Source organism: Agromyces tardus (assembly GCF_003710805.1).
GTDB lineage: Bacteria > Actinomycetota > Actinomycetes > Actinomycetales > Microbacteriaceae > Agromyces > Agromyces tardus.
The window spans coordinates 1-56565 of sequence record NZ_RHHB01000007.1; the positions used below are offsets into that span (position 1 = coordinate 1).

General features: G+C 70.6%; 50 protein-coding genes (1 of these 50 only partly in view). 11 read left to right on the forward strand and 39 right to left on the reverse strand.

Annotated elements, in window-relative coordinates; all coding sequences use genetic code 11:
* Positions 1-96: 96 nt before the first annotated feature.
* Positions 97-1374 carry an extracellular solute-binding protein gene (locus EDM22_RS06190; protein WP_245989248.1) on the reverse strand — a complete coding sequence of 426 codons (1278 nt, stop codon included), beginning with the start codon at positions 1372-1374 and terminating at the stop codon, positions 97-99.
* Between the two features lie 297 nt (positions 1375-1671).
* Between EDM22_RS06190 and EDM22_RS06195 the strand changes: the two genes are divergently transcribed.
* Positions 1672-3330: a phospholipase D-like domain-containing protein gene (locus EDM22_RS06195; protein ID WP_122936199.1), complete on the forward strand. Its 1659-nt coding sequence runs from the start codon at positions 1672-1674 to the stop codon at positions 3328-3330.
* An 88-nt stretch (positions 3331-3418) separates the two neighbouring features.
* Here the strand turns inward: EDM22_RS06195 and EDM22_RS06200 are convergent, their stop codons facing one another.
* From EDM22_RS06200 to EDM22_RS06225, 6 genes are read right to left on the reverse strand one after another with little or no spacing between them, the layout of a single operon-like run.
* Positions 3419-4912 (reverse strand): glycoside hydrolase family 43 protein, encoded by a 1494-nt coding sequence (locus EDM22_RS06200; RefSeq protein WP_122936200.1) that lies wholly within the window; start codon positions 4910-4912, stop codon positions 3419-3421.
* Positions 4909-5781, reverse strand: coding sequence for a fumarylacetoacetate hydrolase family protein (locus EDM22_RS06205; protein ID WP_122936201.1), 873 nt, complete (start codon positions 5779-5781; stop codon positions 4909-4911). Before EDM22_RS06205 ends, EDM22_RS06200 begins: the two co-directional genes overlap by 4 nt.
* Positions 5778-6653, reverse strand: coding sequence for a fumarylacetoacetate hydrolase family protein (locus EDM22_RS06210; protein WP_122936202.1), 876 nt, complete (start codon positions 6651-6653; stop codon positions 5778-5780). The genes EDM22_RS06205 and EDM22_RS06210 overlap by 4 nt, the downstream gene beginning before the upstream one ends.
* A gap of 37 nt (positions 6654-6690) precedes the next feature.
* Positions 6691-7470 carry an SDR family NAD(P)-dependent oxidoreductase gene (locus EDM22_RS06215; protein WP_122936203.1) on the reverse strand — a complete coding sequence of 260 codons (780 nt, stop codon included), beginning with the start codon at positions 7468-7470 and terminating at the stop codon, positions 6691-6693.
* Between the two features lie 28 nt (positions 7471-7498).
* Positions 7499-8260 carry an SDR family NAD(P)-dependent oxidoreductase gene (locus tag EDM22_RS06220; RefSeq protein WP_122936204.1) on the reverse strand — a complete coding sequence of 254 codons (762 nt, stop codon included), beginning with the start codon at positions 8258-8260 and terminating at the stop codon, positions 7499-7501.
* Complete coding sequence (locus EDM22_RS06225; RefSeq protein WP_122936205.1) at positions 8257-9171, reverse strand: alpha/beta hydrolase fold domain-containing protein; 915 nt, start codon at positions 9169-9171, stop codon at positions 8257-8259. Before EDM22_RS06225 ends, EDM22_RS06220 begins: the two co-directional genes overlap by 4 nt.
* 93 nt (positions 9172-9264) lie before the next feature.
* On the opposite strand from EDM22_RS06225, the gene EDM22_RS06230 reads away from it, so the two are divergent.
* Entirely contained in the window at positions 9265-9822 is a 558-nt protein-coding gene (locus tag EDM22_RS06230) for a carboxymuconolactone decarboxylase family protein (protein ID WP_122936206.1), read from the forward strand.
* A 39-nt stretch (positions 9823-9861) separates the two neighbouring features.
* Complete coding sequence (locus EDM22_RS06235; RefSeq protein WP_122936207.1) at positions 9862-10695, forward strand: IclR family transcriptional regulator; 834 nt, start codon at positions 9862-9864, stop codon at positions 10693-10695.
* Between the two features lie 13 nt (positions 10696-10708).
* Here the strand turns inward: EDM22_RS06235 and EDM22_RS06240 are convergent, their stop codons facing one another.
* Positions 10709-11482, reverse strand: a complete 774-nt coding sequence (locus EDM22_RS06240) for an alpha/beta hydrolase (RefSeq protein WP_212591902.1) — start codon at positions 11480-11482, stop codon at positions 10709-10711.
* Between the two features lie 9 nt (positions 11483-11491).
* Entirely contained in the window at positions 11492-12037 is a 546-nt protein-coding gene (locus tag EDM22_RS06245; RefSeq protein WP_170964038.1) for a quercetin 2,3-dioxygenase, read from the reverse strand.
* A gap of 154 nt (positions 12038-12191) precedes the next feature.
* On the opposite strand from EDM22_RS06245, the gene EDM22_RS06250 reads away from it, so the two are divergent.
* Positions 12192-13103 (forward strand): LysR family transcriptional regulator, encoded by a 912-nt coding sequence (locus tag EDM22_RS06250; RefSeq protein WP_122936209.1) that lies wholly within the window; start codon positions 12192-12194, stop codon positions 13101-13103.
* A 5-nt stretch (positions 13104-13108) separates the two neighbouring features.
* Here the strand turns inward: EDM22_RS06250 and EDM22_RS06255 are convergent, their stop codons facing one another.
* The 4 genes from EDM22_RS06255 to EDM22_RS06270 are packed head-to-tail and all read right to left on the reverse strand — an operon-like array spanning position 13109 to position 18539.
* Entirely contained in the window at positions 13109-13978 is an 870-nt protein-coding gene (locus tag EDM22_RS06255) for an ATP-binding cassette domain-containing protein (protein ID WP_122936210.1), read from the reverse strand.
* Complete coding sequence (locus tag EDM22_RS06260) at positions 13975-15984, reverse strand: dipeptide/oligopeptide/nickel ABC transporter permease/ATP-binding protein (protein ID WP_122936211.1); 2010 nt, start codon at positions 15982-15984, stop codon at positions 13975-13977. Before EDM22_RS06260 ends, EDM22_RS06255 begins: the two co-directional genes overlap by 4 nt.
* A complete protein-coding gene (locus tag EDM22_RS06265; RefSeq protein WP_170964039.1) occupies positions 15981-16925 on the reverse strand; it encodes an ABC transporter permease in 945 nt (314 codons plus the stop codon). Before EDM22_RS06265 ends, EDM22_RS06260 begins: the two co-directional genes overlap by 4 nt.
* 54 nt (positions 16926-16979) lie before the next feature.
* Complete coding sequence (locus tag EDM22_RS06270) at positions 16980-18539, reverse strand: ABC transporter substrate-binding protein (protein WP_170964040.1); 1560 nt, start codon at positions 18537-18539, stop codon at positions 16980-16982.
* 240 nt (positions 18540-18779) lie between these two features.
* On the opposite strand from EDM22_RS06270, the gene EDM22_RS06275 reads away from it, so the two are divergent.
* A complete protein-coding gene (locus tag EDM22_RS06275; protein ID WP_122936214.1) occupies positions 18780-20054 on the forward strand; it encodes a glycoside hydrolase family 1 protein in 1275 nt (424 codons plus the stop codon).
* The gene (locus tag EDM22_RS06280; RefSeq protein WP_122936215.1) at positions 20051-22459 is read left to right on the forward strand and encodes an alpha-L-rhamnosidase; all 2409 of its coding nucleotides are present in this window, start codon (positions 20051-20053) and stop codon (positions 22457-22459) included. The genes EDM22_RS06275 and EDM22_RS06280 overlap by 4 nt, the downstream gene beginning before the upstream one ends.
* A gap of 116 nt (positions 22460-22575) precedes the next feature.
* Here EDM22_RS06280 and EDM22_RS06285 read toward each other — a convergent pair whose 3' ends face one another.
* From EDM22_RS06285 to EDM22_RS06300, 4 genes are all read right to left on the reverse strand, one after another.
* Positions 22576-22779 (reverse strand): hypothetical protein, encoded by a 204-nt coding sequence (locus EDM22_RS06285; RefSeq protein ID WP_170964041.1) that lies wholly within the window; start codon positions 22777-22779, stop codon positions 22576-22578.
* A 45-nt stretch (positions 22780-22824) separates the two neighbouring features.
* Entirely contained in the window at positions 22825-23412 is a 588-nt protein-coding gene (locus tag EDM22_RS06290; protein ID WP_170964042.1) for a VOC family protein, read from the reverse strand.
* 83 nt (positions 23413-23495) lie between these two features.
* Complete coding sequence (locus tag EDM22_RS06295; RefSeq protein ID WP_122936217.1) at positions 23496-24359, reverse strand: aldo/keto reductase; 864 nt, start codon at positions 24357-24359, stop codon at positions 23496-23498.
* Positions 24360-24367: 8 nt separating this feature from the next.
* Positions 24368-24808 carry a DUF1801 domain-containing protein gene (locus EDM22_RS06300; protein WP_170964043.1) on the reverse strand — a complete coding sequence of 147 codons (441 nt, stop codon included), beginning with the start codon at positions 24806-24808 and terminating at the stop codon, positions 24368-24370.
* A gap of 144 nt (positions 24809-24952) precedes the next feature.
* Between EDM22_RS06300 and EDM22_RS06305 the strand changes: the two genes are divergently transcribed.
* Together EDM22_RS06305 and EDM22_RS06310 are read left to right on the forward strand one after the other, a co-directional pair.
* Positions 24953-25564, forward strand: a complete 612-nt coding sequence (locus EDM22_RS06305) for a dihydrofolate reductase family protein (RefSeq protein ID WP_122936219.1) — start codon at positions 24953-24955, stop codon at positions 25562-25564.
* A 34-nt stretch (positions 25565-25598) separates the two neighbouring features.
* Positions 25599-26168 carry a dihydrofolate reductase family protein gene (locus tag EDM22_RS06310; protein ID WP_122936306.1) on the forward strand — a complete coding sequence of 190 codons (570 nt, stop codon included), beginning with the start codon at positions 25599-25601 and terminating at the stop codon, positions 26166-26168.
* Between the two features lie 119 nt (positions 26169-26287).
* Here the strand turns inward: EDM22_RS06310 and EDM22_RS06315 are convergent, their stop codons facing one another.
* The 14 genes from EDM22_RS06315 to EDM22_RS06380 all read right to left on the reverse strand — a co-directional run bounded on the left by EDM22_RS06315 (position 26288) and on the right by EDM22_RS06380 (position 38698).
* Positions 26288-26767 carry a RidA family protein gene (locus EDM22_RS06315; RefSeq protein ID WP_122936220.1) on the reverse strand — a complete coding sequence of 160 codons (480 nt, stop codon included), beginning with the start codon at positions 26765-26767 and terminating at the stop codon, positions 26288-26290.
* A gap of 163 nt (positions 26768-26930) precedes the next feature.
* Positions 26931-27953 carry a VOC family protein gene (locus EDM22_RS06320; protein WP_122936221.1) on the reverse strand — a complete coding sequence of 341 codons (1023 nt, stop codon included), beginning with the start codon at positions 27951-27953 and terminating at the stop codon, positions 26931-26933.
* 167 nt (positions 27954-28120) lie between these two features.
* Positions 28121-29122, reverse strand: a complete 1002-nt coding sequence (locus EDM22_RS06325; protein ID WP_122936222.1) for a sugar phosphate isomerase/epimerase family protein — start codon at positions 29120-29122, stop codon at positions 28121-28123.
* Between the two features lie 11 nt (positions 29123-29133).
* Positions 29134-30339 (reverse strand): Gfo/Idh/MocA family protein, encoded by a 1206-nt coding sequence (locus EDM22_RS06330; RefSeq protein ID WP_245989249.1) that lies wholly within the window; start codon positions 30337-30339, stop codon positions 29134-29136.
* Positions 30336-30752: a C-glycoside deglycosidase beta subunit domain-containing protein gene (locus EDM22_RS06335; RefSeq protein WP_122936223.1), complete on the reverse strand. Its 417-nt coding sequence runs from the start codon at positions 30750-30752 to the stop codon at positions 30336-30338. The genes EDM22_RS06330 and EDM22_RS06335 overlap by 4 nt, the downstream gene beginning before the upstream one ends.
* Positions 30753-30761: 9 nt before the next feature.
* The gene (locus tag EDM22_RS06340; RefSeq protein ID WP_122936224.1) at positions 30762-31526 is read right to left on the reverse strand and encodes a nuclear transport factor 2 family protein; all 765 of its coding nucleotides are present in this window, start codon (positions 31524-31526) and stop codon (positions 30762-30764) included.
* Positions 31519-32559 carry a sugar phosphate isomerase/epimerase family protein gene (locus tag EDM22_RS06345; protein WP_122936225.1) on the reverse strand — a complete coding sequence of 347 codons (1041 nt, stop codon included), beginning with the start codon at positions 32557-32559 and terminating at the stop codon, positions 31519-31521. The genes EDM22_RS06340 and EDM22_RS06345 overlap by 8 nt, the downstream gene beginning before the upstream one ends.
* A gap of 29 nt (positions 32560-32588) precedes the next feature.
* Positions 32589-33692, reverse strand: a complete 1104-nt coding sequence (locus tag EDM22_RS06350) for a sugar phosphate isomerase/epimerase family protein (RefSeq protein WP_122936226.1) — start codon at positions 33690-33692, stop codon at positions 32589-32591.
* Positions 33689-34087 carry a C-glycoside deglycosidase beta subunit domain-containing protein gene (locus tag EDM22_RS06355; RefSeq protein WP_122936227.1) on the reverse strand — a complete coding sequence of 133 codons (399 nt, stop codon included), beginning with the start codon at positions 34085-34087 and terminating at the stop codon, positions 33689-33691. The genes EDM22_RS06350 and EDM22_RS06355 overlap by 4 nt, the downstream gene beginning before the upstream one ends.
* A gap of 92 nt (positions 34088-34179) precedes the next feature.
* Entirely contained in the window at positions 34180-35706 is a 1527-nt protein-coding gene (locus EDM22_RS06360; protein ID WP_122936228.1) for a GMC oxidoreductase, read from the reverse strand.
* Positions 35703-36497 (reverse strand): TIM barrel protein, encoded by a 795-nt coding sequence (locus EDM22_RS06365; RefSeq protein ID WP_122936229.1) that lies wholly within the window; start codon positions 36495-36497, stop codon positions 35703-35705. The genes EDM22_RS06360 and EDM22_RS06365 overlap by 4 nt, the downstream gene beginning before the upstream one ends.
* Before the next feature lie 18 nt (positions 36498-36515).
* Positions 36516-36890 carry a nuclear transport factor 2 family protein gene (locus tag EDM22_RS06370; RefSeq protein WP_122936230.1) on the reverse strand — a complete coding sequence of 125 codons (375 nt, stop codon included), beginning with the start codon at positions 36888-36890 and terminating at the stop codon, positions 36516-36518.
* A gap of 7 nt (positions 36891-36897) precedes the next feature.
* The gene (locus tag EDM22_RS06375) at positions 36898-37734 is read right to left on the reverse strand and encodes a carbohydrate ABC transporter permease (protein ID WP_122936231.1); all 837 of its coding nucleotides are present in this window, start codon (positions 37732-37734) and stop codon (positions 36898-36900) included.
* Positions 37735-37738: 4 nt separating this feature from the next.
* Positions 37739-38698: a carbohydrate ABC transporter permease gene (locus EDM22_RS06380; RefSeq protein ID WP_122936232.1), complete on the reverse strand. Its 960-nt coding sequence runs from the start codon at positions 38696-38698 to the stop codon at positions 37739-37741.
* A 158-nt stretch (positions 38699-38856) separates the two neighbouring features.
* Here EDM22_RS06380 and EDM22_RS06385 point away from each other — a divergent pair, with 158 nt between their 5' ends.
* From EDM22_RS06385 to EDM22_RS06395, 3 genes are all read left to right on the forward strand, one after another.
* Positions 38857-42066, forward strand: a complete 3210-nt coding sequence (locus EDM22_RS06385) for a glycosyl hydrolase (RefSeq protein ID WP_122936233.1) — start codon at positions 38857-38859, stop codon at positions 42064-42066.
* A gap of 147 nt (positions 42067-42213) precedes the next feature.
* On the forward strand, positions 42214-43509 hold the full coding sequence (locus EDM22_RS06390) for an extracellular solute-binding protein (RefSeq protein WP_122936234.1): 1296 nt from the start codon (positions 42214-42216) through the stop codon (positions 43507-43509).
* 86 nt (positions 43510-43595) lie between these two features.
* Positions 43596-45767 (forward strand): glycoside hydrolase family 3 N-terminal domain-containing protein, encoded by a 2172-nt coding sequence (locus tag EDM22_RS06395; RefSeq protein ID WP_122936235.1) that lies wholly within the window; start codon positions 43596-43598, stop codon positions 45765-45767.
* Between the two features lie 51 nt (positions 45768-45818).
* On the opposite strand, the gene EDM22_RS06400 is transcribed toward EDM22_RS06395, so the two are convergent.
* The 8 genes from EDM22_RS06400 to EDM22_RS06435 form a co-directional block, all read right to left on the reverse strand.
* Positions 45819-47297 (reverse strand): family 43 glycosylhydrolase, encoded by a 1479-nt coding sequence (locus tag EDM22_RS06400; RefSeq protein WP_122936236.1) that lies wholly within the window; start codon positions 47295-47297, stop codon positions 45819-45821.
* A complete protein-coding gene (locus EDM22_RS06405; protein WP_170964044.1) occupies positions 47294-48502 on the reverse strand; it encodes a GDSL-type esterase/lipase family protein in 1209 nt (402 codons plus the stop codon). Before EDM22_RS06405 ends, EDM22_RS06400 begins: the two co-directional genes overlap by 4 nt.
* Before the next feature lies 1 nt (position 48503).
* Positions 48504-49445 (reverse strand): alpha/beta hydrolase, encoded by a 942-nt coding sequence (locus EDM22_RS06410; protein WP_122936238.1) that lies wholly within the window; start codon positions 49443-49445, stop codon positions 48504-48506.
* Positions 49446-49532: 87 nt separating this feature from the next.
* Complete coding sequence (locus EDM22_RS06415) at positions 49533-51212, reverse strand: DUF5597 domain-containing protein (protein ID WP_212591903.1); 1680 nt, start codon at positions 51210-51212, stop codon at positions 49533-49535.
* Positions 51209-52684, reverse strand: coding sequence for a C-glycoside deglycosidase beta subunit domain-containing protein (locus EDM22_RS06420; protein ID WP_122936240.1), 1476 nt, complete (start codon positions 52682-52684; stop codon positions 51209-51211). Before EDM22_RS06420 ends, EDM22_RS06415 begins: the two co-directional genes overlap by 4 nt.
* 62 nt (positions 52685-52746) lie before the next feature.
* Positions 52747-54051: a C-glycoside deglycosidase beta subunit domain-containing protein gene (locus EDM22_RS06425; protein WP_122936241.1), complete on the reverse strand. Its 1305-nt coding sequence runs from the start codon at positions 54049-54051 to the stop codon at positions 52747-52749.
* Between the two features lie 69 nt (positions 54052-54120).
* Entirely contained in the window at positions 54121-55722 is a 1602-nt protein-coding gene (locus EDM22_RS06430) for a GMC oxidoreductase (protein ID WP_122936242.1), read from the reverse strand.
* 20 nt (positions 55723-55742) lie between these two features.
* Positions 55743-56565, reverse strand: partial view of an MDR family MFS transporter gene (locus EDM22_RS06435; protein ID WP_122936243.1) — the 3' portion only. It continues 671 nt past the right edge of the window; 823 of the gene's 1494 nt are visible here — the last part of the coding sequence; the start codon falls outside the window, past its right edge; its stop codon occupies positions 55743-55745.

Here is a 56565-nt window from a genome sequence, read left to right on the forward strand (position 1 = left end):
AGGCTCCCGACGTTCCGGGCACGGATGCCGCAGGGCGCGCGGGCGGCGCGACCGGGGTGCCGGTCGCGCCGCCCGTGGTGATGACCATGTCGGAACTCACTCGCCGGACTTCTCCGCGACGAGGTCGCCGACCGCGTCGAGGGTGCCCTGTGCGTCGGCCTTGCCCTCGTACAGCTTGAGGAACAGGTCGCTGACGTCGGTGGAGAGTCCCGGCACGACGGCCTCGGCGGCGTAGTCCTCGAAGCCGATGTCGCGCATGTCGAGGAAGGTCTGCGCATGGGCCGGGTAGCCGTCCTCGAGCACGACCTCGTCGGCGCCCTTGATCGACGGCACCGCGTTGCCGCCGCCCTGCAGGCGGAAGACCTGGCCCTCGGCCGAGAGGAACTCCGTCCAGAACGTGAACGCCGCGTCGGTCGCCTTGGTCTTGCCGTTGATCGCGAGGTACGACGTGGCGACGCCCGTCGGGGCGGCTTGGCCGTCGGGCGTCGGCCAGCGCACGATGTCGTAGCTGTCCTGCTCGCCGGCGCTCGTCACGGTGCCGATCGTGTAGCGGCCCTGCGAGAAGAAGCCTGCCTGATGGGTGACGAACACGCTGTCGGCGCCGGCGCCCTCGGGCATGGTGTCGGCGACGACGAAGGTGCCGTCCTGGAAGTACTCGCCGAGCGTGTCGACGGCGCCGACCGTGGTGGCGTCGGCGTTGCCCACGAATGCGCCGGAGTCGTCGTAGGCGGTGCCGCCCTGCGACGAGATCCAGCTGTAGTGCGTCGCCCAGTAGTTCCAGAACATCGAGCCGACGAGGCCCGCGGCGGCGAGCTTGTCGTTCATCTCGAGGTACTTCTCCGTGGTCCACTCGCCGTTCTCGGCGAGGGTGGCCGGGTCCTCGGTGATGCCCGCCGCGGCGAGCGCCTGCTTGTCGTACCAGAGCACGTCGGGGTTCGAGTCGTTCGGCGCCGCGTAGTACTCGCCGTCCTGCTCGGCCGCGCCGAAGAGGCCCGGGAAGAAGTCGTCGGGCTTCGTCTGGCTCGCGTCGGACTCCATCAGGTCGGCGAGCGGCATGAGCACCTTCGCGTCGACGAACTGGCCGATCTTGTCGTCGCCGATGTAGAAGACGTCGGGCGCCGTGCCGCTCGTGAGCTGGGCGAGCAGCTTGGAGTGGTAGTCGCCGTAGCTGGCCACCGGCTGCAGTTCCACCTTGATGTCGGGATGCCGCTCCATGAACTGCGCGTTGAACTCCTCGAACCGGGTGAGTTCCTCGGGGGTGCCCCAGGTCGACCACACGACCGTGTTCTCGTCGGATCCACCTCCCCCGCCGCTGCAGGCTGCAAGGCCCACGGCCACTGCGCTCGCTGCGCCGATCGCGAGCAGACGTCTCATCGTTGAGTTCGCACGGCGCATCGCGCCACCTCTTCCGTAGTCGGGTTGATCGATTGCGGGGCTCCACTTCGTTGGAAGCCGCATCCGTATTTTGTATACAGAACGCAGTGTGCGTCAAGTCCTGATTCCTCACCGCCTCCTCCGGATGCCCTGCGGCAGGTGCTCTCGAGGTCATCCACGGCACGCTCAGGAGGGGGGATGCCGCGCAGATCCGGCCCTGGGCGCGGCAGTCGCCCGCTCGGTCGCCTCAGTGCGTGCACTGGTGCGGCGAGCACGCGACGGGTCCATGCTGCGCCCATGCGCATCTCCGGCACCCGGGACGGGCTCACGGTGCAGGCGGTCGCCGGCAACCACGTGGTGCTGCTCGGCTGGGACATGGCGCGCGTCGACATCGAAGCGGGCCAGGTCCTCGGCTTCGCGGTGCGCCGCACCCGCCACTCCGACGGCGACGTGCGATGGATGACGGGACTCAAGACGTTCGCGAGCGTGGAGCCGAACCCGCCGCCCGGTGTCGGCCGCTCGTCGCGGCGGCATCCGTACCAGTCCTTCCAGTGGGCCGACTACTCCGCGGCACCAGCCGAGCAGTACACGTACCGCGTCGCGGCCATGACCGGCGCGCCCGGCGCGCTCATCGAGGGGGCCACGGTGGACCTCACGGTCACCACCGAACCCGTCGACCTGGGCCGCCACGCGATCTTCTTCAACCGGGGCGCGATCGCCTCGCAGGAGTACGCGCGCCGGTTCCAGAACCGACCGCCCGACGAGGTCGGCCAGGCGGCGTTCGACTGGCTCTCCCGCGGCCTGCTCGAAGGGCTCGAGGCGTTCATCGCCCAGGCGGGTCCCGGCGACGCGCTGCACGGCGCGTTCTTCGAGTTCACGAACCCGCGCGTGTTCGCGGCGCTCGCAGCCGCGCGGACCCGCGGGGCGACGGTGAAGGTGCTCTACGACGGCGACACCCAGAAGGCCGGCAACGAAGCCGCCCTCGCCGGCAGCGGCCTCGACGGCGCGGTCGCGCCGCGCCTGAGGTCGGGACGCTTCGCCCACAACAAGTTCTTCGTGCTGAGCCGCGCGGGCGTGCCGTCGGAGGTCTGGACCGGGTCGACCAACCTGTCGCAGAACGGCATCTTCGGCCACTCCAACAACGCGCATCTCGTGCGCGATCCCGCGATCGCCGCCGTGTACGCGGGCTACTGGGCGCTGCTCGAGCGCGATGTCACCCGGAAGCCCACCGCGATCGAGGCGACGGCGCTGACCCCCGCACCCGCGCCGCCCGGGGCGACCGACACCGTGGCGGTCTTCTCGCCCCGCACCGACCTGGCCGCGCTCGACTGGTACGCCGACCTCGCCGGCGGCGCAACTCGTGCACTCTTCATGACCTTCGCGTTCGGCATGGACGAGCGGTTCGTGCAGGTCTACGACCAGACCGACGACGTGCTGCGGTTCGCGCTCATGGAGAAGAAGGGCAGCGGCGCGGACTTCGCCGAGCAGGCGGCCACCATCGACCGCATCCGCCGCCGCCCGAACACCACCGTGTCGGTGGGAGCGCGCATCGAGCTGAACACGTTCGACCGGTGGCTCGCCGAGACGGAACGCGCCACCGCCGAGGCGCACGTGCTCTACATCCACACGAAGTACCTGCTGGTCGATCCGCTCGGCGCCGACCCGATCGTGGTGGTGGGCTCGGCGAACTTCTCGGAGGCGTCCACCGACACGAACGACGAGAACATGCTCGTCATCCGCGGCAACCCCGCCGTGGCCGACGTGTACCTCGGCGAGTTCATGCGACTGTTCTCGCACTACGCGTTCCGGGAGTCCGTCAAGTTCGCGGGCGCAACCACGCCGACCGAGGCGCTCAGCCGCAAGCACCTCATCGAGTCGACGTCGTGGGCGGATGCCGGGTACTTCACCCCGGGCACGGATCGGTTCCTGCGCCGACGGTACCTCGCCGGGCTGTGACGGGGTGCGGCGGGCTCCGGAGGTCCCGGCACGCGCGACGGCGCATCGCGACGGCGCATCGGAGGACGGCTCGTCGGGGCACGGCGAGTCAGGAGGCGACGTCGCGCCCGGAGTAGCGGAAATCGAGGAATCCCACCGGGCCTTCGGCTGCGAACATGCCGACGACACGGCCGGTGAACGTCTGCGTCGTCTCGTGGCTCCAGTACCGGCCGTCGAGCTCGGCCAGCACGATCTCGACCGATCCGTCCGCTGCGATCAGCCGGATCCGGTCGCCGCCGAGGATGGGCGTGCCCGTCATCTCGGTCGTCGGACAGGCCGACTCCATGCGGAGCTCCACGTCGTCGCCGGCCAGCGTGTCCTGCCAGACGTGCTCGAATCCTGCGAGCGACGCCCGGGCCGTGATCCGCGCGCCCGAATCGGTGCGCTCCGCCTCGATCGAGAACCAGTGCACCTCGGAGTGCCGCGCGGCGAGGCCGCCGACGCCCGCTGAGGGCGCGAGTCGCGTCGAGACGGTCGCCGCCAGGTGGGTCTGGCGCCGCCCGACGAAGGCCGGCGACGGATCGCGCAGGCCGTCGCCCGTGCCGACGATGGTCAGCGCGCCGGGCTCGGCGAGCGATGCAACCTCGGCGGGGAAGCGACGGGACGCGATCCAGCCGTCGTCCAGCTCGGCGGCGGGTTCGCGGAAGTCGATCGAGAAGTCGCCGGCGGCAGGCTCGGCCGCCGGCTGCGGCATCCGAAGGCGGAGCCATCCGTCGACCCACTCGGCGGGCGCGAGGAACGTCTCCCGCCCGAGCGGCGAGAACGTGGCGATGAATCCGACCGGACGGACGCCGAGCAGCACGGCCGCGGTTCCTCCGTCGGGAGTCCGGACGAGGTCGGCGTGGCCGAGGTTCTGCACGGGGAACCCCGTGCTCCGCGCCGAGAGCACCGGGTTGGCGGGATCTCCCGTGAACGGACCCCGCAGGGAGGAGCCGCGCGCAACGCTCACCGCATGGCCGCGATCGGTGCCGCCCTCGGCGACCACCAGGTACCAGTGCTCTCCGTGACGGTGGACGTGCGGACCCTCCGGGGCGTACAGCCCGGAACCGGACCACAGGGAGCGCACCGGCTCCAGCGCCTCGCCCGTGCCGAGGTCGACCGCGACCTGCCGGATGCCGCGCCCGATGGCCGCGAATGTGACGAGCGCCGTGCCGTCCGAGTCCCACGCCAGGTCGGGGTCGATGCCGTCGACGACGTCGATCCTCGTCCCGGTGCTCCACGGACCCGCCGGGTCGTGTGCTGTGTACACGACGCAGCCCTGGGGCGCGAACATGACGGTCACGATCACGTGGAAGACGCCGTCGCGATGGCGGATCGTCGGGGCCCAGACACCGCCGGGAGTCGGAACACCCTGCAGGTCGAGCTGATCCGGTCGGGTGATGACATTGCCGATCTGCTCCCAGTCGACGAGGTCCGCGCTGCGGTACACGGGGATGCCCGGCAGGTACTCGAACGTCGAGGTGACGAGGTAGTACCAGCCGTCGACGAGCACGATGCTGGGGTCCGGGTTGAACCCCGGAATCAGTGGCCCCGGCGCGTTCATCGCGCGAAGGTCGTCGTGAGGGTGCCGATACCGTCGATGCGGCTCGTGAGCACCTCGTCGGGCCGGATGAACCGCTTGGGCGTGCGGGCGTTGCCGATGCCCGCCGGGGTGCCCGTGAAGACGAGGTCGCCGGGCAGCAGCGTCACGATCGCCGACAGTCGCTCGATGAGCTGCGGCACGGTGTAGATCATCTGCGAGGTGCGACCGGTCTGCATGACCTCACCGTCGAGGGCGCATTCGAGTGCCAGGTCGTCGCGGTGGGGCAGCTCGTCGGGGGTCACGAGCCAGGGCCCGGTGGGCCCGAACCCGGGGAACGACTTGCCGAGGCTGAACTGCGGCTTCGTGCCCACCATCTGCACCACGCGCTCCGAGAGGTCCTGGCCGATCGTGACGCCGGCGACATGCTCCCAGGCGTCGGATGCCGCGACGCGATGCGCCGGGGCGGCGATCGCGACGACCAACTCGACCTCCCAGTCGACGACGTCGCTCGGCAGTTGCACGACCGTGTCGGGGCCGACGATGCAGCTCGGGAACTTCGTGAAGGTCACGGGCACGGAGTCGGGCGGGTAACCGGCCTCCGCCGCGTGCTCGGTGTAGTTCACGCCGATCGCGAAGACCTGGCGTGGGCGGGGCACGGGAGCGCCGAGGTCGCCGGGCTCGAACGGCTCGCCCGCGGCATCCTTGACCGTCGCCGCCGCCGTCGCCGTCGAAGCCCAGTCGCGGAACGCGGCCCAGTCGTCGAAGAGCGCCTGCGGGTCGGCGCCGAAGCGGCCCGCGCTCGCCCGCTCGACGTCGACGGCACGGTCGCCCGAGCCCTCGGGACCGGCGATGACGAGCACCGCACGGCCGCCGAGGTTCGCGAGCCTCACCAGTCGACCCGCTGCGGGGCCGGCTCGCCGTAGGCGTGCTGCCAGCCGACCACCTGGTTGCGCAGGGTGCCGATGCCGGTGATCTCGGCCTCGATCCGGTCGCCGGGCTGCAGGTAGAAGTCGAACGGGTTCGGCTGCACGGCCGCGACGCCCGAGATCGTGCCGGTCGTGATGATGTCGCCCGCGCTGTAGATCTGCGGCGAGTGGTACGCCACGAGGTGCGGGAACCTGATGCGCGTCTGGTTGGTGTTGCCCTGCTGGCGCACCTCGCCGTTGACGCGCAACTGCATCGGCAGTTCGTGCATGTCGGGCACCTCGTCGGCCGTGACGATCCACGGGCCGATGGGGCAGAAGGTGTCGATGCCCTTGCTGAACGAGAACACTCCCGACTCCATCTCCTTGCGCTGGATGTCGCGCGCGGTGATGTCGTTGAACACGGTGAACCCGGCGATGTAGTCGACCGCCTCATCCGGCCCGAAGAACTTGCCCGCCTTGCCGATGATGATCGCGAGCTCGAGCTCGTAGTCGAGCTCCTTCGTGAGGCCCTCGGGGTAGACGATGTCGTCGTCGGGGCCGATGATCGCGTCGACATTCTGGAAGAACACGATGCCCTTGTGCACCGGGTGCGACCAGTCGACCGCCTCGAGCTCGTTGTGGTGGTCGGCGAAGTTGCCGGCGGTGTGGAAGAACTTCTTCGGGCGGATCGGCGCCTCGAGCTTCACGTCGGCGTACGCGAGGCGCTCGCCGGTCTCGCGCACGTCGCCGCCGCGCTCGAAGTACTCGCGGGTCGAGGGCACGTCGAGCTCGATGACGACGCCGTCCTCCAGCTCGAGGCGGCCGACGCGGCCGCCGTCGAAGGTGATGAGCTTCATGGATGTCTCTCCTCGTGTCTGTTCGTGGGGCGGGCGCCTACGCGCCGACCATGTTGAAGCCGCCGTCGGCGAGCAGGTAGCCGCCGGTGAGGTGCGCCGACTCGTCGGTCGCGAGCCAGAGGCACGTGCCCGCGACGAACTCGGGCGGCGGGATGACGCCCATGGGCGTCTGCGAGATGAGCACCTCGCGGCGGCCGCTCTTCCAGTCCTCGCGCTGCAGGAGGCGTTCGGTCTCCATGAAGCCGGGGGCGAACGTGTTGACGCGCACGGCGGGGGCGAGCACCTTCGCGTAGGACTTCGTGATGCCGAGGATCGCGTACTTCGCCGCGGCGTACTGCGGGGCGCGGGGCGAGCCCCGCACGATGACGGTCGAGCCCACGTTGATGATGTTGCCGTGGCCCTGCTCCAGCATCCGGTCGCCGAACTCGTGCGTCATGAGCAGCGTGCCCTTGACGTCGACGTCGACGACCGCGTCGAGCGACTCCTGCGTGAGGTCGCGCCACGACATCTGCTCGGATGACACGTCGCCGACGTTGTTGACGAGCACGTCGAGCACGCCGAAGGCCGCGAAGACCTCGTCGGCCATGCGCTTGATCTCGGCCCACGAGCCGATGTCGCCCTGCACGAGGATGCCGTCGCTGCCGGCCTCGCGGATGCGCGCGAGGGTCTGCTCGGCGCCCGCCTTCGAGGAACGGTAGTGCACCGCGACCTTGGCGCCCTCCTGGGCGGCGCGCACGGCGATCTCGGCGCCGAACCCGGTGCCGGCGCCCGTGACGAGCACGGTCCTGCCCGCGAAGCGGGGGTAGATCTGGGTCATGCTTGCTCTCCTGTCGTCTCTTCGGGTCTCAGACCAGCGTGCGTCCGCCGTCGATGTAGAGCACATGCCCGGTGATGAAGCCGGCGTGCCGTGACGACAGGAACAGTGCCGGCCCGGTGAGTTCGTCGGGGGTGCCGAGGCGCCCGGCGGGAACGAGGCTCTCGAGCTCCTCCCGCTTGCCGGGCTTCGACAGGTGGCCTGCGGTGAGCGCGGTCTCGACGTAGCCGGGGGCGAGCGCGTTGACGGTGACTCCGGATGCCGCCCACTCGCGTGCCATGACACGCAGCAACTGGTTGATGCCGCCCTTCGATGCCGCGTAGGGGCCATGGGAGTGATGAGCCAGCAGGCCCGAGACGCTCGACAGCGCGAGCACGCGTCCGAAGCCCTGCTCGACCATGTGGCGCCCTGCCGCCTGCGCGAGCCCGAAGACCGACGAGAGGTTGACCTGCAGGATGTGGTCCCACTCGTCCTCGGTGAATTCGAGGATCGGACGCCGATCGTTGATGCCGACCGCGTGCAGGAGCACGTCGAGCCCGCCGAGGCGCTCCACCACGTCGGCGACCACTCGGCTGCCCGAGCCGTGCTCGGTGAGGTCGGCCCGGATCAGCTCGTGGCGGGCGCCCGATGCGGTGAGCTCCGCACCGAGCGCGTCGAGTGCACGCTGATCGCGATCGACGACGGCGACGGATGCACCGGCCTCCGCGTACGCGACCGCGCACGCTCCGCCGATTCCGCCGGCGCCCGCGACGAGCACGCGCGAGCCGCGGAGTCCGAGCCAGTCCGCGGTCATGCGACGTCCCGTCCCGCCCGCTCCAGGAGGAACCGCGAGACGCGGTCCGCCGTGCGGGCCGCAGCCGGGCTGCCGACCAGGTTGAGGAACCCGTGGATCGCACCGCGCTCGTTCACGTACTCGACGTCGACGCCGCCACGGGCGAGATCGCCGACGTACGCCTCGGCCGACGGCCGGAGCTCGTCGCCCTCGCTCGCGACGATGAGCGCCGCTGCCGCACCGCGTACGTCGTGGCCGCCCGGGAAGGCGTAGACCTCATCGGGGGACGCGCCGCCGAGGTAGTTGGCGTTGATCGCGCGCGTCGCCTCGGGCGGGAACCGCAGCCCCGGCGGCAGCTGCGCGAGGATCGCGGTCAGCTCCTCGTCGGGCTCCGGCAGCACCGCGTGGAGCACGGGGTAGATGAGGACCTGGGCGAGCGGCTGCGCTCCCCCGCGGTCGCGCAGCCGGAGCGCCGCGCCCGCCGCGAGATTGCCTCCGGCGCTCGCGCCGCCCAGGGCGACCGCGTCGGCGAGGCCGCCGAACTCGGCGGCGTGCTCGCGGGCCCAGTCGAACGCGGCGACGACCTGCAGTGACGCCACCGGGTAGGGCGCGCGTTCCCGGTCGACGCCGAACGAGGCGGCGAGCTGGTCGGGCGCGGGCATTCCGTCGACCGGCTCGAAGGCCGGGAGCGCGGTGACCGCGTCGGTCGACGCGAGCGTGTAGTCGACCGAGATCACGGTCGTGCCGCGGCGGGCGAGCTGCCTCGCGGTCTCGTCGGCCTCGGGCATTTCGAGGTCGCCGAACATGAATGCGCCGCCGTGGAGCCAGACGAGCACGGTGCCGTCGGGCTCGGCGGCGGGGTAGACGCGCAGGCGGAACTCGTGCTCCGCTGCGCTGAGCTCGACGTCGCGGACGTGAAGGGTGTCTGCCATGACACTTCTCTCGGATAAGTTCATTGAATGAAAGCTTGTTTCGTCTATTGAATGTATGCTGATCGCAGCGATTCGTCAAATGAAGGAGCCACGATGGCCGGCCGCGTGCATCCGTTCCCGCCCGACACGCTCTCGGGCGCGCGGCGCGAGCTCTACGACGCGGTCGCCGGCGGCCCCCGAGCCCGCGGTCCGCAGCACTTCGCACTCACCCGCGCCGACGGGTCGCTGCGCGGACCGTTCAACGCCTTCCTGCTCTCGCCCGACCTCGGCGGAGCACTGCAGGATGTCGGCGCGGCGATCCGGTATCGCGGGGCGCTGAGCGATCGAGCACGGGAGATCGCGATCCTCCTCGTCGCGGCGCACTGGGACAGCGACTTCGAGCGAGAGGCGCACGAGGCCGTCGGCGCCGCCGCGGGGCTGACCGAGGCCGAGCTCGGCGCACTGCGCCTCGGCGACCTCGCCGCGTTCACCGGCGACGAGTCGCTCGTCGCCGCCGTCACGATGCAGCTGCTCGGCGGCGACCTCGACGATCGCGCCTGGAACGAGGCATCCGTCGCCCTCGGCGCAGAGGTCGTGTTCGAGCTCACCGTCCTCGTCGGCTACTACGCGACCCTCGCCCTGCAGCTGCGCGTCTTCCGCGTCGACTCCTGAGATTGCACCCGTCCAAGCCAGGAGATACGGTTTCACACGATGAAAGCAACTGACGAGTCGGCGACCGAGTCGGCCTCCGAGTCCGCTCTCGACTCCGCCGCGAAGGCGCCGAGTCGCTACCGCATCGAAGCCCTCGCCAAGGGACTCGACGTGCTGCGACTGTTCGACGAGACCGTCACCTCGCTCAAGCTGCGCGAGATCTGCGATCGCACCGGCATCCCGATGCCGACGGCGTTCCGCGTGGTCGCGACGCTCGAGGAGGGCGGCTTCCTCGAGCGGCTGCCCGATGGGTCGATCCGTCCGGGCGTCGCCGTGCTCATGCTCGGGTCGGCCGCGCTGCGCGGCTCCAGCCTCGTGCAGCTGAGCGAGCAGCCGCTGCGCCGGCTGTCGGAGGAGACGGGCGAGACCGTCAACCTCGGGGTGCTCGTCGGCGACCAGGTGCTGTACCTCGCGCGGCTGCGCAACTCCGACCTCGTGACCGCCAACATCCAGGTCGGCTCGACGCTCCCGGCCGCGTACACCTCGATGGGCAAGCTGCTCCTGGCGTACCTGAGCGACGCCGAACTCGCGGCGACCCTCGCGAACCACGACTTCGGGGCGGATGCCGGGCCCAACGCCGCGAGATCGCTCGATGAACTGCGCGAACGACTCGCCGCCATCCGCGAGCAGGGCTATGCGCTGCAGGACCAGGAGGTCGCGGCGGGCCTGCGATCGGTGTCGGTGCCCGTCTTCGGACGCGACCCGAAGCCGGTCGCGGCGATCAACATCGCGGTCGCCTCGTCGCGTCACGACCTCGACTCGCTGCGCGGCCCGCTGCTCGAGCGCATCCGCGCGACCGCCGACCGCATCTCCCAGCTGCTGCGAGCCACCTGACACGAGCGCGGCCTCACGTCGCGGTGACGCGCGCGACGAAGTCGAGGGCGCGATCGAACAGCGGGCCGGTGTCGTCGACGCCCTGCCAGAAGTGGCCGCCCCCGGGCACCGGATGGAACTCGACGTCGACGCCGACCGCGCGGAGCGCCTCCGCGAGCACCTCGCTCTGCGCGAACGGCACGAGGTCGTCGGCAGTGCCGTGCGCGATGTGGAACGCCGGCGCCCCCGCGTGCGCCTGCAACGCGGGGCTCGCTGCGCGCGCGGCATCCGGCAGCTGCGCCGCGGGCGCGCCGAGCCAGCGCGCCTCGCGAGTGGCTTCGGCCGGCTCCCCCGTGTCGAGCTCGGCCAGAGCGACGAGGTCGGCGGGACCGAACCAGTCCACGACGCCCCGCACGTCATCCCGACGAAGTCCGGTGAGCGCGGCGAGCGTCGCCCCCGCCGACACGCCCCACAGCACCAGCCGCGAGGCATCCGCCCCGTACTCGCTGCCATGCTCGCGCAGCCAGTCGATCGCGGCATCCACGTCGTCGAGCTGGGACGGGAACCGTGCCTCGCCGCTCAGCCGGTACTCGCACGAAGCGACCGCGAATCCCGCAGCGACGATGCGGTCGAACGACTGGGCGACACCGATGCCGGGCGTGAAGACCTTGCGGCTTCCGCGGAGCCACCCGCCTCCGTGCAGGAACACGACGACGGGCGCCCCCGCGGCATCCGGAGTGCGCAGGTCCATCGACAGCGGCCGGAAGCCGGTCGGCTGGGCGAAATCGATCTCGAAGATCGAGGACACGGCGCCGGGTCAGTCCCGGAACTGGAACTCGGGCATGAAGACGGTGGCGTACTTCTCCCCCGCCGCACGCATGACGCCGAAGTCGGGGACGTAGACGCCCTGAGGCTCGGCGGCGTCGGTCTTCTCGCCGATGGCGTGGAAGAACCGCTCGAAGCCCGCCGTGCCCGCCCCGAACACCGTCGTGGTGTTCTCGATCTTGAACGCATGCACGATGCCGGCGGGCACGTAGGCGAAGTCGCCCGTGGTCAGGGTGGTCTTGCTGTGGTAGTCGGCCTGGTCGTCCATCCACACCGAGATCTCGCCGTCGACGACGTAGAAGAACTCGTGGGTCTGCAGGTGGATGTGCGCGGGGATGCGGTCGCCCTGCCGCGCCTTCATCGTCCAGGCTCCGTACTGGTCGTCGGTCTCGTCGCCCGACAGGAGGATCTCGAACAACTGGTCGAAGACGAGGGACTTCTCCCCCTCGCCGTTGCCGAGGACGTAGGGCTGGGGAGCCGCAGGCAGGATGCCCGCGAAGGGCACCTTGTCGGGGTCGTCAGCGGGGAACGTGGTCATGCTTACCTCCTTGTGAAGCAGTGGCGCCATTAGGCAGGTGGAACGCTCGGGTCACTCCGGTCACGCGGTCCAACCCGTCAAGTCTCGCGAGAGCACAGGGCGGAAGGAAGTTCGACATCCCTACTCGGCGTTAGCCTGAGGCTAAGATGAAGCCATGGATGTCCCCATCCACGTGATCCGGTATTTCTGCGTGCTCGCCGAGGAGCTGCACTTCGGTCGCGCCGCCGAGCGGCTGAGCATCACGCCGCCCTCGCTGAGCCAGCAGATCAGTCGGCTCGAGCAGCAGCTCGACGTCAAGCTCTTCGACCGGAGCCCGCGCAAGGTCGAGCTCACGAGCTACGGTCGCCAGCTGCTCCCCCTCGCCCGGCGCGTGATGGACGACCACGACCAGCTCCTCAGCTGGGGTCGATCGATCCAGCGCGACCAGCGCACCCCCCTGCTCCGGGTGGGCGTCGTCGCCGCGGGAGCCGGCGCGCTGACGACCGCCGCGATCGCCGCGACGATGAACGCGGTGCCCGACGCGCGCATCGAGATGCGGCGCCTCGGGTTCTTCGACGTCGGGTCGGAGCTCGAGAACGGGCGTGTCGACGTGGTGTTCGCGCCGGCGCCGATGCCGCTGCCGCCGCGCATCCGCACCGAGCCCCTCTGGCGCGAACCTCGCGTGCTCGTCGTGCCCGCGGAGCATCCCCTTGCGGGCCGTGACTCGGTGTCGATCGTCGAGACGAACGACGAGGTGTTCGTCGCGGTCGCGGGCGGCGTGCCCGAAGTGGTCGACTGGTGGATCGTCGATCCGCGGCCCGACGGCTCGCGGGTGAAGCGCGGGCCAACTGCCGACAGCGTCGACGGCCTGTTCGAGCTCGTCGCCGCCGGCGCCGGCGTGAACATCGCGGGCCAGTCGGCGTCTCGCCAGTACCGCCGCGACGAACTGGTGTTCCTGCCGATCTCCGACATCGAGCCCGCGACGATCGTGCTGTGCAGCCTCAGCGACAGCACGAACCCGATGGTCCACACCTTCCGAGAGACCGCCCAGGCCCTGTCACCGCTCGTCGACGCGACGTTCCACTGACCTGCTCAGGCGACCGGCGCCGACGCCGACGCCTTCAGCTGCTGCCAGGCCTGCCGCCGACGGGCCTGCTCGTCGGGGTCGGGCACCGGCGAGGCGGCCATGAGCACTCGCGTGTAGTGCGCCTGCGGGTTGCGCATCACCTCGCGCGTCTCCCCCTGCTCGACGACCCGGCCGCGGTTGAGCACGACGACCCGCTGGGCGAGGAACTCCACGACCGCCATGTCGTGCGCGATGAACAGGTAGCCGAGGTCGGCACCCGCCCGCAGGTCCGAGAGCAGGTTGAGCACCTGCGCCTGCGTCGACAGGTCGAGCGCGCTGACGGCCTCGTCGCACACGACGAGGCGCGGGTCGGTGACGAGCGCCCGCGCGATCGCGACGCGCTGGCGCTGGCCGCCCGAGAACTGGCGCGGGTAGCGCTCCTCCGAGCCGGGTGCCAGGCCGACCGAATCGAGGGCCGCCTGCACTCGGAACGTCCGGTCCGCGCGCGGTACGCCCGCGACCCGCAGCGGTGCGCTGAGGGCGTCGCCGATGGGCTTGCGGGGATCGAGGGAGGAGAACGGGTCCTGGAAGACGGCCCGCAGGTCGCCCTGCAGGGTGCGGCGATCCGCGGCGCTGAGGCGCGTGATGTCGCGCCCCTCGAAGATGATCCGACCGCTGGTGACCGGCACCAGCCCCAGGATGGCTCGGCCGATCGTGGTCTTCCCCGACCCCGACTCGCCGATCAGGCCCAGGGTCTCGCCGCGTCCGATCGTGAACGACACGTCGTCGACGGCCAGCGGACCCTTCCTGCCGTAGCGGATGGAGAGGTTGCGCACCTCCAGCAGCGGCGTGGCCGCGGCATCCGGCGACGTCACGACGGGTTCCACGGTGCTCATCGCTCTCCTCCGACGGCGACCGGTCGGCGCCATTCCTCTTGCCTGCCGCGCACGTCGTCGCGCCGGATGCACCGCACGCCGCCGTCGCCCTGCACTCGCGGTTGCAGCGGGATCGCGGCCGTGCACTCGTCGCTGGCGAACCGGCAGCGTTGGGCGAAGCGGCATCCGCTCGTCCACGAGCCCGGCAGGGGCACCTGGCCGGGGATGGAGGCGAGGCGCGTCGTGCCCTCGAAGTCGAGGATCGCGTGCGGGTCGGCGGCGAGCAGCGCCATCGTGTACGGATGCTCGGGCCGGACGAGCACGTCGCGGACGGCCCCCGACTCGACGATCTGGCCGGCGTACATGACCGAGACGTCGTCGCACAGGTCGGCGACGACCCCCAGGTCGTGGGTCACGAGGATGATGGACATGTCGCGCTCGGCGATCAGCCCGCGCAGCAGCCCGAGGATCTCGGCCTGGACCGTGACGTCGAGGGCGGTCGTGGGCTCGTCGGCGATGAGCAGCTTCGGCCGTCCCGAGAGCGCGAGCGCGATCGCGACGCGCTGCGCCATGCCGCCGGAGATCTGGTGCGGGTAGCTGGTGAGCACGCGGGGCGGGTCGACGATGCCCACGTCGGTGAGGAGCTGCAGCGCGATGCGCCGGGCCTCCCGGCCGCCGACTCCGCGGAGCCGCTTGACGGATGCCGCGAGTTGCCAGCCGACGGTGAACATCGGGTCGAGCGCTCGGGTGGGCTCCTGCGAGATGAACGCGATCTCGTGTCCGCGCACCCGTTGCAGGGTCTTCTCGTCCGCCCGCACGAGGTCGGTGCCGTTCCACAGGATGCGGCCCGAACGCACCGACAGGCCCGGCGCGAGCAGCCCGAGCATCGCGTAGGACGTGACGCTCTTTCCGCAGCCGGACTCGCCGACGAGGCCCAGAACTCGGCCGCGACCGACTCGCAGCGAGACGCCGGAGACGAGCTCGGGTCCGTCGTCGACGCCGATGACCAGGTCCTGCACAACGAGCGCACCGTCGGCGTCCGCCGGCACGTCACCGGCGGATGCCGCGGCCTGCGCCCGCCCCGTCGAAGCCGAGGGCGTTCCTGACTCGGGCGCCGTCGCCGCGGCATCCGCCGGTGTCTTCCTGCGCTTCAGCGAGACGAGGGACGGCGGCATCGCCGAGCCCCCCGCCAGCACGTCGGCGAGCGAGTTCGCGGCGATGATCGTGAGGGCGAGCACGCCGCCCGTCGGGATCATCATCCACGGCTGCTGGAAGATGAACTTGGACGCGGTCTGGACCATGCCACCCCACGTGGGTTCGGGCGGCTGGGGCCCCAGGCCGATGAAGGCGAGGCCCGCCTGCAGGCCGATCGCCGCGCCGAACAGCAGCACGAACTGCACGATGACCGTCGTCGACATGTTGGGGAGCACGTGGCACATGCTCGCCGTCATGGGCTTCACGCCGTCGACGGCGGCTGCCTCGACGTAGAGCTGCTGGTGGAGCGACTTCGCCTGCCCGAAGAAGACGCGGTACAGCGCGCCGAACAGCAGGAGGCCGAACGCGATCATGACGAGCGGCATGTTCGTGCCGACGGCGGCGATGAACGCCAGGATGATCACCGTGCCGGGGAGCGACAGCACGATCTCGCTGAGCCGGTTCACGAAGCCCTCGGCGCGTGCGTAGCGGGCCGCCCAGAGGGTGATCGGCACGGTGACCAGCACGGCCACGATCGGCGTGATCACCGCGATCAGGAGCGTGGGGGCCGCCGCGGTCACGATCCGGGAGAGCAGGTCTCGGCCGAGCTCGTCCGTTCCGAGGAGGTGCGCCCAGGACGGCCCCTGCAGGACGGCGGAGAGGTCCTGCTCGAGAGGACCGTAGCGCAGCCACAGCGGCGACGTGAGCGAGGCGAGGACCAGGCCGACGAGCCAGACGAGGGACAGCATCGCGGCCGGGGAGCGGAGCACGCGCCCGCCGAGTCGCCGCTGCGGCTTGCGGATCCGCAGGATCGAGGTGGTGTCGACGGTCATGATGCACGCAGTTTCGGGTCGAGGACGCGGTTGAGGAATTCGAGGGCGAGGTTCACGACCACCACGACGAGGGTCGCCACGAGCACGAGGGCCTGGACGAAGGGAAGGTCGGCCGACCCCACCGCCGACTGCATCGCCTGGCCGATGCCGGGGAGGGCGAACAGCACCTCGATGATGACCGAGCCGCCGAACAGGATGATGAACTGGATCGCCACGCTGGCGAGGATCGGCAGGCTCGCGCCGCGCAGCGCGTGGATGTAGACGATGCGCCACGTGGGCGTGCCGACGGCGCGAAGGGTGCGCATGTGCTCCTGTGTGAGCGCCTCGCCCATGGAGGCCCTCGTCTGCCGCGCGAGGCCGGCAGCGGACGTGATCGCGATCGTGAGCACCGGGAGGACGAGCGACCTCGCCCAGGCCTGGGGGTCGACGGCGAAGGGGACGAAGCCCGTCGCGGGGAGCAGCCGCAGCTGCACGGCGAAGACGTAGACCAGCAGGACACCGACCCAGAACGCGGGAAGCGAGAGCAGGATGCCGGAGAAGGCGGTGATCCCACGGTCGATCGCCCCGCCGCGCACGGCCGCGACGACGCCCATCGTGATTCCGATGACCGCGCTGACCAGGGTGCCGAGCACGGCGAGGGCGGCGGTCACGGGCAGTCGCTTCGCGATGTCGGGGCCGATCGGTCGCCCGTCGATGAGCGAGACGCCGAGGTTGCCCTGCAGCACCTGCCCGACCCACGCGAAGTACTGCTGGAGCCACGGGGCGTACCACCCGACGGACTCGTTGTAGGCGATCACCTGCTCGCGCGTCGCGGACTGCCCGAGGGCGACACCACCGGGGGTCGAACCCGAGAGGTGCACGAGCACGAACGCGATCCACGACGCGATCAGCAACGTCAGGATCGCCCAGGCGATCCGTTTCAGCACGAAGAAGAGCATCATCACTCCCAGTGAGGCCGGTGCCGACGGCGCGAGGCCGTCGGCACCGGCGTCGGGTCAGGACGCGGGCTGGATGGACGCGAGGATCGGGAAGGCCTCGGCGCCCGGGAACGTCGGCTCCGCGACCTTCGCCGTGTTGTAGGCCCACGGCGCGAGCTGCTCGAACAGCGGGATGAGCCATCCCGAGTCGACGATCGCCCGGTTGAGGTCCTCGAGGGCCGTGGCCTTCGCGGCCTCGTCGCCCTGAGCCGCACCGTACGCCCCGGCGGCGGCCTGGATCTCGCCGTTCTCCGCCTTGTGGAAGTTCGCGAAGCCGAACAGCACGCCGAACACGTTGCCGAGCGGGTTGGTCCACGTCAGCGGGATCGGTCCGCCGACCGGCTCGGTCTGCACGACCGCGAAGATCTCCTCGGTCGAGGCCGCGTTCTTCAGGTTCACGTTGACGCCGATCGCGGCCCAGTAGGGCTGGAGCGCCTCCAGGTCGCGCTGGCTCGCGGACGAGATCGTGAAGTCGAAGTCGAAGCCGTCGGGGTAGCCCGCCTCGGCGAGGAGCGCCTTGGCGCCCTCGGGGTCGTAGGCGTACTGCTCGTCGAGCTCGGGGAGGTAGCCGGGGCTGTCGGCGGGGAGCGCGTTGGCCGTGGGCAGCTCGCCCGGGTGCACGGCCGTGACGTAGGTCTCGCGGTCGATCGCCATCGAGAGCGCCTGGTAGACGCGCGGGTCCGCCCACTGCGGGCCGAGGGCGCCCACCTTGTCGAACGCGATGAGGTTCTGCACGGTGCCGCCGTTCGCCACGAGGCCGCTCCCCGCGGACTCGACCTGGGCCTGGGTGTCGGCCGTGATGTACGCGAGGTCGACCTCACCCGAGATCGCCGCGTTCACGCGCGCCTGCGGGTCGAGGATGGGACGGAACTCGTACGAGTCGAACGGGTAGTCCTTCGCGTCCGCGGCGTCCTCCTTCTTGACGAGCAGGTAGGAGTTGCCCTTCACGGTCGCCTGCTCGTCGACCGCCAGCGGGCCGGACCCGTCGGGCGTGGCATCCAGGCTCGAACGGTCGGCGGCGCCGACCGGGCCGACGATGGCGCCGGCGGGCAGCACGAGGTTCGCCTCGAATCCGGGCTTCGGCGCGGCGAAGGTGAGGGTGACGGTGTCGTCGTCGACGACGGCGACGTCGGTGATCTCGTTCTCGCCGCCCGCGGCGAAGCCGCTGTACGCGGAGAGGTCGGGGTTGTCGCGCGCGTCGAGGTTCTCCTTGACGAGGTCGGCGCTGAGCGCCGTTCCGTCGTCGAAGGTGGCGCTGGTGTCGAGGTCGAGCGTGAGCTGGGTCTGGTCGGCGTTGTACTCGACCTTCGTCACGAGCTGCGGAACGACCTGGCCGTCCTCGTCGAGCACGAACAGCGAGTCGTAGATGCCCTCGAAGAACATCCGCTGGCCGCTGCCGTAGCGCACCGGGTCGTAGCCCAGCGCGGCCTGGTCGGAGTCGAGGGCGATGATGAGCTTGGACGTGTCGGCGGCGGCGGCGTCGTCCGAGCCTCCGGCGGAACATGCGCTCAGCACGAGGGCTGAGGCGGTGACGGCCGCGATGACGGCGGCGCCACGGGCTGTGGTGAGTCGAGACATCCTGATCTCCTGTGATCGGTGTGTGCTGCGTGCGGACTTCGGTGTCGCGGATCGTGAATGGGGAATCGATCCTGCGGTACAGGTTGACCCCGCACGGCCGCTTTGGCCATTCGGACTCGTGCTGCGGTGCGTTAGCGAGCGCCTAACGTGGCCTCGCATTCGTACTGTTCACAGTGAAACATGCTTTCATAGAATGAAGAACTAGGGCATGATGGGAGGCAGTCAGAGAGGACGTACTCCATGCCCGCATCACCCTTCCCCGCCGACTTCCTCTGGGGCGTCGCGACCGCCGGCCACCAGAACGAGGGCGACAACGTCGACAGCGACACGTGGTTCCTCGAGCACGTGTCGCCCACCGTTTTCCGCGAGCCCTCCGGCAGGGCCGCGAACGGCTGGGAGCTGTGGGAGTCCGACCTCGACCTCGTCGCGGGCATGGGGCTCAACGCCTACCGCTTCTCGGTCGAGTGGGCCCGCATCGAGCCCGCCGACGGCGAGTTCTCCGACGAGGCGCTCACGCACTACGAGGCGCTGGTCGACGGATGCCTCGCCCGCGGCCTCGCCCCGATCGTCACGTTCAGCCACTTCACCTCGCCGCACTGGTTCGCGAAGCGCGGCGCCTGGCTCGACGCCGAGGCGCCCGCCCTCTTCGCCCGCTTCTGCGGCGTCGTGATGGACCGCTTCGGCGACCGCATCGCCATCGCCGTCACCTTCAACGAGCCCGACCTGCCCGAGATGCTCACGTGGGCCGACCTGCCCGCGTTCGTGACCGAACTCGAGCGCGCCACCCTCGAAGCCGCCTCGCGTGCGGCCGGCGTCGAGCGCTACCGGGCGGGCAACGTGATGCTGCCCGAGGACTTCCCGGCGATGCGGGCCGGCATGACGGCCGCGCACCTCGCCGCGAAGGCGGCCGTCAAGGAACGCCGGCCCGACCTGCCCGTGGGACTGTCGCTCGCCATCGTCGACGACGCGGCGGCCCCGGGCGGCGAGGCCCTGCGCGACCGCAAGCGCGCCGAGGTCTACGAGCACTGGCTCCTGCTGGCCCGCGACGACGACTTCGTCGGCGTGCAGAACTACGAGCGCATCACCCACGGCCCCGACGGCCCGCTCCCCCCGGAGCCCGGCGCGACCGTCAACGGCATGGGCACCGCCGTCGAGCCCGACTCGCTGCGCGGCGCCGTCGAGTACGTCCACGCGGTGAGCGGCGTGCCCGTGCTCGTCACCGAGCACGGCATCAGCACCCCGGATGACGCGATCCGCGCCGCCTTCATCGAGCCCTCGCTCGTCGGGCTCGAACAGGCCATCCGCGACGGCGTGCCCGTGCTCGGCTACTGCCACTGGACGCTCATGGACAACTTCGAGTGGATCTTCGGATACTCCGCGCAGCTGGGCCTGCACTCCGTCGACCGCGAGACGTTCGAGCGCACGCCCAAGCCGAGCGCCGCCGCGTACGCGGCCGCGGTGCGCGCGCGCCGCGCACCGGCCGAGGTTGCAGCCGCGGCGGCGACCGAGGCGTGAGCACGCTCCTGGCGGGCGCGGCGTGGATCCGCCCGCACGAGCCGGTCGTCGCCGAGCCCGGGCGGCGACCGGCGCACGTGCTCGCCGCGGAGTTCGAGCTCGGCGACGACGTGCGTGCGGCCTCGCTCGGCGTCACGGCGCACGGGATCGTCGAGGTCTTCCTCAACGGCGGGCGGGTGGGCTCCGACGAGCTCGTGCCGGGGTTCACCTCCTACCGCAAGCGGCTGCAGGTGTTCACCTACCCGGTGGGCGAGCGGCTGCGTCCGGGCCGCAATCGCATCGAGGTGCTGCTCAGCGACGGCTGGTTCCGCGGGCGCCACGGCTTCGAGCGCCGCGCCGACGGGTTCGGCGCCGAGACGGCCCTGCTGCTGCAGCTCGACGTGGTCGACGGCACCGGCGAGCACGTCGCGGTCGCGACCGGCGCGGGCTGGCGGTCCCGGCCGAGCCACATCACGCGCGCCGATCTCATGGACGGACAGGCGGTCGACTTCCGGCTCCTCCGCGAGCGCGACGGTGCGACCGGCGACGACCTCGCGAGCGACCCCGACGGCGGCGCCCGCCCGTGGCATCCGGTCGCCCTCGCCTCCGGCGGCCTGTACGACGACCGCGATCGCCTCGTGGTCCCCGTCGCCGAGCCGGTGCGCCGCGTCGAGACACTCGTCCCGGCATCCGTCACCCGTCCGCGCCCCGGCACGGCGGTGATCGACGTCGGCCGCAACATCAACGGCTGGCTGCGGCTCGACGACCTCGGCCCGCGCGGCACCCACCTCACGCTCACGCACGGCGAGGTGCTCGACGCCGACGGGCTCGTCTCGACCGAGAACCTGCGCGCGTTCGTCTTCGCCACGGGCGAGCGCCTCCCGGCCGGGCAGGTCGACGAGGTCATCTCGGCCGGCCGCGCGGGCGACGTGTTCGAGCCGCGCCACACGACCCACGGGTTCCGCTACGTGCAGGTCGACGGCGTCCCCGACGGGTGGGATGCCGCGGGCGTGCGCGCCGTGGTCGTGCACACCGACCTGCGCGCGGTCGGCGAGTTCGCGTGCAGCGACGAGCGGCTCGACGCCCTGCACGAGATCGGCCGCTGGAGCTTCCGTGGCAACGCCTGCGACATCCCCACCGACTGCCCGCAGCGCGAGCGCTCGGGGTTCACGGGCGACTGGCAGGTCTTCGTGGGCACCGCCGCGCTGCTCTCCGACGTGCACCGCTTCTCGCAGAAATGGCTCGCCGACCTCGCCGCCGACCAGTGGCCCGACGGGCGAGTGCCCACGGTGATTCCGAATCCCGCCGGCGACGGGCCCTCGGGGGTCGTGTTCGAGGATCTCTCCGCCGGTTCCGCCGGGTGGGGGGATGCCGCGGTGCTCGTGCCGTGGGAGCTGTGGCGCAGCTCGGGCGACCTCGAGGTGCTGCGGCGGCAGCTCCCGTCGATGCTGCGGTGGGTGCGGTACGCGGCGAGCGCGGCGGCGGCCACGCGGCATCCGGACCGCGCCGCTGCCCGGCCGGAGCCGGCGCCGGCGCCGTGGGAGCCGTACCTCTGGGACTCGGGATTCCACTTCGGCGAGTGGCTCGAGCCCGGGGTGCCGCCCCGGCCCGACCCGTCGGCCGACCACTCGATCGTCGCGACGGCGTTCCTGCATCGATCGGCGCACCTCGCCGCGGCATCCGCGGAGCTGCTCGGCGAGGCCGACGTGGCGGCCGAGTGCGCGCGCATCGCCGAGGGCGCGCTCGACGCGTGGCGCCGCGAGTTCGCGACCGCGCCCGGCCGCCTCGCCATCGAGTCGCAGGCGAACTACGCGCGCGGGCTCGCGTTCGGGCTCTTCCCGCCCGCCGACCGCGACGCCGCCGCAGCCCGCCTCGCCGAGCTCATCGCCGAGAACGGCGGCCACCTCGGCACCGGCTTCCTCAGCACCGGCCAGCTGCTGCCCGCCCTCGCCGACCACGGCCAGGCGGATGCCGCGTACCGCACCCTGCTCTCGACGGGCGAGCCCTCCTGGCTCGGCATGCTCGAGCACGGCGCGACCACGGTGTGGGAGTGGTGGGACGGCATCGGCGACGACGGCACCGTGCGCGGCTCGCTCAACCACTACAGCAAGGCCGCGGTGCTCTCCTTCCTGTACACGCACGTCGCCGGCATCCGGCTCGACGCAGAGCCGGGGTCGGATGCCGCGGGCTATCGCCGCGTGCGCATCGCCCCGCTGCCCGGCGGCGGCCTCGACTGGGCGCGCGCCTCCCTCGAGACGCCGCTCGGCAGCCTCTCGTCGGCGTGGACCTTCGACGATGCCGGCCGCTTCCGCCTCGAGGTCGAGGTGCCCGACGGGTGCGTGGCGAGCGTCGAGCTTCCCGACGGGACGCGGCACGCTGCGGCATCCGGTCGTCACGTGTTCGAAGCCGCGTTGCTCGGCGCCTGAGCCCTCGCGTCCGCAGCGCCGCAGGGCCGAGATCGGTCGAGGGCTTCGTCGCCTCAGTCAAACAGCGCGATCGAGGGAGATCGGGCACCGGGCGAATTTCTGCATGCCGTCCTCGCTCACGGCGCCCGGCGACGGCGGATCGCGATCGCGATCCCGATCAACACCAAGCCGATGAGGAGGACGATCGGGCCGATGGTGGCCCACAACGAGGAACCGCTCATCACCGAACCGCGCAGCACGTCGAGGCCCTGCAGGGTCCAGACCAGCCCGACGACGCTCAAGACCACGCCGGGGACGAGGAACGGCCAGATTCGCTTCACAGGCCCACCCTAGTTCGGCGGTGCCGATCAGGACGGAAGCGCTGCTCAGCGCGGCAGCGGGTTCGGGCCGGTCGCGGTGACCAGCCGCTGCGGGACCCAGCCGTCGACATGGCGGATGCCGTCGAACGTCCCGCCCTGCAGCTCGACCACCGAGCGCAGCGGGCGGCGGTGGAACTTCACGTGCGTGAAGTCCTCGAACAGGATGTAGTACGGCTCGTTCCACTCGTTCTGGAACTGCTGGCCGGTGAGCGCCGCCCGGTGCCGGCGGGAGAACGCATCGACCTCCTCGCCCACCACCACCCCGAAGTGCTCCATGCCCATCTTGTACACGCGCTGGTGCACGGGCGGGATGAGCTCGATGAGCGGGATCTCCTTGCCGTCGAGGACGCGGAGCGGCTCGGCCAGGAGGATGAGGGACATCGGCCGCCCGTTCCAGACGTTCTCCATGTTGGCAGCGGCGTGGCGTTCGAGCAGGGTCCGCACGTGCACGTACTGGTCCCACTCCGGCACGCGGAAGGCGAGGTGGCCCAGGTCGTACGGCGCGATGTCGATGCCTCGGGCGATGAGGCGGTCACGCTGCTGCGCGGTGAACGCCCGGTAGTCCCCGATGATGTCGCCCACCGGATCGGCCATCGAGACCCCCTCTCTCGGCGGCATCCTACGCCCGGGCGGGTGGCGATGGCATCGAGATCGGGCACCACACGATGACGATGAGGTCAGGGCAGCTGGCGCATGCGCACGCGTGGCATGACCGCGGACATCAGCCAACGCGGCATCCGGAACATCGGGCGGCTCCTGCCGAGCGCGTCGATGGCGGCCATCTGGTCCTCGGTGAGTTCGAAGTCGTCGATGTCGATGTTCGCCGCGATATGAGCGGGATCGGTGGACTTCGGGATCGCGACGAAGCCCCGCTGGGTGTGCCAGCGGAGGATGACCTGCACCGGCGACTTGCCGTGGGCCGCTGCCGCCGCGGTGATCGCCGGCTCGCCGAGGAGCCCCTTCGACCCGTGCCCGAGCGGGTACCACGCCTCCGCCACGATCTCGTGCTGCGCGAGGTAGGGAAGCAACGCCGGCTGCTGCCAATGCGGATGCAGCTCGACCTGATCGATCACCGGCCGCACCCGAGCCGAATCGAGGAGCAGCTCCAGGTCGGGCACGGCGAAGTTGCTCACTCCGATGGACCGCACGACGCCGCGCTCGACCGCGTCCTCCATCGCCTTCCACGCGCCGAGCACATCGCCGACGGGCTGGTGGAGGAGGAGCAGGTCGATGTACCCGGTGTCGAGGCGTTCCAGCGATCCGTTGATGGTGTCGCGAGCCTTGTCGAGCCCGTAGTCGGAGGGCCAGAGCTTGGTCGTGAGGAAGATGTCCTCGCGGGCGACGGTCGAGGACCGGATCGCCCGGCCGACCGCTCGCTCGTTCCGGTATGCGATCGCGGTGTCGACCAGCCGGTAGCCGGAATCCAGTGCCGTGGTCACGCTGGACTCGCACTCGGCGACATCCGTCACCAGGTAGACCCCGAGCCCGATCCGTGGGATCGTGGCGCCGTCGTTCAAGACGATGTTCCCGTTGATGGACATCCCGGTGGTTACTCCTGGGCTTTCCACAAGATCTGACGTATCGGCCCGGCCTGGGACTTCGACTCGACGAACTCGTAGGACTCTCGGACGATCCGCTCGAGCACTGGCAGTTCGACATCGCCGAGCTGCCTGATGTAGACGCAGTATCCCGTGGTGGTGTGCTTGCCCAATTTCGCCAGGAGTTCCGAGTGGCGTGCTGTGCCATCCATCAGATAGATGGTCAGTCGGCCGTTCCTCGGATAGAAGCCGATCGTGTGACCGTCGCCTTCGCGTCCGCTGTCGTATTGGTAGTGGTAGGTGCCGAACCCGAGCGTGCCGACATTCCACAGCGTCGGCTCGTGCCCGCTGATGCGCTGCATCATCTCGATGAGCCTCTCGCTGTCCTCGAGCGTCTGCTCATCGAGCGAAGCGGGGTAACGCTCGACTGAGCGGCCGTCGTGGTCGGTCATTCCATCTCTCATCGTCTCCGGCCCAGTGAGGGCGTCGATCCCTGGACGCTACTCCATCGCGAGTGGGGCGGCAGCCTGCCATTGCGCGCGGGGAGATTGCGGGCCACTATGTGCGGATCGCACTCACCGTCGAAAGGGCCGCGGATGCCGGAGACCACCTGCCACATGTCGATCTCGCTCGACGGTTTCGTCGCCGGGCCCGACCAGAGTCGCGAGGACCCACTCGGCAAGCGCGGAATCGAGCTCCACCGCTGGCACATCGGCGACGAGCGGGCCACCGAGGCCGACGAGATCGCGGCCGGCTGGCTGATGCGCCCACGTGGCGCCTACGTGATGGGCCGGAACATGTTCGGGCCGATCCGCGGGGAGTGGGAGGAGGACTGGCGCGGCTGGTGGGGACCCGAGCCGCCGTACCATGCACCGGTGTTCGTGCTCACCCACTACGCCCACGAGCCCATCGAGATGGAGGGCGGGACGACCTTCTTCTTCGTGACCGACGGCTTCGACGCCGCCTACGCACAGGCGCGTGAGGCGGCCGGTGACGAGGGCGTGGACATCGCGGGCGGCGCCTCGACCGTTCGGCAGGCGCTCGCCGCGGGGGTCATCGACGAGCTCACGCTCGACATCGCTCCGGTGCTGCTCGGGTCCGGCGAGCGGATCTTCGACGGCGTCGACTCGTTCGGGTTCGAGCCCGTGGAGGTGCTGCATTCGCCGCTCGCCACCCACATCCGCTACCGCCGACCGGCGGCCCGATGACGACCCGATGCACGGGTCGGCGGAGAGGGAAGCGATGAGACCACTTCGATACTCGATCAACGTGACACTCGACGGCTGCTGCCATCACGAGGCAGGGATCCCTCCGGACGAGGAGTCGATGCGCTACTGGACCGCCCAGATGGAGCGAGCCGATGCGTTGCTGTTCGGCCGGGTGACCTACGAGATGATGGAGTCGGCGTGGCGGAAGCCGGCCACGGGCGCGTGGCCCGACTGGGTGGGTGAGTGGCAGTTGCCGTTCGCCGAGGCGATCGACAGGGCGAAGAAGTACGTCGTGTCGGCCACGCTGGACGGGGTCGACTGGAATGCCGAGCTGGTGCGCGGCGACGTGGGGCAAGCGGTGCAGCGGCTCAAGCAGGAGCCAGGCGAGGGCCTGTGGGTCGGCGGTGTGACCCTCCCTGTGGCGTTGGCAGACCTGGGCCTGATCGACGAGTACGAGTTCGTCGTGCAGCCGGTCCTCGCCGGGCACGGCCCGACATTGCTCGCCGGTCTGCGCGAGCGGATCCAGCTCGAGCTCGTGGATCGCCACGAGTTCCGGTCGGGGGCGGTCGCCCTTCGATACCGGCCCACGCGAGCGACGTCGTAGCCGCGATCGGACGCATCATTCGCGGCAACGTTCTTCCAGGACGACGTCGTGGGACCGTGAGCCGCGAAGCGCCAGGAGCGTGCGTCCATACGCATCATCATTCTCCCGGCGCCACGTAACTATGGGGCGTGGCGCAGCCGGAGCACGAGCTGGACCTCCACGGCGGCGTCGAGCGGCAGGGCGGTCACGCCGACGGACGTGCGCGGATGAGGGCCGAACGCGACGCCGACCACCTTGCTCGCTCCGTTCGCGACGAGATGCTGGTTGGAGAAGTTCGGTGCGCTCGCGACGTAGACGGTCATGCTCGCCACGTCGACGTCGTCGAGTCCTCCAAGGTGACGGTGCGCTGCGCTCAGCGCGTTCAAGGCGGCCAGTGCGGCCTGGTTCGTCCCGTCCTCCTCGGAGACCTCGTCTCCCACGCGCCCTCGGACCTGGAGTTCGTCGTCGACGAACGGGACCTGCCCGGAGAGGAAGACGAAGTCGCCGACGGTCTTCGCCGGGAGGTAGTCGGCTCGCGGCTCCGGAACCGCGGGAAGCACATACCCCGCGTCCATCAGGCGTCTGCCGACGACCGTGGATGCCTGAGGTGTGGAAGTCATTTCAATCGCCTCCGCGAAACATGACGTTATCTCATGTTAGTGCCACCCGGTGCCGTGACTGCGACGGTGGGTGGTTCGGTGATGGCCTCGCACGCGAATCCGGCCCGCCGGGCCGCCCTCGTGGGGCGATCCCGGCGGGCCGGTCAGGAGGCGGAAGCGGTCGTCAGCCGCGGCCCTGCTTGGCGTACGGGTTGAGCAGCGCGTCCTTGATCTCGTCGGGCACGCCCTCCTCGGTCGCCGAGGGGCCGTCGGCGGCGGGGAACGACTCGGTCATCGACATCGGCATGACGCTGTTGCGGTAGAAGTTGTTCGAGCCGAGCGAGGGCTTCCAGGTGTTGGGCTCCCAGTCGGGCACGTAGTTGCGGTAGCCGCCCGTGTTGAGCTCGATGCGGAGGGTCGATGGCTCGCGGTAGTAGAGGAAGTTCTGCTCGCCGATACCGTGGATCGAGGGACCGTACTCGATCGGCACGCCGTTCTCCATGAGGAGGTCGGCGGCGATGAGGAGCTCCTCGCGGGTGTCGACCCAGAACGCGTAGTGGTTGATGCGTCCGGCGCGGGTGGAGCCGTCGAGCACGACGCCGAGGTCGTGCGACTTCTCGTTCGTGGTGAGCACCGAGAACACCGAGATGGGCGCCTCGTCGAGCACCGTGCGGGCCATGATGCGGAAGCCCAGCACGTCGTTGTACCACTTCGCGAAGGCGTCGACGTCGCTCGTGGCGACCGTGACGTGATCGAGCTGGCGCGGAGCTCCGGCGATCCTGCTGCGCCGCGAGGGGCGGTCGGGGTAGATCGACGCGGCCTCGCTGTCGGTGTCGTGGTGGTGCTCGACGTCCCAGTGCAGGGTCATGCTGTGGCCCCACGGGCCGGTGAAGCGGTAGGCGCGGCCGATGTGCGGCACGTCGTCGACCCACTCGCCCTCGACGCCGGCGGCCTCGATGCGCTTCGCGGCCTCCTCGAGCGCCTCGGGGCTGGAGGTGCGCCAGGCCATCGTCGCGAGCGAGGGCTCGGCACCGGGCACGACCACGACCGAGTACGCGTAGTAGTCGCCCCAGCAGCGCAGGTAGACGGCACCGTCGACGCGGTCGACCACGGTGAGGCCCACCTGCTTCTCGTAGAACTCGACGGATGCCTCGACGTCGGGCGACGTGATGGCCACGTACGAGAGGTGGGAGAGCAAGCTGATCATCTTCGATCCTTTCCAGGGGGGCTCGGAACTTGCCCCAAACCCACTCTCGCGGGGAGGCGGTCATCAGGGAACCCGATTCTGACTATGCCGTGAATCGCTCGTGCTGATATGCAGACGGGGCGCCGGACCCATCGGTCCAGCGCCCCGTCCCATGCGCGGAGAAGCGGCTACTTCGTGCTGAACGCGGCGTCGAAGGCGGCGGCGGGCGGGGTGATCTCAGCGAGGGCGCGCACGAAGGCGAGCGCCTCGGGCGCCCCGATCAGCCGGTCCATGCCCGCGTCCTCCCACTCGACGCTCGTCGGGCCCTCGTAGCCGATCGCGTTGAGCGCGCGGAAGAGCGGCTCCCAGCGCACGGCGCCGTGGCCGGTGGAGACGAACGTCCACCCGCGCCGCGGGTTCGCCCACGCGAGGTGGGAGCCGAGCACGCCGTTGCGACCATCGAGGTTCGTGATCGATTCCTTCACGTGCACGTGGAAGATGTGCTCGGCGAAGTCGAGCACGAACGCGATGTAGTCCAACTGCTGCCAGACGAAATGCGAGGGGTCGAAGTTGAATCCGAAGCTCGGGCGGTGCCCGATCGCGTCGAGGGTGGCTTTCGCGGTCCAGTAGTCGTACGCGATCTCCGACGGGTGCACTTCGAGCGCGAAACGCACGCCCACCTCCTCGAACACGTCGAGGATCGGGTTCCAGCGGTCGGCGAAGTCCTGGTAGCCGCGGGCGATGAACGCGTCGGACGCCGGCGGGAACATCGCGACGGCCTTCCAGATCGACGATCCGGTGAAGCCGTTCACCGTCTTCACGCCCAGCTTCGCCGCCATGCGAGCGGTGTCCATGAGATCCTCCGCCGCCCGGCGACGCACGCCCTCGGGCTCGCCGTCGCCCCACACGCGGTCCGACAGGATGTCGCGGTGGCGCTCGTCGATCGGGTCGTCGCAGACGGCCTGTCCGGTGAGGTGGTTCGAGATCGCGAACACCGACAGGCCGTTGCGCTCGAGGATGTCGAGCCGCGACTGGACGTAGGCGGCGTCATCCCACCGCGAGACGTCGAGGTGATCACCCCAGCACGCGATCTCGAGGCCGTCGTAGCCCCACTCGCCGGCGAGCCGTGCGACCTCTTCGAACGGGAGGTCGGCCCACTGGCCGGTGAACAGGGTGATGGGTCGTGCCATTGCTCTCTCCTTCAGGTGGATGCCGGGACGCTCACGGCGACGCGAACCCAGGACGATTCGTTCTCGGCACTGCGCTCGACCGCGTCGAGCACGCGCTGCACCGAGAGGCCCTCCGCGAAGCTCGGGTGCGGGTCGCTTCCCTCGGCCACGGCAGTGACGAAGTCGACGACCTGGTGGCTGAAGCCGTGCTCGTAGCCGAGCATGTGGCCGGGCGGCCACCATGCCGCGACGTACGGATGCCGCGCCTCGGTGACGAGGATCTTCGTGAAGCCCTGGCGGTCGTCCGGCGTCGTCCGATCGTAGAACCGCAGGCTGTTGAGGTCTTCGAGGTCGAACGCGAGAGCGCCCATGTCGCCGGACACCTCGAGGGTCAGGGCGTTCTTGCGACCGGTGGCGAAACGGGTGGCCTCGAACGACACGAGCGCGCCGCTCGAGAGGCGACCGGTGAAGATCGCGACGTCGTCCACGGTGACTTCGCCGTACCCCTCGGCGGCCACGCCGGACAGGCCGGAACCCGAACCGAGCAGCGGCCGCTCCTTGACGATCGTGTCGATCGTGCCCGAGACGGCGTCGACGGTCTGCCCGGTGACGAACTGCGTCATGTCGATGATGTGCGCGCCGATGTCGCCCAGCGCGCCGGAACCGGCGTGCTCCTTCTGCAGCCGCCACGCGAGCGGCATCTGCGGGTCGACGAGCCAGTCCTGCCGGTACGCCGCGCGCACCTGCTGGACCGTGCCCACGACGCCTTCGGCGATGAGGTCGCGCAGGAAGGTCACCGCCGGCACGCGACGGTACGTGAAGCCCACCATGGCGCGGATGCCGCGGGCGGCGGCGCGGGCAGCGGCATCCGCCATCGCCTCGGCCTCGTCGACGGTGTTCGCGAGGGGCTTCTCGCACAGCACGTGCTTGCCGGCCTCGAGCGCGGCGATCGCGATCTCGGCGTGGGAGTCGCCGGGGGTGACGATGTCGACGAGGTCGATGTCGTCGCGCGCGATGACCTCGCGCCAGTCGGTGGCCGACTCGGCCCAGCCCCACTTCGCCGCGGCATCGGCCGTCGCCGTCGCGTTGCGGCCCACGACGACGGTCATCTCGATGTCGGCCGGCAGGTCGAACACGTGGGGCGCGGTGCGCCACCCCTGCGAGTGCGTCGCCCCCATGAAGCCGTGGCCGATCATGGCGACCCGCAGCACCGGCCGCTGAGCCTGTCGAACGGTCATGCCAGCACGACCTCGCGCTCGACCGGGACGCGGTTGGTGACGTACCGGCCGGGCCCGCCGTCGACGCCCGGCATGATCTGCATGTACAGCAGGCGCATCGTGAGCACGACCTCGACGGTGAGCTTCTCGCCCGCCGCCGGTGCATCGTCGAGGGAGATCACGACGTCGGGCCGGTCGGCGACGAACCAGAGCGTCTCCCACTGGTCGGGCAGCTCCTCGATGCGGTAGCTGCGGCCCTGGAGCTCGAAGCGCAGGCGGTCCTTGGGGACCTCCACGCCGTTGACGGATGCCGCGACGTCGTCGACGGCCGACAGCCAGAGGCTGCGGTACCAGGGGAGCTGGACCGAGACGGCGATGCCGTCGGCGGTGCGACGGACGTCCTGCTCGGAGAAGAGGGAATTGTGCGTGGCCATGATCGGTCCCTACTTGAAGGTGTCTGCGAAGGTGTCGTGCGCGACCGGCGGCACCGGTTCGAGCTGCTGCACCGTCGTGGGGCTGTACGGGTGGTTCGTGCTGGGCACCGGCTCATCGGCGGGCGGCATGAACACCGGCTTGCCGTCGTCGCCGAAGTACATGAGGTCGAGGTCGAAGGCGCCCTGGTTCTTCAGGCCGAAGCTGACCCAGTTCTCCTCGAAGGGCGCGCGGGCGAGCTCGTAGCAGCGGAACTTCCAGAACCTCCACTCGCCGTCCTGCTTGAGGAAGTCGATGGCGTACTTGCACCAGACCCAGTGCGCCCAGACCTTCTTGCCGAGGACCTCGTCCGGCGAGTACATGTCGGGGAACGCCTCGGCCACCGTCGGGTCGGTGAGTCCCGACTCGGTGCCGGCCATGAGCCAGACGCCCTTCGCGGTCTCGCCGTCGGCGGCGACCTCGATGACCGGGGTGGTGGTCGCGTGGAGGATGAGCTTGCCCTCGGGGCTCGGCCGGTCGCGGTGGTAGCGGGTCACGCTCTCCCACGTGGTGTACTGGCCGGCGTTCGTGTAGCGGGCCCGGATGCCGGGCGTGCCCTCGGCGACCCACAGCGGGATGATCTGCTCGTCCTGGAACGCGTTGTGCAGGTACATGTAGCGGTTGAAGAGGTTCTCGACCGCCCCGCGGTCGGCAGCGTGCTGCGCGAGTGCGCGCACGGCGCCCACCTCGTCGCGCAGCGCTGCCAGCTCGGCCTGGAGTTCGGCGATCTCAGACAACGGCCCGCGCCTTCACGGTGTCCTCGATCGCCTGACGCATGAGCGCGTGCTGCTTCTTGACGAGGTCGATCGGGTCGGATTCGCCGAGGTCGGAGAACGCGTGGCCCTCCCACTCGCTGGAGAGGTAGCCCTGGTACCCGCCCTCGACGAACTGGCGCACGATGCGCGGGATGTCCATCGCCGGCTCCTGCCCGGTCTCGTCGATGTCGTAGAACTTGGCGTGCACGTGGAAGATCTGCGGCATGATGTCGAGCCACTCCTCCGGCGGCACGAGCCCGTGCATGTTGAACGCGAGACGCGTGAACGGACCGAAGCGCAGGAAGTCGACGCCTTCGCCCGAGAGGTAGTCCTCGAACTTCTGGTTGCGCACGTGCATCGGCGTCGGCTCGTGCCAGATCTCGTCCATCACGGGGAAGTGCTTCTCGTCCATGCCCATCTGGCCGAGCGTGCGCAGCAGGGTCGGCGACAGGCTGTGCATCGTCGACGAGAAGTCGGCCGTGAAGCCGAGGCGCTCCGACTGCAGCTCGTCGTACATCTCGCGCATCTGCAGCACCTGCGGGTTGTTCGGTCCCGACGGCGCGTGGATCTCGTAGCCGAGGTACTGGTCGTACTTCTCGGCCAGCGGCAGGAGGCTGCGCAGCAGCTCCTTGCCGTGCGACCGGATGACGACCTTCTTGAAGCCGAGCGTGTGCGCGGTCTTCAGCTGGCGCGCCAGGAAGTCGTGCTCCTCGTCGGGCGTCATGTCGCGGTCCTTGCGGCGACCCATGTCGAGGTTCGTGCCGATGGCGCTGGGCTCGAGTTCGTAGCGGTCCATGCTGTCGCGCCAGATCGTGACGAACTCGTCGTCGACGTCGGGGTAGGTGCGCAGCATCTGGGCGATGTTGAACTCGATGCCCGGGCCGAGGCCGTGATCGGCCGCTGCCTTGATGAGGGTATCGGGCGTGTAGAGCCCCGCGGCGAACTCGGAGGTGAGCGAGTAGAGGGTGATCCCGAGCTTGATCCCGGTGCCGGCGATGCCGTTGTCTTCAGTCATTTCTGTGTCCCTGAGCTTGTCGAAGGGGGTCAGCCGCGGACGGGCTGCGCGAGGTGGGAATCGAGGATGCGGCGTGCTTCCGCGGCATCCGTGATCATGCGGGAGCCCGCCGCCTCGGCGGCCGAGCGCTGCACGGCCTGCTCGCCGCGGATGATGTCGAAGGGGCTCTGCCAGTGGTTCCAGTGCCAGCCCTCGTACTCGCTCGAGATCGCACCCGAGTAACCCTGCTCGACGAGCAGGCGCACGAGGTCGCGCACGGGAACCGAGGGCTCCTCCCCCGTCTCGTCGATGCCGAAGAACTTGCCGTGCACGTGCCGGATCCACGGCATGATCTCGAGCCAGTCGTCGACCCGGGCCGGGCCGAACAGGCCGGTGCCGTTGATGCCGAAGTCGATGCCGAGGTCGGGGCGGCCGTTCTGGGCGGCGAGGCCGATGAACGCGCCGAACCGCTGTCCGTGCTCGGCCTGGTCGGCGGGCGGGCCCTGCTCGTAGAACGTGTTCCACAGGTCGACCACCTTGGCGAGCAGCTCGTCCGACGCGCCACGACGGCGGTACGCCTCGAGCAGCGACGGGGCGAAGCCCGTGACGGTCGCGCCCCAGTCCATCGTGAAGCCGAGGAAGGGGGACCCGACCTGCTCGTACCGGTCGCGCAGCGCGAGGATGCGCGGGTGGGAGGCGTACTGGTCGGCGTGCACCTCGAGCGCGAGCGTCACGCCGTGCGCTTCGGCGATCGGGGCGAGCGCCTCCATCGAGTCGGGCGTGATCGAGATCTGCACGCGCGCGATCGGGAAGCCGAGCTGTGCCGCCGCCTTGATCTGCAGGGTCATGTACTCGATGAGCTCGTCCTGCGTGAGCAGGCGATCGCGATGGATGCCGATGTCGGCGTTCACCGCGAGCGACGTCGTGACCAGCCCGGTCTCCGCGACCAGGTCGCGGAACCAGCCGGCGTACGCGTCGTCGACGGCCGGGAAGCCGCGGAAGCTCGAGAAGCCGATGATCTCCAGTCCGGGGCCGTAGCCCTCGGCGGCGACCTTGCGGACCAATCCCTCGAGGTCGTACTCCCGGGCGTGGAAGGCGCGCGTGAAGCTGTAGAGCGTGACGCCCTGGATGGGGGTGCCGAGTGCGCGGGTCATGCCTGCACCGCCTTCATGGTCTTGCGGTCGTGCTCTTCGATGTGCAGCGTCTCGCCGTCGCCGATGATGATGTACGGGATGTAGAGCTTCAGGTCGACATCGACCTGGTGCTCGGCGTCATCCGCCTCGACGGGCAGGTCGCCCGACAGCACCGCGGAGTCGGTGGGGAACCACCACTCGCCGGTCTCGTCGACCAATTCGTCGAAGCCGAACTCGCGGCCGTTCATCTGCCAGCGCAGCGACTCCGTGGGCGCCTCGACCCCGTCGATGCGCAGCTTCGCACCGGCGATGCAGGACCCGGGGAGCGCCCGGTACCAGGGCAGGCGGACCTCGACGGCGGAGCGTGCGCCGGTGGTCGTGAGCGTTCCCTGCTCGATGATGCGATCGGGGATCACGAGAGCCTCCAGGTTCTGTGCCGACGCAGTCGGCGGGACATCTTTGTCATGGTTTCTACATCCTAAAGTCTGAATTCGACATAAGCAAGGAGCTAGACGGAACTCGCGAGTTCCTGCGCGATGGCCCGTGCGCCTCGGACCGCGAGCGCGACGCCGGTCAGCGTCGGGTTGCACGCCGTCGCCGTGGGGATCACGCCGTTGCCGGCGACGTACACCCCGGGTGCGGCCCAGACCTGGCTGTCGGGGCCGCAGACGCTGGAGCCGTCATCCGTCTCGCCCATGCGCACGGTGCCCTGGTAGTGCAGCGACGACCCGAGCGGCATCGTGAACGGCCGCTCGTCGAGTGGCTCGCCGACGGCCTTGCCCAGGCGCACGATCTCGTCGCCGGCCCGGGAGATGGTCTCGTGATCCTTCGGCGTGAGCGTGTAGTGGATCGTCATCGCGGGCATGCCGTAGGCGTCGGTTTCGGCCTCCGAGAACTCCACCCGGTCGGACTCCTGCAGGTCCTTCGCGCAGAAGAGCCCCAGGCCGACGATGGACCCGGGCGCGACCGGGTCGTCCTCGGCGAGCGGCACCGGCGAGGCGTCCAGCTGCATGATCTGCCCGTGGAAGGGCATGTCGTCGGTGAACGGGACCCAGCTGACGCCGGACTGTTCGCTCAACCCGGTGGCACCGGAGCTGTCGGCGGCATCGGCGACGACATCCCGGATCCGCGAAGCGAAGACGATCTGCGCCTGGTCGTTCAGGTAGCGCCCGAGCGCAGTCGGACGGATTCCGGACGCCCACAGCAACTGGGGCGTGCGCAGCGCATCGGCGGCGACCACGACGAAGTGAGCGCGCACGGCGTGCGTCTCGCCGGTGCGCCGGTCGGTGACCTCGACTCCCGCAGCTCGGCCGGCCTCGAGCAGCACCCGCGTGACGAGGCTCTCGTCGAACAGCGTGAAGTTCCCGTTCCCACGGGTCACGTCGCCGAGCACGACGTCCGATCCCGACCAGACGAGGCGGCCGTCGTCGCGACGGTGCACCGCGAGCGGCATCTTCTGCACGCGCGTCTCCGGTGAGCGGCCCTCGTCGATCGCGGCGACGAGGCGATCCCGCACGAGCTGCGCATACGGCGACGCGTCGAAGGCATCGCTGGTGACGCCCAGGAGCCGCTCGCCTTCGCCCAGCAGCTCGTCGAGGTCGGACAGGAAGGCGATGCGCTCGCTCCCGCCAGGTCGCGGACACGCGCCGGTCCAGTGCGCGGCCATGCCGCCGACGTTGCTCGACATCGCCGCCACGGGCAGCCCGTCTTCGCCCTCGACCTGGTAGCCCGTGTCGAGCAGGAACGTGCCGGGGCGGCCCCGACGCTCTCCGCTCTTGACGGCACCGGGGTTGGCGACCGTCGCCGCCCCCGCCCCAGGGCCGGCGGACAGTTCCTGTGCTCGAGCCCGCTCCGCCGGATCGGCGATGTTCTTCACGTGCGCCCCGGGAGGGTCGGACACGGTCGGGCCGACCTCGAACATCGCGATGGTCGCGCCGGGTGCCTGCTCGCTCAGGACCCGGGCGTAGGTCGCGCCCGCCGGTCCGCTGCCGACGATCGCGACGTCGACCGCCTCGGGGTAGGTCCGCACGCTCATGCGTCGGCCGCGAGCTTCTGGATGAGCTTCACCGACTCGGCCGACGCCGTCGTCGGGTAGTACTCGAGGCCGATCGGGCCGTCGTAGCCCGACCCCCGCAGCAGCGCGAGGGAGGCCGGCCAGTCGATCGACCCGCTCCCGGGCTCGCCGCGTCCGGGGGCGTCGGCGAGCTGCACGTAGCGGATGAGATCGCCAGCGTTCGCGAGTTCGGCCGCGACATCCTCGCCCTCGACGGTCGAGTGGTACAGGTCGTAGAGCACGCCGAAGAACGGCGAGTCGACGCCGCGCGCGACGTACACCGCCTCACTCGTGCGATCGAGCAGCGACCCCGGGTGGTCGACGCGCACGTTGACCGGTTCGAGCACGAGGGTGATGCCCGAGCCGTCGATCTGCGCGACGGCCTTCTGGTAGATCTCGATGAGCTTGTCGAGCTGCACCTGGCGCTTCCAGCCGCCGAACCCGGTGCCGCTGCCCACGACGATGCGGGGCGTACCGAGCTCGTGCGCGATCTCCACGCCCTCGTCGAGCTTGCGGAAGAACTCCGAGTGATCCCACGGCGGGATCATGAACTGCGTGCGCGGCTCGGCGAGCTGGGCGGTCAGCTGGGTTCCGGTCTCCTCGAGCGCGGCCTTGAGCGCGGGCAGGTCCTTGGGGGTCGACGGCGCGTCGACCCCGGTCGGCCCCCACATCTCGACGGCGGTGAAGCCGGATGCCGCAGCCGCGCGCACGCGGTCGTGATAGTCGCCGGCCTCGGTGAAGAGGAGTTCGATGTTGGGTGCGAGCTGGTACATGGAGGCGTCCTTCGGTGGTCAGAACATCGGATGGTCGTGGGCGGCATGCACGGGGACCTGTTGCAGCACGTCCCAGTGCTCGACGATCCGGCCGTCCTCGAATCGGTAGATGTCCGCGACCGCGGCGTCGGGAGCGCCGGGGCGGGAGGCTTTGACGTGCACCATCGCGAGATCGCCGTCGACGAGGATGCGCTGCACCTCGAACCGGGCGTCCGGCGAGCCGTCGAACTTCGGCGTCAGCATCGCGATCGCCGCCGCCGGGCCGTCGCCGATGGTCGGGTTGTGCTGGCGGTAGTCGTCCGCGACGAGCTCGGCGAAGGCATCCGCCACCCGCTTCCGGGTATAGAACAGCTCCACGAACCGCTCGAAGGCGGCCCGGTTGTCGGTGCTCATCTGCCGGTCAGCCCTTCAGCCCGCCGGCGAAGCCCTGGATGAACCGCTTCTGGGCGAACATGTAGAACAGCAGGATCGGGATCATCGAGATGATCACGACGGCGAAGATCTTGTTCCACGCCGAGACGAGCCCGCCGACGTACGTGTACATCGCGACGGGCAGCGTCTGCGTCTCCGAGCCGCCGAGGAAGATCAGCGAGTTGAAGAAGTCGTTCCAGACGATGAGGCCCGCGAGGATCGCGACCGTTCCCGTCGCGGGCGACATGAGCGGCAGCACGACCCGGAAGAAGGTCTGCGTCGGCGTGGCCCCGTCGATGACCGCGGCCTCCTCGTATTCGGTCGTCATGCCCCGGAAGAAGCTCGCATAGAGGAACACGGAGAGCGGAAGCAGGATGCCGATCCACAGCAGGATCATGCCGAGCGCATTGCCCGTGAGCCCGACGGTGCGCGCGCCGATGTAGAGCGGCACCGTGCCGAGCTGGGCGGGCAGGATGATCGCGATGAGCACGAGGTAGTAGGTGAGGGTGCTCCACGTGCGGGTGCGGCGCGCGATGACGTAGGCGGCGATCGAGCCGAGCAGCACGAGGCCGAAGATCGCCCCGGCCGTGATGATGACGCTGTTGACGATGCTCATCGGGATGCTGTTGCGGCCCGTGGTGGTGAGCACCTCGACGAACGCGCCGAAGTCGACCGTGGTCGGCGGCGCGATCGCGCTCGTGGTCAGCGCCTCCTGGTCGGTCTTGAGCGAGGTGACGACGAGGATGTAGAGCGGCAGCAGGCCGATGAGCGTGACGAGCCAGACGAGCAGTTCCCGGAACGCGGTGAGCTTGGTATAGCGGAACATGGCGTCAGTCCTTCCCGAGCGAGCGGTCGCGCGTCACGTACTGCTGCAGGATCGCGAACGCGAGGATGATCACGGTGAGCACGAGCGCGAGCGCCGACCCGAAGCCGAACTGCCCGAGCGAGAACGCCTGCTTGTACACCTCGGTCGCCAGGGTCTCGGTCGCCCCCGCTGGACCGCCGGCCGTGAGGGCCAGGATCTGGTCGAAGATGCGCAGGCCCTGGATGATGCCGAGCGTGGTCGCGATCGCGATCGACGGGCGGATGGCGGGCACGGTGACGTGCCAGAACCGGCCCCAGATGCCCGCGCCGTCGAGCGCCGCGGCCTCCTCGACCTCGACGGGCACGCTCGCGAGGCCCGCGAGGTAGATCACCATCGTGAAGCCGGTCTGCTGCCAGACGACGGTGATCAGGATCGCCCAGATCGACCAGGTCGGGTCGGCCAGCCAGACCTTCTGCAGCTCCTCGAGGCCGAGGAAGCCGAGCAGGCCGTTGAGGGGCCCGTTGAACTGGAAGATGAACTTCCAGACGTAGGCCACCGCGAGGGGGCTCAGCACCACCGGCATGAACAGGAGGGTGCGCAGGAGGTAACGCGTCTTGAGCATGCGGTTGATCGCGAGTGCGTAGAGCAGCCCGAAGACGTTCGTGAGGATCACCGAGGCGAACGCGAGGAAGAGCGTGTTCCAGACGGCGCCGAGCAGCAGCGGATCCTGGAAGATGCGGACGAAGTTGTCGAGGCCGACGAAGTCCCAATCGCCCAGGCCGGTCCAGTTCGTGAAGGCGAAGAAGCCGCCCGTGAGCGTCGCGACGTAGTGCACGCCGATCACGAGGGCGATCGCCGGAAGGGCCCACCACCAGTGGCCGAACGTGATCAGGGGCTTGCGGCCCCTGCGACGTGGCGGCGGCGTGTTCCGTGCGTCGGGCGGCACGGTGATGGAGCGGGTGCTCTCCTGCATCGTCACGGTCATTCTGCTTCCTGACATCGTCGTCACGCGCTCCACTGGCATTCGAAGGCGCACGGCTACTCTCCCACGCTTGCGTCTAAAACACACATTAGTTGTCGCGATATCGCGTATAAGTACGGGGGGCCGTGGGCCGAGGCATCCGACTGGAAGGATTCAACGTTATGAGCGAGCACCCGTCGACGACGCCGTGGCCGGACTCCGATCCGCTGTGGGACGCCTTCATCGACCCGCCCGACGAGGCCCGCCCCCGCGTGTGGTGGCACTGGATGGACGGGAACGTCGACCCCGCGGGCATCGTGCGCGACCTCGAGTGGCTGCACGGCGTCGGCGTGCGCGGCGTGCAGCTGTTCGACGGGGGCATGGGCGGTCCGCTCGTCGTGCCCGAGGCCATCCGCCCCGGCTCCGAAGCCTGGGCGGAGGCAGTCGGCACGGCGGTAGGCACCGCGTCGGAGCTCGAGATGGAGCTCGCGGTCGCGACCTCATCCGGCTGGAGCGCAGCAGGCGGACCGTGGGTCGAACCGGTCGACGCGATGAAGAAGGTGGTCTGGTCGCAGACCCCGGTCGTCGGCGGCGGCGCGGTCGAGACCGCCCTGACCCCGTTGCCCGACGTGCCGGGGCTCTACCAGGACTGCCCGCGCTGGGGCGGGGGTGACGACGTCGCGCGCTTCGCCGCGGACTGGCGCGTGCTCGCCTTCCCGGCGGATGCCGCGCGCGAGCCCCTCGTTCCCGCCGAGGTCCACGCCTCGTCCCGGATCGGGGACTGGTCCTGCCTGACGGACGGATCGTTCGCCAGCACTCTCTCGCTCCCCCGCGATCCCGACGCCTGGTCGGCGGCGTGGGTCGAACAGGAGTTCGCGCAGCCCACCACCGTGCGCTCGGTCGTCGTGGGCCTGCCCGGACCACGCGGATTCGGCGCGGCCCCGCCGCCCACGGCGGTGCTGCAGGCGAGCGATGACGGCATCGGGTATCAGGACATCGTTGAACTCCCACCCAGCACGGTTCCGGCGCGCACCGCGAGCTTCCCCGCCGTCACCGCACGTCGATTCCGCGTGGTGCTGTCGGGCGCCTCGGCCGACGACGCCCTGCCGCCGATCGCCGACGGGGTGCGCGTTCCGCCGGTGCTGCGCAAGGCCGACAGCTTCCTCCTGTCGGAGTTCGCCCTGCGCACGGCCGGCCGTGTGGCCGACGCCGAGGTCAAGGCGGGGTTCGGTGCGGCGCCCGACTACTTCGCGGTGGAGTCGGACCCTCGCGTCGGCGTCGGCGTCGTCGAGGCATCCGCGGTACTCGACCTCACCGACCACGTTCGCGACGGCGTGCTGCGCTGGGACGCCCCGCCCGGCTCCTGGAGCGTGCTGCGCCTCGGCGCGTCGCTCACGGGGCAGACCAACGGCCCCGCGCCGGCGGATGCGACGGGGCTCGAGGTCGACAAGCTCGACGGCGAGCGCGTCAGCACGTACCTCGACGTGCACCTCTCGCGATTCGGCGGCGGCTTCGGCGCGCTGCTCAGCGACAGCATCGAGGCGGGCTCGCAGAACTGGACCGAGCGGATCCTCGAGCACTTCGCGCGCCTGCGCGGCTACGACGCCGGTCCATGGCTCCCGGCGCTCGCGGGGATCCTCGTCGGCTCGCCCGAGGCATCCGATCGATTCCTCTACGACTATCGCCGCACCGTCGCCGAGCTGCTCGCGGCCGAGTACTACGGAACACTCGCCGCAGAAGCGCATGGGCGCGGCATGACCTACTACGCCGAGGCGCTCGAAGACGGCCGCCCGCAACTCGGCGACGACCTCGCGATGCGCTCGCACGCCGACGTGCCGATGGGCGCGATGTGGACGTTCGACCCCGAAGCGGGTCCGGCGCCCACCTACCTCGCCGACCTCAAGGGCGCCGCATCGGTCGCGCACGTGCACGGCAGGCGCTGGGTCGGCGCCGAGGCCTTCACGTCCTTCGACCGGCCATGGGCCTCGTCGCCGCGCTCGCTCAAGCACGTCGCCGACCTGCAGCTCGCGCTCGGCGTGACCCGGTTCTGCATCCACACCTCGCCGCACCAGCCGATCGCGGCTCCGCCGCCCGGCATCGCCCTCGCGCCGTTCCTCGGGCAGGCGTTCACGATCAACGAGACCTGGTCGGGGATGGCACGGCCGTGGATCGACTACCTGGCGCGCTGCTCGGCCGTGCTCAGCGGCGGCTCGCCGGCGGTCGACGTCGCGGTCTTCGTCGGCGAGGAAGCACCCGTCACCGGGCTGTTCGCTCGCGAGATCGACACGACCGTTCCACCCGGGTTCGACTTCGACTACGTCGGGGCCGACGCGCTCGCGGACGTGCTGCGCGTCGAGGACGGCCGACTCGTCGCGCACGGGGCGAGCTACCGGGCGCTGGTGCTCGGAGGCTCGAGCCGACGGATGACCCTGCCGACGCTGCTCGCGATCGAGCGCCTGCTCGACCTGGGTGCCACGGTCATCGGGAATCGGCCCGAGGGCTCGCCGTCGCTCGCCGACGACCCACGGGTCGTCGACGAGGTGTGCGAGCGCATCTGGTCGGGCGCGCGGGCGAGCGGCGCGGTCCTCGCGACCGCGGACGTCGCCTCGGCCCTGCGCGAGCTCGGGATGCGGCCGTCGCTCGAGGTGACGGGCGCGCCGGTGCGCCGGATCTCGCGTCGCATCGACGGCCGGCTCGTGACCTTCCTGGCCAACCCGTCGAGCGAGCCGGTGGAGCTGGTGGTCTCGATGTGGGAGCCGACGGAACCCCTCGTCGCATGGGACCCGGTCCGGCTCGTGGCCGAACCGCTCCGCGTCGTCGGGCGCGGTGATTACGTAGTGGCGCTGCCGGCCTTCGGCTCGGTGTTCATCCTGCCCTCGGCCCACGCCCCGGCGCCCACCATGCTCGAGCAGCGCGTGGAGGTGACGGGCGACTGGGAGTGCACGGTCGGCGGCTCGCCGACGACGGCGATGCCGGGGCATCCGCGGTTCTGGACCGAGCTCGACGACGCGTCGCGGGCCTTCTCGGGGATCGGCCGCTACCGGCTCGCGTTCGCGCTGACGGAAGCGCAGGCGGCAGCGGATCGACTCCTGCTCGACCTCGGCACCGTGCGCGACCTCGCGCGCGTGACGCTCAACGGGGTCGACTGCGGCGTCGCGTGGACGGCGCCGTTCGTGGTCGACGTCACCCGGGCGGTACGGCCCGGCCGGAACGTCCTCGACGTGGAGGTGGCCACGCCGTGGCGGAACCGCCTGATCGCCGAAGCCGCCGCGCCGACCGGGGAGGTGTTCGCGCCGATGACCGCGGTGTTCGATGCGACCGCGGAGCCGATGCCCGCGGGCCTGGCCGGGCCCGTCGCGCTCAGTGCCGCGGTCCGCGCTTCGGCCGAGTGAGTGAGAGTCAGCGGATCAGCGGGGCTATTGCCTCGCATAATCAATACTAATGTCGGAATCAGGCGAATGTGTGACAGGCTGACTCTGCGGCCAGCGGCCGAGCCAGCACCCAACGGCTGGCGACAACGACGTCACGAAAGGCTCGACATGTCACAGCACCCCGCTTCGCGGCCCATCCGATGGGCGGCACTCCTCGCCGTACCCGTCACCGGGGCCCTGGTCCTCGCCGGCTGTTCCTCCGGCGGCGGCGGCGGCAACAGCACGGACGGCGCGGCTGAAGGCTTCAGCATCATGGTCGCCCAGGCCAACGATGCCGACGACTTCTACGCTCAGACGGCGAAGAAGTACACCGACGAGACCGGCGTCCCGATCGAGGTCATCCCCTACCCCTCCGACGCCTACAACACGCAGGTGACGACGCAGCTGCAGGCCGGCAACGCCGCCGACGTCATGATCCTGAGCCCCGGAACGGGCCAGGCCATCTCGGTCGTCACCCTGGCGGACGCAGGGTTCCTCGCCCCGCTCGGTGGCGACACGGCATCGGTCATCCCCGACGGCACCGAAGTGCTCTACGGCTCGGACGGCAAGATCTACGGGCAGCCCACCGCGCTGGCCCCCGTGGGACTGATCTGGAACGGCGCCGGCGCCGGCGAGGTCGGAATCGACGAATACCCCTCGACGTACGAAGACCTCCTCGCCGCGTGCAAGACGGCGCGCGATGGTGGGAAGTCGTTCATGGTCCTGGCGGGCGCGATGCCGCCCAATACCGGACTGCTCAGCCAGATCATCTCTGCGACTCGGGTGTACCAGGAGACTCCGGACTGGAACGAGCAGCGCGCAGCCGGCGACGTCACCTTCGCCGACAGCGACGGCTGGAAGGAGACGCTCCAGGACATCATCGACATGAAGGACGGTGGGTGCTACCAGGATGGAGTCGAGGGTGGAACGTTCGACAACATCACCGCCGGCATCGGCGGCGGCACGTCGCTGACCGCAGCCGTTCCCGGCTCTGCGGCGGCATCGATCGGCGGCGCAACGGGTCTCGACATCACCGTGCAGGCCTTCCCGCCCGCAGACGGCCAGAAGGCGTTCACGCTCGCCTCGGCGAACTACGCGTGGTCGGTCAACGCGAAGGCCGACGAGGCCAAGCAGAAGTCCATCCAGGCCTTCCTCGACTGGGTGGGCTCGCCGGAGGAGTCGAAGGCGTTCGCCGACCTGTCGGGCCTGGTCCCGATCTCGGGAGTGACCGCTGCCGACCTGCTGCCCAGCTACGAGCCCATCGGCGACCTCCTCGAGAACGGCGACTTCACGCCGCTTCCGCTCGAGACCTGGCCGAACCCGGCCGTCTACGACGCACTCGGCGTCGGCGTGCAGGGCCTGCTGACCGGCCAGAAGACGGTCGACCAGGTCCTGCAGGACATGGACGCGGCCTGGGGCGAGTAGCCCACCCTCGAGTGCGGCCGTCCGGGAATCCCGGGCGGCCGCACTCGTCTGTTCCACGGCCCAGAACGAATGACGATCGGCATCCGATGACCACTCCGACCCCCGAACGACTCCTGGCCCGCATGAGCTGGGCGGACAAGCTCGCGCAGCTCCAGATCATCTGGCGCCCCGGCGAGCAGGACGCGCTGGCCCTCGCCCGTGGCGGGATCGGGGCGCTGTTCTGGCCGCAGAGCGCGGAGCGCACCAACGCCCTGCAGCGTGCTGCGGTCGAGGAGAGTCCGCACGGGATCCCGCTCCTGATCGGGCTCGACGTCATCCACGGCCAGTTCACCATCTTCCCCACCCCGCTCGCGCAGGCGGCCAGCTTCGACGTGACCGTCGCCGAGGCCGACGCCCGCGTCTCGGCGGCCGAGGCGCGCTCGGGCGGGGTGAACTGGACGTTCTCCCCCATGGTCGACGTGACCCGCGACCCGCGCTGGGGTCGCGTCGTCGAGGGCTTCGGCGAGGACCCGCTCGTGGCGTCCGCCTTCGGCGCGGCCAAGGTCGGCGCCTATCAGGGCGCCGACCTGCGCAGCCCCGACGCGCTCGCCTCGTGCCTCAAGCACTTCGTCGCCTACGGCGCCGCCGAAGCGGGGCGGGACTACAACACGACGGATGTCTCGTGGCGCCGGCTGCGCGAGACGTACCTCGAGCCGTTCCGGCGCGGGGTCGCCGCGGGGGCCGCGAGCGTGATGGCCGCGTTCAACTCGCTCAACGGAACGCCCATGCACGCGAACCGGCGGCTGCTCACCGACGTGCTCACCCGCGAGTACAGGTTCGACGGGGTCGTGGTCGGCGACGCGGAGGGCGTCGCCCAACTCGTGCCGCACGGGGTCGCCGCCGACGAGGCCGACGCAGTGCGGCGATCGCTGGCGGCGGGCCTGGATGTGGTGATGGGCGGCCCGGAGCTCGCTCACGATGGCGTGGCGCTGCTCGAACCGTCCCAGGTCGACGCGGCACGGATCGACGACGCCGTGCTGCGCGTGCTGCGGCTGAAGGCGGCACTGGGGCTCTTCGAGAACCCCTACGCGGATGTCGCGACCGAGCGCACCGCTCCGACCCCCGAGACGCTGCGCGCCGCCCAGGATGCCGCGGAGCGGTGCGTCGTGCTGCTGAAGAACGACGACGCGCTCCTCCCGGTGCCCGACGCTCCGCGACGCATCCTGCTCACCGGACCGTACGCGACCAGTACCGATCACCTCGGCGCGTGGGTGCAGCACTTCGGCGCCCCGGCGGGCACGCTCGACGACGCGCTGCGCGCACAACTCCCGGCGGCGACGTGGACGACCGCAGCGGGCGCCGACTTCCTCGAACCGTCGGACGACCGGATCGCCGAGGCCACGGCGCTCGCACGCGAGCACGACCTCGTCATCGTGGCCGTCGGCGAGCCGAGCTCGATCTCGGGCGAGGCGAGCTCCCGCGCCGACATCCGCCTCCCCGGCGACCAGGAGCGACTCATCCACGCCATCGCCGACACCGGCGTGCCGTTCGTCGTGCTGCTGGCGACGGGCCGGCCCCTCGTCGTCGAGGACTGGATCGACCGCGCGCCCGCGGTGCTGCTCACGTGGCACCTGGGCACCCGGGGCCCCGAGGCCATCGCCCGCGTCGTGGCCGGCGCGGTGAACCCGGGCGGGCGCGTGCCGATGACCTTCCCCCGCGCGGTGGGGCAGATCCCGATCCATCACGACCATGAGAACACGGGCCGCCCCGCGCGCACCGGGGGCTCGCTTGCGGCGAAGCGCTGGGACGTGGGCCTGCAGGGTCCGAACAACCTCGACGACGAGTACACCTCGAAGTTCCTCGACCTCGAGCTCGGCCCGCGGTTCGCGTTCGGGCACGGACTCGGCTACACCGAGTTCCGCATGGGGGAGGCAACCGTCTCGAGCCCGCGCATCACCCGCGACGAGCTGCGCCGCGGCACGCACATCATCGTGACGGCGACCGTGCGCAACGTCGGCCGACGCGACGGCGACGACGTGGTCTTCGCCCACCTCGCGGATCCGGTCGCGTCGATCGCCCAACCGGTGCAGCGCCTGCGCGGATTCGCTCGCGTGCACGTCCCGGTCGGCGCCTCGGTGCGGGTCGCGTTCGAACTGGGCTGGGACGAGCTGGGCTTCTGGAACGACGACGACGAGTACCTCGTCGAGACCGGTGGACTCGTCGTCACCGTCACCGACGGAACCGGCTCCGTCGCGCTCCCCATCGAGATCATCGACTGAGGCGCGGGCGCACGCCGCGTCGGGGCCGAGCGCGGCTCGGGCCCTCCCGCGTCAGTCCGGTAGCGGCCGGTAGCGGAAGTCCCGGAACCGAGCACTGCCGACCCCTGTCGCGTAGAGCGCGGGCCGCAGGCTCAGCAGGTCGCCCACCGTGTTCGCGTGGTAGCCCGAGGTCTCGTAGCGCACGCCATGTCGGATCCAGTCGCCGCCCGGCAGCCGGTACCAGCCCGTGACGATGTGCTCCTCGTTGCGGATGCGCAGGGTGATCCGATCGGCGGATGCCACCGGCTCGCGCCAGTGGGTTCGGATGCCGCCGGAGTAGCTCAGCATCCGCTCGCCGTCGATGCCCATGCCGCAGAAGAGCCGATTGTTGAAGAAGAGCAGCAGCCCCGCCTCCGCTCCGCGGTCGAGCTCCACGTCGACCTCGATCTCGTACGAGTGATCGCCAGTGAGGATGGCGAGCGGTGAGGTGTCGGCGGGGGTGCTGCCCTTGGCCGACATCCGCAGGCCGTCATCGACCGACAGGCGCTCGGCTTCGCCGGGCGAGGGCGCGTGGAACGCCCACCGCTCCCCCAGGCGCAGGGTCGAGAAGTCGTCGTGGAACCCCGGCGACGGATGCTGCGCCGCCGCGCCGGCGGGCGCCTCGAGCTCCCCGCCGGGATCGACGATCGTCGTCTCCGGCCAGTCGTCGTCAGTCCACCGGATCGGCTCGAGCAGGATCTGCCGCCCCAGCGTGCGGAACCCGTGCTCGTACCCGTGCGAGACCATCCACCAGTCGTCGCCGGCGGGCCCCGGCACGAGCGTGGCGTGCCCGCGCGACCACCACCGCTCCGCGGCATCCTTCGTGCGGGCGATGGGGTTGCCCTGGTGGTTCTCCCACGGCCCATGGATCGACCGCGAGCGCGCGACGATCACCATGTGCCCGGTGGGCGGCCCGGCAGTGCCGCCCACTGCGCTCACCAGGTAGAACCACTCGCCGCGCCGGAACAGCTTCGGTCCCTCGAGGGCGTACGCCTCGGTGACCCACTCGTCGGGGTACCGCCAGCCGTCGTAGACCTGCTCGAGTTCGCCGACGGTCGAGTGCCCGTCGTCGGCAAGCGCGATGCGACGGATGCCGCTGACGAAGAGGTAGCGTCGGCCGTCCTCTCCCACGACGTGGCCCGGGTCGATCGCCCCGCGGATGCCGAGGTCGATCGGCGCCGACCACGGCCCCCGCATCGAGTCCGCGTACACGACGAAGATGGAGGCGTCGGTCAAGGTCGACCACGACGTCGGGATGAACGGGATGTAGATGAAGTAGCGACCGTCGTGCTCGGCGATGTCGACCGCGAAGGTGCTCCCGAGCGGTTCGGGCAGCGCCGAGCCCTCGTACGTCCAGTTCACGAGGTCGGAAGACCGGTAGAGCGGGAGGCCGGGGGCCGACTCGAACGACGAGTAGGTCATCCAGTACTCGTCGCCGACCTTGATGACGGCGGGGTCGGGGCGATCGCCGGGCAGGACCGGGTTGACGAAGGTCGTGTCGGTCGTGGTCATCTCGCGGCACCGACTTCCCGGCTGCCGACGACGGGCAGCGACGCCGCACTGCCCTGCGCCCGGGCGATCCACGAGGCCACGGCTGGGGATCCGGCGAATCGATCGGCGATCCGCAGGTACCCCGACGGGCTGGGATGCAGCCCGTCGGGGAGCTCGGCGAGGTCGTCCGGACCGAAGAGCTCCAGCCCGTCGAGGTACACGATTGCGGGGTCGTCCACCGACCGCGACGCGACGACCTCCCGCAGGATCTCCCGCACCGATCGCAACGTGAGCGGTGGTTCGAACAAGTCGGGTGCCGTGCTCGGCGTTCCTCGACGCTCGCCCGTCACCGGGTCGGTGACGGTGGGCCCCGGCGTGTCCTCGTGCATCGGGCAGAGGATCGGCGAGATCACGAGGATCGGCGTGGTGGGCGCGCCGTCGCGGATCGTGTCGAGGAAGCCGTGCACGGCGGGAATGAAGGTCCGCCGCTTCATGGTGTCGCCGCCGACGATGTTGATGCCGATCTTGAGACTGAACAGGTCGGCGCCGGAGTCCCTCATCGCCCGCGCGGTGAAGGGATCGAGGTGGGCGTTCGCGGCGAACCCGAGATTGGTGAGGTCGAGACCCAGCCGGTCCGCCGCGGCCACCGGCCACACCCCGCGCGGCGTCGTCGCCTCGATGCAGTGGCTGATCGAGCTGCCGTGGTGCCACCACCGGAGTTGCTCCAGGGACTCCGCCGGCGCGAGGGGCGCGTCGGCGCGCACGTCGCGGATCTCGACGGTGTCGGTCTGCGGAAGCCACACCACGACCCGCCGCGCTTCGCCGCCGGCTCCGCCCAGCTCGAAGCGCACGACTGCGGGCTCCCCCGTCTCGAACCGAGGGCCGCCGGGATACCCCAGGTAGTGGCGCGACCCACCCGTCGTGCGCACGTCGTCCACGGGCCGGCCGTCGACGGTCGCGGAGAACACCGCGGATCGCTCCTCGTCGGGCGCCCAGGGCAGGAACAGGCCGGTCGTCTGCACGGTCAGCTCGATCCACGTCGCCGCGGTCCGGAACTCGCAGCGCACACCCGAGGCCTGAGCGGAGGCGACGCTCATCCAGTCCGAGTCGAATCGTGCCCGCGCGCTCACGGGGAGGCGCAGCGGCGTCAGACCGGTCGGACTCGACTCGATGTCGACGTTGCCGTGCAGGCTCGCGCGGATCAGTTCGGTGATGCCCTGTCTCATGTCACTCCCGCGCCAGCAGCCAGTCCGCGACCGCCGCGATCGTGCGCGCCGCGGTCGGGTCGGACGGCTCGTCGATGTGCCCATGCCGCGCGCCCGGCTCGAGGTGCACCGCGACGTCGGCTCCGGCCCGCTCGAGCGTGGCTGCGAACGCCTCGCCCGACGGCCGCAGCTCGTCGTGCTCGCACACCACGATGAGCGTCGGCGGGAATCCGTGGCCGTCGTCGAGGCCCGCGAACGCCTGCGGATCGGCCAGCGTCTCCGTGGATCCGGCGAAGTTCAGCGACAGCTGACCGCTCGGCGACGAGAGGTCGAGCTCCGCCGAGGCGGCCGGGCCGTTCGGGTGGACCAACGGGTACACCAGCACCAGCCCGCCCGGCAGGGGCTCGCCCGCGTCGCGAAGCCTCGTCACCGCGCCCGCCGCGAGGGTCGCTCCCGCGCTCGCGCCGCCCAGCAACAGCGAGGCCGCGTCGACCCCGAGCAGTTCGCCGGCGGCGTTCCGCGCCCACCGCCATGCCGCCAGCACGTCGTCGGAGGGCACGGGGTAGTGGGCGTCGCCCAGGCACTTCGTGTAGTCGACGGCGACCACCGGAATGCCCCGCGCCGCGAGCTCCCGGGCGACCCAGTTGGACTCGGGCATGTCGAGGTGGCCGCCGATGAAGGCGCCCCCGTGCACCCACACGAGCGCACGCCCGGCCGGGGTCGCGGCGGCGTCCCGGTATCGGCGCACCGGGACGGGACCGTGCGGTCCCTCCACGATGTCGTCGACCGTCCCGACCCCCGCGAGATGCGGGAAGCGCCGGACGAGGGACGCCGTGTCGATGTCGGGCCGCGGGTCGGCCGGCTCGCCGTGCTCGGCCAGCCACCGGATGGCGTCGGGCACGGGCATGCGCCGGAAATCGGGCAGGCCCGCGACATCCGCCTCGAGTGCGTCGGTCTGGCTCATCGGACGATTCCTTTCTGCGTGGCGATCACGGCGGACGCATCCTCGTGCACGGTGCACCTCCTGTTTCGGTTCTGCCGGGTCATCGGTTCAGCTCGCCAGCGAGAGCACGCGGACCCGCGCGGCGCCGACGCGGTCCAGGGGAAGGATCCGGAGACGCTCGTCGCCGTTCAGGATCCGTGTCGACTGCCACTGTCCGCTGTGATGCGATCCGGCCTCGACGTGATCCCACTCCACGATCCGTCCGTCCCGGGAGAAGTCGAGGGACGCGTTCTGGCCCACGATGTGGAATCGGTCGTCTCCCAGCGCGACGACGAGGACGAAGGCCCGCGCATCCGCCGGGTTCGGGAACGCATCCTCGGCCTCGGTCTCGCTCGGTGGTATGGGTGGCGGCGGCGGACCCTCAACTCCAATGTCCAGGAGCATGCGCGTGAACAGCTCCTGCGTGTTGCGCGCGGTGAGGGTGTACTCGCCGAGCACGACGTGCGCCTCGCCCTCCCCCGGCTCGAGGACGACGCAGGCGATCCGCGACTCACGCTGGGCAGCGGTGATGAGTTCGGTCATGCCGACGAGCTCGGTGTACAGCTGCGACACCCGATTGCCCGGGCGGGCGTCCTCCACGCCGAACACCGACCAACCGATGGCCGCATGCCCACCGAACGCGCGCGCCGCCTCGGCCGCCCGGTACCGGCTCTCCGGGACGATGAGGGGGTTGTCGCCCATGGTGTACCACCGCATCGCCTCGGCCGAGTCATCCAGGTAGATGTCCGGACCGATCAGGCCGATCGATGGTGCCGCGGCCTGCCAGATGTCGAGCACCCGCCAGCCCGGGCCGCCGCTCGGATACAGGCCCGCCTGTTCCTGACCCGGCTGCGGCCCGATCCACGAGTTCACGTAGAGCGGGACGGGATGCGCCGCCGCCCCTCGGGCCGCGACGGCGTCGACGTACGTGCCGAACGCCCAGGCCATGAAGACCTCGTCGGCTTCCCACCCTGTCCCGAACAGCTCCGGCCAGGTCCCGTGCGCCGGCCGGCCCCGTGCGGCCCACAGCGTCGATGCCGCGAACCCCGCCGCCCGGTCGGACGTCAGGTGACGGAGCAGCGCCTCGGGGACATCGCGCTGCCATTCCGCCTCTGCGAGCGACGAGCGGTCACGGCTGTCCGCCAGGAGGCCCACCTCGTTCTCCACCTGCACCAAGGGGACCACACCGGTGACGTCGGCTTCGGCGAGGTGCCGCATGAATGCGGCGAAGGCGCGCGCGTCCGCCTCACGCAGCTCCTCGCCGAACACCGAGAGGGTCGGTCGCCGCATCGCCCCTGCGTAGGTGAACGCCGGCCGCGCGCCCTCGTTCGCCACTGCGCGAGGGAATCGTTCCGTGTCGGCCCGCACCCACCTCGGAGCGTAGGTGGAGTGGGCGTTCTTGAACGCACCGAACCAGAGGGGGACCCACATGAGACCGTGTCGACGTGCCTCGGCGAGCATCACATCGACGAGGGCGAAGTCGAATCGCCCCTCCTCCGGCTCCAGCAGGGCCCAGTCCACGGGAGCGAAGACGGTGTTCGAACCGATTTCGGCGGCTCGCGCGAACGCTCGCGCGATGCTGTCAGGGTGGGAGGAGGTCGAATTGTGGACCTGCCCTCCGATCAGCAATGTCGATCGGCCGTGCACGATCAGCTGGGTGACGTCCCCGGAGCGCTCGAGCCGAGCCGTGACGTCCATCGGTGACGAGACTTCAGCCATGTGTCGTGCCCCTTGGTTCTCGTCGCTCACGCCGGCTGCAGCGCGCGCATCGAACGACGGATGAGGTCGTGCTGCCGGCGCACGAGCACGAGCGGGTCGACCTCGCCGAGCTCGGCGAACGCGTGGCCCTCCCACTCGCTCGACCAGTAGCCGCGGTAGCCGCCCTCGACGAAGACGCGCACGAGCTCGGGGTAGTCGATCGCCGGCTCCTGCCCCTGCTCGTCGATGTCATAGAACTTGGCGTGCACGTGCAGGATCTGCGGCATGATGTCGGCCCACTCGCGCGGGTCGACGTGGCCGTGCATGTTGAATGCGAGGTGGGCGAACGAGCCCAGCCGGGCCGGGTCGAAGTCGCGGCCGCGCAGGTAGCCGATGAACTCCTCCTGGCGCTCGCGCATGGGCGCGTCGGTGGCCCAGATGTCCTGCAGGCGCTGCACGGCCTCGTCGTCGAGACCCGCCCGGCGAACGGCGCGCAGCAGCGTCGGCGACATCGCGTGCATCGTCGACGAGAAGTCGGCCACGAACCCGAGCAGCGGGGAGTCGAGCTCGGCGTAGGTCTCGCGCACCTTCAGGATCGGGTCGGCGTTCGGGCCCATCGGCGCGTGGATCTCGTAGCCCAGCTTCAGCTCGAGCTCCTCGGCAACTGGCAGCAGTCGGCGCAGCAGTTCGGGCTTCGCGCTCTGGATGCGCACGAGCGGGAAGCCGAGCTTCGCCGCCCCGCGGAACAGCGTCTCGCTGAACTCGAACTCCTCGTCGGGCGTCATGTCGCGGTCGCGACGGCGGCCCATGTCGAGGTTCGCGCCGAACGAGCTCGCGTCGAAGCCGTGCCGGTCGAACGCGTCGCGCCACGTGCGCACGAACTCGTCGGACACGACCGGGTAGGTCGGCAGCACTTGCGAGGCGACGATCTCGATGCCCGGTCCGATGCCGAGCTCGGCGACCCGGTCGAGCAGTCCCGAGAAGTCGTACCAGCCCGCGCGGAACTCGGCGCTGGCCGAGTAGAGGGTGAGGCCGAGCTGGAACGGGTCGGCCTCCGTCGCGGCCGGCGGCGGCGCGACATCCGTCACCATCGCCGGCACAGGCGCGTCGTGATCGGTGACCGTGAGCGTCAGCGACTGCCGCACGGAGTTCGGCACGTACATGCCGGGGCCGCCGTCGGCGCCGGGCGCGATCTGCATGTACGGCAGGCGCAGCTCGCCGACGACCTCGATCTCGTGCGTCTCGCCGAGCGCCACCGGCTCGGGCCGGCGCGCGATGAGCAGCGGATGCCGCTGCAGGTACCAGAGCACCTCGCTCTGCTGCGGCAGCTCGTCGATCGCGTACCGCACGCCGTCGAGCTCGAACGCGAGGTCCGCGGCATCCACCGCTTCGCCGTCGACGGTGACGCGCAGCGTCGAGACCGACGAGAGCCACAGGCTGCGGTACCACGGCAGCGTGAGCGAGAGCGCCAGGCCCTCGGGGTGGGCGCGCAGGCTGGCGTCGTCGATGAGTCCGTTCGGCATGGTGCGGTCCTGTCTGTGGTGGGGTCGGGGTCGGGGTCGGGGTCGGGGTCGGATGCCGCGGCTCAGTCGAGCCCCGCGGCGATCCGCCGGATGAGGGAGTGCTGGCGGCGCACCTGCTCGATCGAGCGCCACGGGCTGCGCTCCCCCTCGTACTCGCTGGAGAGGTAACCGGTATAGCCGGACTCCTTGAGGGCGCGCAGCACGGGCTCCCAGGGGATCTGCTGGTCCTCGAGGTGCTCGTCGATGTCGTGGAACTTCGCCTGGATGAACACGACGTACTTCGCGATGCCGGCGATGTCGGCCGGGTCGACGCCGATGCCGTCGAGGAACGCGGGCCGCCGGCCCGGCAGCTCGCCGGGCCGCAACGGGATGGGCCGGTCCTGGAAGATGCCGGTGTCGAGCAGCAGGCCGAAGTGCTTCGTGCCGGTGCGCTCGATGAGGTCGATGTAGTCGTCGACCACCGGGTGCTTGATCGGGGTGGGCGAGTGGATCTCGGGGCAGATCACGACGTCGAGCTCGGCGGCGAGGTCGAGCGAGCGCTCGACCGACTCGGTCCAGATCGGGTCGGGCACGAGGTCGCTCGACACCACCCCGATCTTCGGCCGCACGAACCGGAAGCCGAGCCGTTTCGCGAGCCGGAGGTCGCGCTGCAGCATCCCCGCGCCCTCCTCGGCGGTCAGCCGCCGGGCGTTCGGGCCGCTCGAGTGCAGGCGGGTGTCGATCCACGAGCCGTAGTTGGTGGGCTCGAGCCCGTACTGCTCGAGCAGGGCGAACCACCGGTCGATCCACTCCGTGGTGGGTTCGGGGTAGCCGGCGATGTGCCCCTCGCCGAGGATCTCGACGCCCGTGGCGCCGACGTCGGCGACGTGGGCGAGCGCCGTCTCGAGGTCGAGCACCGTGCCGTAGTCGGTCATGTAGCTGTAGAGCGAGACGCCGTACCGGAACGGCCCGCCGTCGCCGTCGGGCGAGAGCGTGATGTGCCGCGTCTCCCGGTAGGTGCTGGGCTGGTGCTCCTCGGGGATGTACGACATGCGGAGCCGCAGCTCGATCGAGACCTCGTGCACGCCCTGCGGGAGCCCGCCGTCGAGCGGCACGGTCACGATCGCGGCCTCCTCGAGCGGCCAGCGCACGCCGTCGCCGTCCCACAGCTCGGCGAGCGAGTACGTGCGCCCACCGAAGGTCCAGCGCGGCACCTCCGGGCCGACGTCGACGAGGTCGCCGACGCGCACGGCGATGCCGTCGATGAGCGACGCCGCCATGCCGCGATACGACGGCATGCGCACGCGGAACTGGAAGCCGGTGACCCGGTCGCCCTCGCGCAGGTTGCGGAATCCGGTGGATTGCATGAGGTCTCGCTCGAGAAGCATCGTCGCTCGTCTCTGTCGGTTCGGTGCGTGGGTCGGTCGGTCGTTCGGGCGGTCGGTTCCGGTCGCCGGTCAGCCGGCGACGGATGCCGCGGCATCCGCTCGGGCCGAGAGCTGCTCGACCGCCTTGCGCGCCCCACGCACCGCGATCGCCACGCTCATGAGCGTCGGGTTCATCGCCGTCGCGGTGGGGATGAGGGCGTTGCCGCCCACGACGAGGTTCTCGACGCCCCAGACGCGCGACCACGGGTCGGCGACCGAGGTGCCGTCGTCGGCCGGGCCCATGCGCATCGTGCCCTGGTAGTGCAGGCTCGACCCGTTCGGCAGCAGGCGCGGCTCGGCGACGAACGCGCCGAGCGCCTCGCCGGCCCGCCGCAGCCGCACGGTGGCCACCTCGATCTCGGCGCGCTCCGCGTCGGTGAGCTCGTACTCGATCGTCATGTTCGGGAAGCCGCGGTAGTCGGGCTCGGCGTCGTCGAACGTGACCGCGTCCTCGTAGCGCGGGAACTTGCGCATGCCGTAGCCCATGTTCACGTAGCCCCAGCGATTGCGGGCGAGGGGCGCGTCCTCGGGCATCGGGAACGGGGTCGTCTCGGAGTACATGACCTGCAGCGAGAACGGGTGGTCGGGCTCCGAGAACGGGATGCGGTTGACGGCCGCGACGGGGTCGGCCGCGTTCGTCGCGCGTCGGGCGAGCTCCTCGTCGAGCTGCTCCTCGGTCGCGAAGCGGCCCATCTTCTCGGCGTCGAGGGCCACGGTCGAGATCACGACGGGGTGCTCGGTCAGGTAGTGCCCGAGCGCCGCCGGGCGGATGCCCGACGCCCACAGCAGCTGCGGCGAACGGAACGCGTCGGCGGCCACCACCACGAGGTCGGCGGGCACGAACGAGGTCTGCTTCGTGCGCAGGTCCTCCACCGTGACGCCCGTCACCACGTCGCCGTCGCGCTCGATGCGGCGCACGAGCGTGAGGTCGCGCAACTCGAACCGCTCGGCGAGCGGGTTGCCCGGCTCGATCAGTGGCCCGAGCACGGCGTCGGCGCCGGCCCAGCGCATCGTGCCGTCGGGCTGCGGGTCGCCGGCGACGGGCAGCGTGCTCGGTCCGTAGCCCTCGGGCAGCTCGCCGGCGAACTCCTCCTCGAGCAGCGAGCGGATGCCGCCGCCCACCGCCGAGTCCGCGAAGGCCGCGCTCTGCGCGTGCAGCAGGCCCTCGGCGACGACGATGAGGTCGTCCCACTCGGCGTCGTCGATGAACGAGACCTTCTCGCTGAACGACGGACGCGGGATGGCGCATGTCCAGTGCGCCCCCTGCCCGCCGACGTTGGTGGCGCCCGCCGCGGCGGGGAAGGTCGGCGCATGAGCCGAGCCCTCGCCGCCGAAGTCGAGCAGATGGGTGCCCTGACGGGCGGTGAACATGCCCTCGACGACCGTGCCGGCGGGGAGGCCGAGCGACTCGCGGAACCGCCCCGCCTGTGGGCCCTGCGAGAGCTCGCGGGCGCGGGCCTTCTCGTCGGGGTCGGCGATGTTGCGCACGCTTTCGCCGGGCCGCTCGGTGAGCTGCGGGCCGGCCTCGAACATGACGACGCGCGCGTCGGGGAGCCCCTCGAGCAGGAGGCGGGCGTACGCGGAGCCGATCGGTCCGCTGCCGACGACGGCGATGGTGGGGTGGTGGGACATGTGGGTCTCCTCTTCGAGTCTCACGCGGTGAGGGGTTCGGTTGCGACATCCGCCGCGGGTTCGTGTTCGTCGGACAGGCGGCCCGACGGGAGCAGTACGGCCGCGACGATGCCGAGCGCGTAGGCGAGCGCGAGCGCGGCGAACACCGGAGCGAGCACGTCGCCGTAGATCTGCGCGACCTGGGCCTGCACGTCGGCCGACGATCCGTGCACGAGCTGCGGCGTGAGCGTCGAGGCGTCGAGCGAGGCGGGCAGCCGCGCCGCGACCCCGACGCCGATCACGCCGCCGATGACGGCGGTGGCGACGGTGGCGCCCATCTGCCGCACGAGGTTGACGGTCGCGGTGATCGTGCCGGTCTCGTTGCGCGGCACGGCTCCCTGCACGACGGCGACGATGAGGCTCATGAACGAGCCGGTGCCGACGCCGACCACGAACATCACGGCCATGGGCACCCAGAGCGGCGTGCCGACGGGCAGCAGCGACATCACGAGGAGCCCGGCGGCGGCGAGCGACGTGCCGCCGATCGCGTAGACGCGGTACCGCCCGGTGCGGCTGGCGAGCCATCCGGTGGAGAGGTTCGCCACGAGCATGCCGAACACCGTGGCGATGGGCACGAAGCCCGACACCGTGGCGCTCGTGCGGTAGGCCATCTGGAAGTAGGTGGGCAGGTAGGCCGTGACCGAGAAGAGCCCGACGCCGATGATCGCCGAGAGTGCCGTGCCCGCCGCGATCGTGCGATTCGCGAAGAACCGCAGCGGCACGATGGGCTCGACGGCCCGCAGTTCGATGAGGAAGAAGGCCGCGAACGCGATGGCCGAGATGGTGAACGCGACGACGGCGGCG

Excerpts from the sequence above, each read along its gene's own strand:
- EDM22_RS06400 (WP_122936236.1), bottom strand. The coding sequence starts at position 47,297 with ATGACCACGACCGACACGACCTTCGTCAACCCGGTCCTGCCCGGCGAT.
- EDM22_RS06270 (WP_170964040.1), bottom strand. The coding sequence starts at position 18,539 with ATGTCTCGACTCACCACAGCCCGTGGCGCCGCCGTCATCGCGGCCGTC.
- EDM22_RS06405 (WP_170964044.1), bottom strand. The coding sequence starts at position 48,502 with ATGAGACAGGGCATCACCGAACTGATCCGCGCGAGCCTGCACGGCAAC.
- EDM22_RS06245 (WP_170964038.1), bottom strand. The coding sequence starts at position 12,037 with ATGACCACGTTCCCCGCTGACGACCCCGACAAGGTGCCCTTCGCGGGC.
- EDM22_RS06410 (WP_122936238.1), bottom strand. The coding sequence starts at position 49,445 with ATGAGCCAGACCGACGCACTCGAGGCGGATGTCGCGGGCCTGCCCGAT.
- EDM22_RS06345 (WP_122936225.1), bottom strand. The coding sequence starts at position 32,559 with ATGACTGAAGACAACGGCATCGCCGGCACCGGGATCAAGCTCGGGATC.
- EDM22_RS06265 (WP_170964039.1), bottom strand. The coding sequence starts at position 16,925 with ATGATGCTCTTCTTCGTGCTGAAACGGATCGCCTGGGCGATCCTGACG.
- EDM22_RS06260 (WP_122936211.1), bottom strand. The coding sequence starts at position 15,984 with ATGACCGTCGACACCACCTCGATCCTGCGGATCCGCAAGCCGCAGCGG.
- EDM22_RS06370 (WP_122936230.1), bottom strand. The coding sequence starts at position 36,890 with ATGAGCACCGACAACCGGGCCGCCTTCGAGCGGTTCGTGGAGCTGTTC.
- EDM22_RS06330 (WP_245989249.1), bottom strand. The coding sequence starts at position 30,339 with ATGACCGTTCGACAGGCTCAGCGGCCGGTGCTGCGGGTCGCCATGATC.
- EDM22_RS06365 (WP_122936229.1), bottom strand. The coding sequence starts at position 36,497 with ATGTACCAGCTCGCACCCAACATCGAACTCCTCTTCACCGAGGCCGGC.
- EDM22_RS06235 (WP_122936207.1), top strand. The coding sequence starts at position 9,862 with ATGAAAGCAACTGACGAGTCGGCGACCGAGTCGGCCTCCGAGTCCGCT.
- EDM22_RS06420 (WP_122936240.1), bottom strand. The coding sequence starts at position 52,684 with ATGCCGAACGGACTCATCGACGACGCCAGCCTGCGCGCCCACCCCGAG.
- EDM22_RS06375 (WP_122936231.1), bottom strand. The coding sequence starts at position 37,734 with ATGTTCCGCTATACCAAGCTCACCGCGTTCCGGGAACTGCTCGTCTGG.
- EDM22_RS06385 (WP_122936233.1), top strand. The coding sequence starts at position 38,857 with ATGAGCGAGCACCCGTCGACGACGCCGTGGCCGGACTCCGATCCGCTG.
- EDM22_RS06425 (WP_122936241.1), bottom strand. The coding sequence starts at position 54,051 with ATGCTTCTCGAGCGAGACCTCATGCAATCCACCGGATTCCGCAACCTG.
- EDM22_RS06360 (WP_122936228.1), bottom strand. The coding sequence starts at position 35,706 with ATGAGCGTGCGGACCTACCCCGAGGCGGTCGACGTCGCGATCGTCGGC.
- EDM22_RS06315 (WP_122936220.1), bottom strand. The coding sequence starts at position 26,767 with ATGACTTCCACACCTCAGGCATCCACGGTCGTCGGCAGACGCCTGATG.
- EDM22_RS06275 (WP_122936214.1), top strand. The coding sequence starts at position 18,780 with ATGCCCGCATCACCCTTCCCCGCCGACTTCCTCTGGGGCGTCGCGACC.
- EDM22_RS06390 (WP_122936234.1), top strand. The coding sequence starts at position 42,214 with ATGTCACAGCACCCCGCTTCGCGGCCCATCCGATGGGCGGCACTCCTC.
- EDM22_RS06225 (WP_122936205.1), bottom strand. The coding sequence starts at position 9,171 with ATGGCAGACACCCTTCACGTCCGCGACGTCGAGCTCAGCGCAGCGGAG.
- EDM22_RS06295 (WP_122936217.1), bottom strand. The coding sequence starts at position 24,359 with ATGTCCATCAACGGGAACATCGTCTTGAACGACGGCGCCACGATCCCA.
- EDM22_RS06305 (WP_122936219.1), top strand. The coding sequence starts at position 24,953 with ATGCCGGAGACCACCTGCCACATGTCGATCTCGCTCGACGGTTTCGTC.
- EDM22_RS06255 (WP_122936210.1), bottom strand. The coding sequence starts at position 13,978 with ATGAGCACCGTGGAACCCGTCGTGACGTCGCCGGATGCCGCGGCCACG.
- EDM22_RS06310 (WP_122936306.1), top strand. The coding sequence starts at position 25,599 with ATGAGACCACTTCGATACTCGATCAACGTGACACTCGACGGCTGCTGC.
- EDM22_RS06210 (WP_122936202.1), bottom strand. The coding sequence starts at position 6,653 with ATGAAGCTCATCACCTTCGACGGCGGCCGCGTCGGCCGCCTCGAGCTG.
- EDM22_RS06215 (WP_122936203.1), bottom strand. The coding sequence starts at position 7,470 with ATGACCCAGATCTACCCCCGCTTCGCGGGCAGGACCGTGCTCGTCACG.
- EDM22_RS06200 (WP_122936200.1), bottom strand. The coding sequence starts at position 4,912 with ATGAACGCGCCGGGGCCACTGATTCCGGGGTTCAACCCGGACCCCAGC.
- EDM22_RS06230 (WP_122936206.1), top strand. The coding sequence starts at position 9,265 with ATGGCCGGCCGCGTGCATCCGTTCCCGCCCGACACGCTCTCGGGCGCG.
- EDM22_RS06195 (WP_122936199.1), top strand. The coding sequence starts at position 1,672 with ATGCGCATCTCCGGCACCCGGGACGGGCTCACGGTGCAGGCGGTCGCC.
- EDM22_RS06300 (WP_170964043.1), bottom strand. The coding sequence starts at position 24,808 with ATGACCGACCACGACGGCCGCTCAGTCGAGCGTTACCCCGCTTCGCTC.
- EDM22_RS06380 (WP_122936232.1), bottom strand. The coding sequence starts at position 38,698 with ATGACCGTGACGATGCAGGAGAGCACCCGCTCCATCACCGTGCCGCCC.
- EDM22_RS06220 (WP_122936204.1), bottom strand. The coding sequence starts at position 8,260 with ATGACCGCGGACTGGCTCGGACTCCGCGGCTCGCGCGTGCTCGTCGCG.
- EDM22_RS06335 (WP_122936223.1), bottom strand. The coding sequence starts at position 30,752 with ATGGCCACGCACAATTCCCTCTTCTCCGAGCAGGACGTCCGTCGCACC.
- EDM22_RS06190 (WP_245989248.1), bottom strand. The coding sequence starts at position 1,374 with ATGAGACGTCTGCTCGCGATCGGCGCAGCGAGCGCAGTGGCCGTGGGC.
- EDM22_RS06350 (WP_122936226.1), bottom strand. The coding sequence starts at position 33,692 with ATGACCCGCGCACTCGGCACCCCCATCCAGGGCGTCACGCTCTACAGC.
- EDM22_RS06430 (WP_122936242.1), bottom strand. The coding sequence starts at position 55,722 with ATGTCCCACCACCCCACCATCGCCGTCGTCGGCAGCGGACCGATCGGC.
- EDM22_RS06290 (WP_170964042.1), bottom strand. The coding sequence starts at position 23,412 with ATGGCCGATCCGGTGGGCGACATCATCGGGGACTACCGGGCGTTCACC.
- EDM22_RS06320 (WP_122936221.1), bottom strand. The coding sequence starts at position 27,953 with ATGATCAGCTTGCTCTCCCACCTCTCGTACGTGGCCATCACGTCGCCC.
- EDM22_RS06395 (WP_122936235.1), top strand. The coding sequence starts at position 43,596 with ATGACCACTCCGACCCCCGAACGACTCCTGGCCCGCATGAGCTGGGCG.
- EDM22_RS06325 (WP_122936222.1), bottom strand. The coding sequence starts at position 29,122 with ATGGCACGACCCATCACCCTGTTCACCGGCCAGTGGGCCGACCTCCCG.
- EDM22_RS06250 (WP_122936209.1), top strand. The coding sequence starts at position 12,192 with ATGGATGTCCCCATCCACGTGATCCGGTATTTCTGCGTGCTCGCCGAG.